The sequence below is a fragment of the Streptomyces palmae genome (assembly GCF_004684805.1).
GTDB lineage: Bacteria > Actinomycetota > Actinomycetes > Streptomycetales > Streptomycetaceae > Streptomyces > Streptomyces palmae.
In genome coordinates this window covers 1-53,383 of record NZ_SRID01000006.1, presented here as the reverse complement: position 1 = coordinate 53,383, position 53,383 = coordinate 1, and the positions used below count along the sequence as shown (strand labels likewise).

The window sequence follows — 53,383 nt, the reverse complement described above, 5'->3', positions numbered from 1 at the left end:
CGCTCCACCCCCGCGGCGCCCGCCACCGAACCCGCCAACTCCTCCTGCCCCCGCACGAACTCCCGGTACTGCACCACCTCGGCATCCAGGGCCGCACCCCGGTAGGCGGCGTCCATGTCCCGCACCAGGGGGGCCAGCGAGGGCCCGTCGCCCACCAGGTGATGGAGGCAGACGACCAGCATTTGCCCCTGGTCGCCCAGGTCCATCAGGCCGGCCCGCAGCAGCCGCCCCGAGGCCAGGTCGAAGGGGGTGGAGGCGATCTCGCGCACCCAGCCCCGCCAGCGGTCCGTCCGCTCCTCGGGGGGCAGTGCCGACAGGTCGACCTGGGTCAACTCCGGTGACCAGGCAGGACCGATGCGCTGCCACAGCCGTCCCTCGCGCTCGGTGAACCCGGTGCGCAGGGCCTCGTGCCGGGCCACCACCGCCGCCAGCGCCCGGCGCAGCCGTGCCGCGTCGAGCCGGCCGCCGCGCACCCGCCAGACCAGGGGCATCGCATAGCGGTCGGTGGCCCCGGAGAGCTGTTCGTCCAGGGCGATGCGGCGCTGGAAGTCGGAGGCGGGCACCAGCGTCCCCGGCAGGTCGTCGTCCCGTCCGGCCAGGGCCGCCGGGGCGGGGCCCGGGCGGGCGGCCGCGGCGTCGATGCGGTCCGCGAGGTCCTGGAGCCGCGGGTTCTCGAACACCGAGCGCACCGGCAGCTCGGCGCCGAAACGCTCGCGGATCCGGGCCAGCAGGGTGGCGGCGAGCAGGGAGTGGCCGCCCGCCTCGAAGAACGAGGTGCCGGCGAAGACCTCGGGCACCGGCAGCAGCTCCCGCCACAGCTCGGCGAGCGCCTCGGCGGTCCCGGTGCGCGGGGCACCGCCCGCCCCGTCGGTGAGCGGGGTGCTCGACGCGGCCAGGGCGGCCCGGTCTATCTTCCCGTTGACCGACAGCGGCACGCGGTCCACGACGCGGAACACGGAGGGGACCATGTACGCGGGCAGCCGCTCGGCCAGGCGGGTCCGCAGCTCGCCCGCGCTCGGCACGCTCCCCGGGCACCACACATGGGCCACCAGCCGGTCGCCGTCCTCGGTGTCGGCGGTGACCTGGGCCTGGGCGACATCGGGGTGCTCCAGCAGGCAGGCCTCGACCTCACCGGGCTCGATGCGGTAGCCCCGCACCTGGAGTTGGTCGTCCAGGCGCCCCAGGTACTCCAGGGTGCCGTCCGGCAGATAGCGGCCGAGGTCGCCGCTGCGGTACAGGCGTCCGGCGCCGGACGGGTCGGGCCGGAAGCGCTCCCGCTCCAGCTCGGGCCGGCCCAGATAGCCGGCGGCCACGCCCGCGCCGCCGACGCAGATCTCCCCCACCGCGCCGATGGGCAGCATCCGGTGCCGGCCCGCGGTGCGCACCGGGTCCAGCAGATGGACGGTGGTGGTGGGGATCGGGGTGCCGATGGGGCTGCGGTCGCCGGCGATGTCCTCGGCGGTGATGGTGCGGGCGGTGACGTGCACCGTGGTCTCGGTGATCCCGTACATGTTGACCACCTGGGCGGCGGGGTGGCCGGCGGGCCAGTCGCCGAGGGTGGCCGGGCGGAAGGCGGCGCCGCCGAGGATGACGTAGCGGAGGGTGTCCATCCGCCGTTCGGGGGTCCGGGTCACCTGGGTGAGCTGGGCGAACGCGCCGGGGGTCTGGTTGAGCACCGTGACGCCCCGGGCGCGTACCAGGGCCGCCAGCCGCTCCGGGTCCTGGAGGTCCTCCGCCTCGGGCAGCACCAGCCGGCCGCCGTGCACCAGGCAGCCGAAGATCTCCCACACCGAGAAGTCGAAGGCGTACGAGTGGGCCTGCAGCCATACGTCCCGGGGGCCGAAGTCGAACGGCGAGCGGTCGTTGAGCACCAGGCGCACCACGTTGCGGTGGGTGACCCGCACTCCCTTGGGCCGACCGGTGGTACCGGAGGTGTAGATGACGTACGCCAGGTCGTCGGGCCCGGCCTCCGGCAGGTCGCCCGTGGCGGGGCCGGGGGCGTCCAGGTCCATCCGGTCGAGCCGGATCGTCCGCCCGGTGAACACGGCCGGGCGGTCGGCGGCGGGCGTGCCGGTGCGGTCGTCGGCGGGCGTGCCGGCGGTGGCATCGGCGTTCTCGGTGCCGTCCGTGTTCTCGGGGCCGTCCGCGGCGGGGGTGCCCTCCGCGGTGTCGGTGCCGTCGGTGACCAGCAGTCGGGCTCCGCTGTCGGCGAGGATGAAGGCGGCCCGCTCCGCCGGTGCGGCCGGGTCGATGGGCACATAGGCCGCCCCGGCCAGGAGGACCGCCATGATCGCCTCGATCTGGGCGGGCCCGCGCCGCAGCCGCAGGGCCACCAGGGTGCCCGGTGCCGCCCCCTGGTCGGCCAGGGTCCGGGCGAGCCGGCCGGCCCGGGTGATCAGCCGCTGGTAGCTGAGCGAGCCGGCCGAGTCGGCGAGGGCGGTGCTGTGCGGCTGCCGCCGGGCGCGCTCCGCCACCAGTCGGGCGAGGGTGGTCTCCGGGTAGTCGGCGGCCGTGTCGTTCCACTCCTCGGTCTGCCGGCGCCGCTCCCGCGGGGTGAGCGGTTCGAAGGCGCCCACCGGGGTGCCGGGGGCGGCGAGTGCCTGGTCCAGCAGGCGCTGCCAGTGCTCGGCCACCGCCGCCGGGCGCTCCGGGTCGTAGTAGAGGCCGTTGGAGAGCAGCCGCCCGGTGATGCCCCGCGCGGTGGACCGCAGCGTCAGATACAGGTCGCACTTGCCCAGGCCCGCCACGGGCGGGTCGATCGGCTCCTCGGCGGCGCCGTGCTCCCAGTCGAAGACCACGTCGTACAGGGCGGTGCGGCTCATGTCCTTGGGTGGGGCGACGCGCCGTACCACCTCGTCGAAGGGGGCGAGCGAGCAGGCGCGTACGGCCGTCAGGCCCGCCTGGCAGGTGTGCGCCCAGGAGGCGAAGGACTGCTCGGGGGTGCCGCGCAGCCGCAGCGGCAGGATGTCGTCCACCGGGCCCACCACACCCGCCGAGTCGGCGTCCCGGCGCGGGTTGGACACGCCGACGGTGAGGTCGTACTGCCCGGAGTACCACTGGAGTACGGCGGTGTACGCGGCCAGCAGCACGGCCTCCGCGCTCACCCCCTCGCGTGCGGCGAAGGCGGCGACCTCGGCCGCCTTCGCCACCTCGATCGGCAGCGACTGCTCCCGGTAGACGTGCACGGCGGCCCGGGTCCGGTCCACCGGCAGCCGCAGGGGCTCGCCGCCACCGTCCAGCAGCTCCGCCAGCCGGGCCGTGTGGCGCTCCTCCTCCTCGGTGTCCCGGGCCTGCCACCACTGGGTGAACGAGGGCGGTGCGGGCGGTAGCTGCCCGCCGCCGAGCAGGGTGGACAGTTCGCCGGCCACGGTCCGCAGCGAGGCGCGGTCGGCGACGGCGAGGTGGGCGACGAGCGCCAGGGTGCAGCCGCCCCCGCCGTCCGGGCGGGCCACCACGCGCAGCAGCGGGCCCTCGGCCAGCCGGAAGGGCCGGGTGAGCAGGTCGGCGAGTCGCTCCGGGGCGTCACCGTCCGCCTCGTCGAGCCAGGTGCAGTGGATCGGCAGGCTGTCGTGGACGCGCTGGACGCAGGACTCGCCGTCCAGGTGCACCGTGGTGCGCAGCGCGGGGTGGCGCCGCACGGTCGCGGCCACCGCCTCGCGCAGGGCGGCCCGTTCGGGCACCCGGTCCACGGTGAGCAGCCGGGTGGCGTTGTGGTAGACGGGGGCGTCCGGGTAGACGGTGCCGCGTTCGAAGTGCTCCACGAAGGCCATCCGCTGCTGGTGCGGGGTGGCCGGCCATTCCCGGTACGCGGCCGGGGCGGCGGGGCCCGCGGCCTCCTGGTAGGCGGCGGCCAGGTCCCGCAGGAAGACCGGTTCGGAGCCGATGTCCCACACCAGGTGGTGCAGGCAGCACAGGAGCAGCTGGTCGTGGTCCGGGGCACCGAGGTCCACCAGCATGGCGCGCAGCAGGCGCCCGGAGTCGGGGTCGAAGGGCAGTCGGGCGAACTCCCGCAGGGCCGCGGTGGCGTGGTCGAGCCGGCTCTCCTCGGTGGCGCCCTCGGCGGTCCGGTGCACGACCTCGGGTGTCCACGCCTCGCCGACCAGCTGGTGCGGCCGGCCGCTCGGGCTCTCCACGAAGCGGGTGCGCAGCACCTCGTGGCGTTCGACGACCCGGCCGAGCGCGGTGCTCAGGGCCCCCGGGTCGATGCCCCCGCCGGGGATCCGCCAGGTGAGCGGGGTGTTGTAGTGGGAGCCGAAGCCGCGCAGCCGCTCGTCCAGCCAGATCCTCTCCTGGAAGCCGGAGACGGGCAGCGTCTCGGACGCGGGCGGCTCCTGCTCCTCCTCGGCGTCGGGCGTGCGGTGCCGGTCCACGGCCCGGGCCAGCGAGCCGAGATCGGGGTGTTCGAACACGGTGCGCAGCGAGATCTCCGCCCCGAGCCGTGACCCGATGCGGGACACCAGCCGGGTGGCGAGCAGTGAGTGCCCGCCCAGGGCGAAGAAGTCGGGGCGCGCGGCGGCGTCCACCGGCACCCGCAGCAGGTCCGACCAGATCGCAGCCAGCTCCCGCTCGGTCGCGGTGGTCGCGGTGTCGGGGGTGGTCTGCGGCTGGTCGGCGGGGGCAATGGACGGCCGGTCCGGGGCGGTGGGGTGTTCCAGGGGCGGGAGTTCGGCGCGGTTCACCTTGCCGTTGACCGACAGCGGCAGCTGGTCCAGTACGGCGTAGGCGGCCGGGAGCATGTAGTCGGGCAGTTGCCGCCGGGCGAACGCCTCGACCGCGGGGACCAGCTCACGTTGGTGCTCCCGGTCCGCGGGGCGGTTGGTGAACGCTTGCGCGGTCGGGTCGGGACCGGTGGCGGGGCGGCGCGGATAGGTGTCGGCGACGAAGCCGGGCGCCTCCTGACCGGTGCCGCCGGGGTGGGCCGCCGGGTCCAGGAAGAGGATGTCGAGGCTGCCGTCCGCGGCCGTGTGCGACCAGGTGAGGATGGTGTGCAGGCCCAGGCCCTGGCCGAGCGCCGCGAAGTCCTCGGGGTCGGGCAGCGGCTCGGTGGCGGCCGGCGCGGCGCCGTCCAGGGCGTCGAGCGCGGTGGCCAGGTCGCCGCCGGCGCACACCTCCCGCTCCGCGCGCAGCAGCGGGCTCACCCGGGCGTTGGGGACGCCGGTCAGGCGCAGCGCGGCGGGCCGCTTCGCCAGCAGGTGGCGGCCCAGGGCGGGCAGGCCGTCGATGTCCGTGCCCCAGCGCACCGAGGTGGCGTCGGCGCTGCTGTCCGGCCGGGTGTCCGGGGCGGTCGAGGGGCTGGTGCCCGGGGAGGTGCGCAGTACGGCCTCGTAGCGGAACTGGGTGAGTTCGTTGTGCCGCCGGCCGCGTTTGACCCGGATGTCGACGCCGGCCACCTCGGGGAGTGAGCCCAGGTGCTCGGTGAAGAACTCGGGTTCCACCAGGAGTTCCTTCTCGTGCAGCAGGAGCTGTTCGACCGCCCGCTTCAGTTCGTCCGGTGTGCGCCCGGGTGCCGAGCGGCGCAGTTCGACACCGGTGCGGAAGGCGCGCAGCAGGCGCTGGGGCCGGATGTCGCCGACGTAGAGGTGCCCGCCGGGTACCAGGGTGCCCAGGGCGCCGCGCAGGGCCGCGGCGAGGTAGTCGGCGCTGGGCAGGTACTGCACCACGGAGTTGACGACCACGCAGTCGAAGTGGTGGAGCGGGATTCCGGACAGGTCGCGTGCCTCGCGGTGCAGCAGGTGCACCCGGTCGGCCAGGTCCGGGGCCTCGCAGACCTTCCGCCGCAGCCGGTCGATGGCGCGTCGGGAGAAGTCGGTGCCCCAGTACTCCGCGCAGTGCGGGGCCAGTCGGGCCAGCAGGAGTCCGCTGCCGACGCCGATCTCCAGCACGCGCCGCGGGCGCAGTTCCAGGACGCGCTCCACGGTGCGGTCGCGCCACTCCCTCATGTGCTCCCGAGGGATGGGGGTGCCCAGGTAGCTGTCGGTCCAGCCGCTGAAGTCCTCCCCCAGCCCGGCCTCGTCGCCTTCCCGGTACATGTCCTCGTAGACGTGCTGCCACTCGTCCACCCGGGTCCGGTCGGCCTGGTCGGGGCCGTGCCCTTCGGCGGGGCGGCCCCCCGGTGCGCCGGCGTCCTCGCGGACCGCCGGGACCAGGTAGGCCACCAGGCGCTTGCCGTGGCCCGGGGTGTCCTGCGGCAGCACCACGGCGCGTGCCACCTCGGGGTGGCGCTCCAGGGTCGTCTCGATGTCGTGCGGCTCGACCCGGAAGCCGCGGATCTTCACCTGGTCGTCGGCCCTGCCGAGGAACCGCAGGGTTCCGTCGGGGGCGTACCGCACCAGGTCGCCGGTGCGGTACATGCGGCCGGGGTGGAAGGGGTTGGGGCGGAAGCGCTCGCGGGTGGCCTCGGGCCGGTTGACGTAGCCGGCCGTAACGCCGGCGCCGCCGACCCAGAGTTCGCCGGGGGCGCCCGAGGGCACCGGGGCGCCCTGGGCGTCCAGGACGTACAGGGTGGTGTTGTCCATGGCGCGGCCGATGGGGACCGGGCCCGCGGGCGGGGCGGTCATCCGGTGCCGGGTGGCGAAGGTGGTGGTCTCGGTCGGCCCGTAGCCGTTGACCACGGTGATGCCGGGGCAGTGCGCGAAGACCCGGGCCACGGCGGCGGGTGGGACGACGTCCCCACCGGTCCACACCTCGTCCAGGCCGCGCAGGCAGTCGGGTTCCTCCTCCGCCAGGGCGGCGAACAGACCGGCGGTCAGCCAGGCCGCGGTCACCCGGTGCCGGGCGATCATCTCGCGCACGGTGGCGGGCTCCAGCGGTCCGGGTGGGGCCACGCACACCTGCCCGCCGGAGAGCAGCGGGACCCACAGCTCGTACAGCACGGCGTCGAAGGCGTGCGGGGAGTGCCACAGCACGCGGTGGTGGGCGCCGCCGCGCCAGCACCGGTCCAGGGCCAGGGCGGTGATGTTGCGGTGGGTGATCTGGACGCCGGAGGGCACGCCGGTGGAGCCGGAGGTGTACATCACGCAGGCCGGTGCCTCGGCCGGGACGGCCCGCGGGGGCGGCGGCGACAGGGGCGGGGCGGCCTGGGCGAGGGTGTCCGCGTCGAGTACCGGCAGCCCCGCCGCGGCCTGTTCGCGCACCAGCGGCAGCTCGCGGGTGGGTCCGGCGACGAGCAGCAGGTCGCCGCCGGCCTGGGCGAGGAGGGCGCGCAGCCGGGAGGCGGGCTGCCGTTCGTCCAGGGGTACGTAGGCCGCCCCGGTCTTGAGCACCGCCAGCAGGACGGTCAGCAGGTCCACCGAGCGTTCCATGAACACCAGTACGGTGGAGCCGGGGCGCACGCCGTGTTCGTCCAGCTGGGCGGCGATCCGCTCCGAGCGGGCCTCCAGCTCCGCGTAGCTGAGCCGGGTGCCGCCGTCGGCGACGGCCACCGCGTCGGGGGTGCGGGCGGCCTGCCGCCGGAACAGTTCGCCCAGCGAGGCGTCCGGCAGCGGCACCGGCTCCGGCTGGCACTCGGTCAGCAGCCGTCGGCGCTCGGCCGGTCCGATGGCGTCGGTGGCGGACACCGGGTGGTGTACGGAGCCGGAGCCCAGGGCGTCCAGGAGGGTGGCCAGGCGTTCGCGGTGCTCGGCGAGTTCGGTGTCCGCGCAGCGGTCCGGATGGACGTCGAGGGTGAGCTGGAGTTCGCCCTTGGGGCGCCGGTAGCAGCAGAGGGTGAAGTCCTCGGTGGGCATGATCGAGAGGTTGTGCAGGGTGCCGGAGGCGGTTCCGAGGTCGACCGGCCGCAGCGGTGGCACCAGGTTCACCAGCGGTCCGGCGAACCGCCGGTGCTCGGGCCAGCCGAGCTCCTGGCGCAGGTCCTCGCTCCGGTAGCCCTGGTGCTCCATGGCCCCGGTGACGGTCGCCTCGGTGTCGGCCAGCAGTTCGCGCCAGGTGGTGTCCGCGCCGACGCGCAGCCGCAGTGGGAGGACGTCGGACATCATGCCGGGGAACCGCTGCGCCGCGGGGGTGCGCCGGCCGTGGGCGGCCAGGCCCACCACGACGTCCTCGCGGCCGGACATCCGGTGCGCGTAGCCGGCCAGCAGGGCGATCAGCGCGCGGGAGGAGGTGGTACCGGCCTCCCGGGCCGCCGCGCGCAGGGCCCGGTGCTGTTCCGCGGTGACGGTCAGGTCGGTGCGGCGGACCTGGTGCGCGATGCCCGTGCCGCCCTCGGCCCAGGTCAGCTCCAGGGGCTCGGGACGGTCGGCGAAGCGCTGGTGCCAGTACGCCCGGTCGGCCGCGTACCGCTCGGAGCCGCGGTAGCCGGCCGCTTCCTGAAGTGCCTCGGCCAGTGGCTGGAAACGCGCGGCGGGCAGCGGCTGTCCGGCGGCACTCGCCCGGTAGATCTCGGCGATGCGGTGGGTGATGAGGTTGTACATCTGGCCGTCGGTGACGATGTGGTGGTAGCGCTGCACCCACAGGGTGCGGTCCGGGGCCAGTTCCAGCACGGCGCAGTCGCCGACCCGGCCCGATTCCAGGTCGAAGGGGTCCAGGAGCCTCCTGCGCATCCATCGCAGGGCGGCGGCGAAGGGGTCCGGCTCGGCCGTCAGGTCGTGGACCGGCACCTCGGGTGCGGTGGTCGGCAGCAGGATCTGGCGCGGCCCGCCGGTGCCCGCCTCGAAGCGCACGTGCAGGCCGTCCGCCTCCGTCGTGGCCTGGCGGACGGCCTCGGTGAACAGGGCGGTGTCGAGGGTGCCCTGGATGTCGAGGTACTGGAGGCAGTGGTAGGCGGGGCTGGCGGGGTCCAGTTGGTGCGCGTACCAGATGCCGGACTGGGCCGGGGACAGCGGGTGGCTCTGCGGGGAGTGCATCGCGGTTCCTCTTCCTGCGCGCCAAGACGGGGTGCTGCCGAGGGTCGGTCAGCGGACGTGGGGAAGTCGGGTGTTCGTGGCATGCCGAAGGGGCATGGGGTGGCCGCCCGGAGGGTCTCCGGGGAAAGAACTGCGCGGGTGGATCGGGGAGCGGGCCCGCGCTCCGCGGGACGCTGGGGGGCGAGGCGCTCCGCGGGCGCTGGGGGGGGCGAGGCGCTCAGTCGCGCCGGCTCTCCTGTCCGGGTCCGGTGGCGATGTCGTCGAGCAGCCCGGTGTGGCCGCTCTCCTCGATCCACCGCTCGGTCACCCGGCGGGTGTCGGGCCGATACTCCTCGCCCGCCTGGCGCGCGTACCCGTCGATCCGCTCCAGCGCCCCGGTGCAGTAGATGTCGGCGAGGTCCTGGGCCTCGGCGTCGTCCTCGGCCGAGCGGCGCGCGGCCCGGGCCAGGACCAGGCTGGCGGTCATGATCTCGGTGGCCCAGCGGGCGACCGCGATCAGCTGGTGCTCCCGCGCGAACAGGTCCTGGTCCTCGGGGTGGCACCGGGCCAGTTCGGCGCACCGGGAGCGGAAACCGCCGAGGAGTTCATGGAGCCGGTCCAGGTGCTCGCGGTTGCGGGGGCTCAGCGCGGTGTGCAGCCGGGTGCGCGCGCCGGCGGCCCGCTCGGCGCCGGTGCCGTCGTCCAGGGCGTCCGCCCGGTGGTAGGAGAAGATCGCGAGCTTGGACAGCCAGTAGTCGAGCTGGAAGTCGACGCCCCCGGAGATGCGCAGGTTGCGCGCGTCCCGGAAGGCGCGCTCCAGCGGCACCGGGGGCGCGCCGCGCCGCTCCTTGCTGGCCGCGGTCTCATAGCCCTCCGCGCCGAACAGGGACATGGTGCGGTCCACCACGCCCCAGCACAGCACCGAGGTGACGTTCTTGGCGACGGCCTGTTCGAAGAGCGGGTTGAGCCCGGCGTCCTCGCACAGCAGGCTCCACTCGGACACGGCCTCGATGGCGAAGGTGTCGGCGAGGGAGGCGGCGACGAGGTGCTGGATCTCCTCGTACTCGGCGAGCGGCACCCCGTCGATCCTGCGCCGCCGTACGAAGCCGCGCGACCAGTCCAGGCACTGCTTGGCGATGGCCAGGGCGGGGGCGGCGATGAGGTACATCCGGCCGAGCACGGCCAGCCCGCCGGCCTGCGCGGTGATCCGCACGTCATGGGCGCTGGGCTGCTCCACGAAGACGTGTTCCCGGGGCACCCGCACCCGGTCCAGGGTGAAGCCGCCGTTCGGGACGCCCTTGATGCCCATGAACTCGTGCACCGCGGTCCGCCGCACCCCGGGCGCCTGCGGATCCACCACCAGCAGCCTGCGGATCTCCCGGTCGTCCTCCCGTACGGTGGCGACCACTCCGAGCAGGTCGGCGACCGGGGCGTTGCCGCTGAACACCTTCTCGCCGCTGACCAGGTAGGCCGTCCCGTCCTCGGTGGGTACGGCGACGGTCTCCCGCCGATGGTTGGCGGCGCCCGCGGGCTCGGTGTCGGCGAAGCCGGAGAGCAGCCCCTCCCTGACCCTTGCGGCCAGCATCTCGCGCAGCGGGCCGTCCGGGAGGATCCGCACCAGCGGGCCGAAGCCGATGGAGTTCTGCACGGCGACGGCCAGGCCCAGCGGCATCGACCAGCTCGATACGGCCTGCACGACGCGGAAGGCGTTGAGGTCGGACAGGCCGAGCCCGCCCAGCTCCGGTGATCCCTGGAGCTTCACGAACCCGCTCTCCCGCAGCCGGTCGACCGCCTCCTGGGGCAGTACTCCGGTCCGCTCCAGCTCGGCGGGGTCCACCAGTTGCCGGGCGAACTCCTTGGCCTCGGCGACCACCGCGTCCCCGATCTTGCGGTCCTCCTCGGGCTGCGCCGGAAAGGGATCGAGGAGATCCAGCCGCAGCGCCCCCCGCAGGAGCTCCTCCAGGAAACTGGTCCTACCGGGAACACTCATCCCATTGAGCGGACGGGTCATGGCGCATCCTCCGTGTCTGTACCCGGGCACGCCCCGCCCCGGGCACACGGGCCCGTGGAGGGACGACCAGGCAGTCGAACTGAAGTCGGCTCACATATGTCTGGAGTTTTCCGGCACCGGTGCGCGCCCGGACGCGCGCGGCGGTACCGCACCCGTCGGCCGCGGAGCGCCATGGCGCTCCGCACCGGCGGATGGGGGAAGGCCCCGCGGTCGCGCCCCGCGGAAGCCGGACCGTGTACCGCGGCACGGCGGGGGACTCAGCTCCCTCGCCGCACCGCACCGGCACCTGGTGGAACACACCGGGCTCGCTCCCTGGGCCATGAGGGAGCGGCCGGCTGGTGGCCGGTTCGCTCAAGGTTGTTGTTGATCAGAGATTCCCTCGCAGACCCGTTCGAACGCCAGCCATTTTCGGCCACAGTTTCGATGCGCCTCCATGAGCAAGGCCATGGCATACACCTCAGGCCCGCCGGGTAATGTGCGGCAAGCGGAGGCGCGTCCCGGCGTGCCCGCGTACCGTCCTCCGCACCGGCAACCCAGGAAGGAATGTGCATGAACTCCACACCGCGCACCGGCGGCGGTCTGCCGCCCGCCTTCATGGCCTCCGAGACCTCGTCCTTCCTGGACTTCCTCTCCGTGCAGGCGCCGGAGCTCCTTCCGGCCAACCGGGACCTCCCCGCGGTGCGTGGCGCGTTCGAGGCCCCGCACGGCACCACCATCGTCGCGGCCGGCTACGCGGACGGGGTGCTGGTGGCCGGCGACCGCCGGGTGACCATGGGCAATGTCATCGCGCACCGCGAGTACGACAAGGTGTTCCCGGGTGACGAGCACTCGGCCATCGCCATCGCGGGCACCGCGGGCCTGGCGGTGGAACTGGTGAAGCTCTTCCAACTGGAGCTGGAGCACTACGAGAAGATCGAGGGCACCCCGCTCTCCCTGGACGGCAAGGCCAACCGCCTGACCACGATGGTGCGCGGAAACCTCGGCATGGCCATGCAGGGCCTGGCCGTGGTGCCCATCTTCGCGGGCTACGACCTGGACCGGGGCGTGGGCCGCATCTTCAGCTACGACGTCACCGGCGGGCGGACCGAGGAGACCGGCTTCACCGCGACCGGCTCCGGTTCGGTGTACGCCCGTGGCTCCATGAAGAAGCTCTACCGGGCGGGCATGTCGGAGAACGAGGTGGTCACCGCCGCCGTGCAGGCTCTCTACGACGCCGCGGACGACGACTCGGCCACCGGTGGACCCGACCTCACCCGCCGCCTGTTCCCGCTGGTCGCCCTGGTCACCGAGGACGGCTACCGCCAGCTTCCGCAGGAGGAGATCGCCGCGATCGCCCAGGCCGTGGTCGACCGCCGCCTGGAGGCCCCCGAGGGCCCGCGCGCGCCGGTGCTCTGACCGGATCCGGCCACCGCCCCGGGCCGCGGCCCGGGGCGGTCCGCCGCACAGGCCGAGAACCCCCTCCCTTCGTCCGGCACACCTGGGCACCGCGAGCCGGTCGACCACCGAGTCGGCCGGCTCCCGTGTGTCCGCACGGGCTCGTTCCGCATCCCCGTCGGCACCCTCGGCCGTCCACCGCCGAAGGCCTCGGCGCGCCGCTCCCCCACCGCGAGGCGCGCCGCCTTCCCGAGCCCCATCGCACACATCGCGCACATCGAGTACTTCCCGGCTCATCCCCACGACGCCACCTCAGGAGATCTCGTCATGCCCGGAGTGAACCGCCGTCACCTCTTCCGCACCGCCACCGCCCTGGCCTCCGGCGCCGCCGCCGGCTCGGTACTGGCGTCACCCGCCCAGGCCGCACCCACCGCCGGCGCCGAGTGCCCCGCCCCCCTGGGTCCGGTGACCGTCGGCCCGGACGACTCCCGCTACCCGTATCTGGTGGACCGCGGCCAGCAGCGCTGGACCGGCACCCCCGACGAGGTCCGGGTGGTCGGCTCCACCGGTCAGGTCGTCCAGGCGGTGCAGGCGGCGGTGGACGCCGGCAAGCGGATAGCGGTGCGCAGCGGCGGGCACTGCGCCGAGGGCTGGGTGGACGACCCGGCGGTCCGGGTGGTCATCGACATGTCCGGGATGACCCAGGTCGGCTATGACGCCACCCGCCGGGCCTTCGTGGTGGAGCCGGGCGCCAGACTGGGCGAGGTGTACCGGCGGCTGGTCCTGGGGTGGGGGGTGACCGTCCCCGGAGGCTGGTGCCCGGGAGTGGGCGCGGGCGGACACATCAGCGGCGGCGGCTACGGGGTGCTGTCCCGGGCGATGGGCCTGGTGGTGGACCACCTGTACGCGGTCGAGGTGGTCGTGGTGGGCGCGGACGGCAGGGCGTCGGCGGTGGTGGCGACGGGCGAGGCGTCCGACCCGAACCGCGAGCTGTGGTGGGGGCACACCGGAGGCGGCGGGGGGAACTTCGGCGTGGTGACCCGGTACTGGCTGCGCTCGGCGGGGGCCGAGGGGGACGACCCGCGGCGGCTGCTGCCCGCGGCGCCGACCGAGACGATCAACTTCTCCGCCCAGTGGCCGTGGCAGGCACTGGAGTTGGACGAGGCGAAGTTCACCCGGCTGATCCGCAACCACACCGACTGGTGCGAGGCGAACAGCGCGCCCGGCGCCGCCGCGACCCGGCTCTACGCCGATCTGACGGTGGGGCGCAAGGCCAATGACCTCAACGTGGCCAGCGGCCAGGTGTACGGCCCCGACGCCGACCGGCTGCTGGACGAGTACCTGGCGGCGCTGGGCGCCGGGGTGGGCACGCCGCGCAATGTGGCGCGAGCGCGCCAGCCATGGCTGGCCGCGGCGCTGGCCGGCCCGGACTCCAGCCAGTACCGACTCAAGATCAAGTCGGGGTATCTGCGCACCGGCTTCTCGGACGCGCAACTGGCCGCCATCTACCGGAACATGACCCGGGAGCAGGATCCCGGCCTGCTGTTCGGGTCGGTGGGCATCGCCAGCTACGGCGGGCAGATCGGCGCGGTGGCCGCCGACGCCACCGCCTTCCCGCACCGCGACGCGGTGATGCGGATCCAGTACACCACCGCCTGGGCGGACCCGGCCCGGGACGCGGACTACGTCGACTGGCTGCGCACGCTGTACCGCGAGGTGTACGCCGACTCGGGTGGCGTACCGGCCCCCGAGGACGGCGCCTACATCAACTACCCGGACGACGACCTGGCCGACCCGAAGGTCAACACCTCCAAAGTGCCCTGGTCCACGCTGTACTACAAGGGCAACTACCAGCGACTGCAGAAGGTCAAGGCCACCTGGGACCCCAAGGGCGTCTTCGGCCACACCCTGGGCATCCGGCCGCCGAACTCCACCCGCTGAGGCACTCCCGCGGGGCGGGGCGGCGCGGATGAGCCCCCGCCCCGCCGACCGGGGTGCCTGCCCCACGGCCCCGGGTGGTGCTGACCGGTGAGGCGGCGCCGGGCACCGCGCCCGGGTGCCCGGCCGGTGAGGCGGGGCACACCCGTTGTGTACGATGTACACATTCGGGGTCGGTGGTACCCCAGGGCAGACTCGGACGATCCGCGCGGTGGACGCGCCCTTGAGGGAGTGGGTGATGGCGGCGGACGCCGGAAAGCCGAAGCGGGGCACCTATCGCCATGGCGACCTCCGCAACGCACTGGTCCGGGCCGGTCTGGAGCTGGCCCGCCAGGGCGGGCCGGAGGCCGTGGTGCTGCGGGCCGCCACCCGTGAGGCCGGGGTGGCGCCCAACGCGGCCTACCGCCACTTCGCCGACCGCGCCGCCCTGCTGCACGCCGTCTCCCAGGAGGCCATGGCCCAGGTCGCCCGCACCATGGAGGCCGAACAGGCTGCCCTGCCGCCGACCGCCGACCCGGCCGCCGCCGCCCGGGCCCGCTTCCGCGCGGTCGGCACCGGCTACCTCCGCTTCGCCCAGGAGGAACCGGGGCTGTTCCGCACCGCGTTCCACGTCCCCGGCGACATGTCCCACGCCGCCGACGACTCCGCCGCGGGAGGCAGCGGCAAGACCCCCTTCGAGCTCCTGGGCGCCGCGCTCGACGGCCTGGTGGAGACCGGCCGGCTGCCCGCGGACCGCCGCCCCGGCGCCGAGTTCCTCGCCTGGTCCGCGGTCCACGGCCTCGCCGCCCTCCTCATCGACGGCCCGCTGCGCGGCCTCCAGCCCGACCAGGTCCACGATGCCGGGCAGCACCTCATCGACATGGTCGAACGCGGACTCTGAGCAGGCCGCGCCCGCGCCCGACCAGGAACTGCGAGCCAGGCGCGGCGCAGGCGGCGGGAATCGTCCCTGCGCCGCCGCCCGCCACGGCACCGTAGGCGGGATGCGCCGTCCGTCGCGGCTGCGGGGAGGTCACATGGCCCTGATCCGGAGGTAGCGCACCACCTCCGGTCCTTCCACCCAGGCGATGGCGCAGGCCGCGGCGGCCATGACACCGACCGCGACTCGCACCACCCCGGCCGGGATGAAGATTCCGCGTCTCATCGGGAACTCACCTCCTCTCCGACGGTGGCGGGCCGCTGCCCCGCGCGGACTCCGCGGTCAGCCATCGGCCCCGCGCCGGCGAGCAGTTCGGCCACGAGTGACTCGACCATCCCCGCGGCCACCTCGACCGCCTCCCGTACCGGGCGGCTGAGCCCGACCCGGACATCCGGCTCCTCCCCGGTCATGCGGATCTCCGGCTCACAGCCGATCACCAGCACCCGGGGGAGCGGCTCCTCGGCCAGATGGGCGGCGAGCGACAGCACCTGGACCGGATCCATGCCATGGGCCTGCGGGGTGGCCCGCGACTCGGCGAGATCGGGGACCTCGGGCTCGATGACGCTGACGGTGCCGGGAGGCTGCCCGTGCGGGGCGGCGTCGACGAACAGGGCGGTGTGCCAGCCCTCCAGCAGACGGTAGGCCAGGTCCATCCCGCGGATGCCGAAGTCGGCGGCGTGCACCTGGGGCGGCAGCGGGCGGGCGCGCAGCGCGGCGATCACCTCGGGGCCGAAACCGTCGTCCGCGCAGAAGACGTTGCCGATACCGGCGACCAGGATCCTCGGCCCGGTGGCCGCTCCCGCGCCGGCCGGCTCCACCACCGGCTCCAGTTCCTGCGGCGAGAAGAAGAAGCGGTGTCCGATCTGCTGCCCGGACCCGAAGTCGCGCCCCGGATCCCCCTCCAGCACCACCGCGACGTGCACGGTGCCCTCGAAGTCCTCCTCCACCCCGTCCACTTCGGCGATCCGCCCGGCCAGGGCCATGTCGAGGATGTCGGCGCGCTGGGTGGGCCGCAGCCGCACCCGGCTGCCGCGGGCCAGTTCGACTCCGTCCACCATGACCGTACGGCGCCCGGGCGGGACGGTGTCCTCGGGCGGGAAGGGGCGGTTCACACGTCCTCCAGGGTCCGGAACTCGCGGATGGTGCCGTGCAGCGCGCCGAGTTCCGCCGGTCCCAGCTCCGCACAGCGGTCCAGCAGCTCCCTGACCCGCGGGTCGCAGGCCCGGGCCTCCCGCCGCTCCTCCTCGGTGAGGCTGAGCACGCCGAGGATGAGCAGCTTGTCGATCTCGGTGCCGTCGAAGAGGTCGCCGGGGCTCTCCGGGGCCACGGCGGGGAAGTCGTAGAGGGTGACGGGCGAGGACAGCACGGTGTGCGCGCCCGCCCGGCTGTCCTGCCGCGGCGGCGCGGCGAGCCCGCCGCCCCCGGCCGCCGGACCGGCTTCCGCCTCGGCGACCAGGACGGGCCAGGTGCCCTGGTTGTCGCAGGCTGCAGCGGCGGCGCGCAGCCGCTCCGGCGGGTCGAGCAGGGAGACGAACCGGGCCGTGTCGCAGTGCAGCACCGTGTGGGTGGAGACGAAGGCGTGGACGGCGGCCCGCTCCCGGGCGTGGCGCTCTCCGGCGGCGGGCCGGGGGCAGGGGGTGGTGTTGGTGAGGTGCACGGCGATCCGGGTGAGCCCCTCCCCCACGGGCAGCGCGTGGATCTCCACCGTCCCGCTGAGCGGCTGCCGGCTGCGGACCACGGTGCCGGCGTGGCGCCCCGCCGGGTCGTACAGCGGCTCGCGGTCGGTGCCGCCGGGCACCTCGATCGGCCGGGTGTACGGGCCTGCTGCCCAGGCGGCCGGCGGGAGGTGGACGTACAGGTCGTGCTCGGTGGCCTCCTGCCAGGTGAGGTGGCGTTCCCCGGCCACGGTCAGTTCGTCCACCGGTTCCGGGCCGCCCTCGCCCTCGCGGACCACCTGGCGGTCCACGACGTGCAGGAAGCTGACCCGCACGGTGACCTCGGCCGGTCGGCCCCCGGTGTCCAGAAGGACCTCGGTGCGCAGGGTGCCGGGTTCGCCCAGCTCCTCGGCGACGGCGGTGGGGAAGACGCCGCCGAAGGTCCAGCGCTTGGCGTTCTTCAGCGCGGATCTGCGGTAGGGCCACAGTACGTACCCCTCGTACAGGCAGGTCCGTGCGATCTTCTCCACGGCGCGCTCCCAGGCGGGGCGGGTCGGGGTGCGGTCGGCGGTCACGGTGTCCTCCCCGGGTCGGCTGCCGCCTGGGCCAGCAGGTGGCGGACGGTCTCGTCCCAGCCGGTGAGCATCCGGCGCGACCGGTAGCCGTCGAGCAGTTCGTAGGTGTCGGGCGAGAGCCGCAGCCAGGGGCTCTCGCCGTAGTAGCGGTCCATCAGCTCGTGCCAGAGCGCGGCCGGCAGCCGGCAGGCGGTCTGGCGCGCCCAGGAGATCCGGGCGGTGGACAGCAGCCCCTGGGGCGTGGTGAAGAAGACGGTGCCGCTGAAGAGGAAGTCCAGCGGCACCTCACCCTCCCGCACCGCCCGGAGGTACTTGGTCACCGCCAGCTCGGTGTCGTAGCCGCAGGGCACGGTGAGTTCGACGGTGGTCGAGTCCTCGAACGGCGGGACGGTGAGCGTGGTCTGGGCCCAGGCCAGCGGACGCAGGGTGGTCCCCCACCGCTCGGGGGTGCCGAACAGCTCGGCCAGCGCCCGCTGCTCGTCCGCGGAGTAGCGGCGTCCGGTCACCGCGATCCGGATGGCGGTGGTGAGGCTGATCGAGCGGACCGGGCCGCCACCGGACCGGGTGATCTCCAGGTGGAAGCTCAGCGTGGGGAGGGAGGCGAAGCGCTGGGGCTCCACTCCGGTCACCGCGAAGCCGAGGTCCACGGCGGCGGGTGCGGGCGCCGCCGGCCGCTGGGTCAGGTTCACGCCGGGGAGAGGTTCGGCATGTCGGACAGGATCGGGTCGCGGTGCGCGGAATTGATCCCGGTGGACCGGCGTGCGGTCGAGCGGTCGTCGGGCAGGTGCCCGGGCTGGCGCTTGCTCAGACCCAGGTGCCCGCCGCGGCGCACCCCCCGGATGTGGGCGGTCGCGTCGGGCCGTACGTCGGGCGGGCCTACGGAGATGCCCATGGTGCCTCCTCGGTGGTGGGGAGAGAGCCAGATGCCATCGATGCCGTCGATGCCGTCGATGCCGTCGATGCGGTCAGTGCGTCGAAGAAGGCGCCGAGCCGCTGCCACACCTCGGGGCCGCCGGCCAGTCCCCTCCAGTGGGCGCGTACGACGGCCACCGCGCGGAAGCAGTCGTCCAGCGGCACCAGCCAGTGCTCGCGGGCCCCTTGGGCCCGGTGCACCAGCAGGGCCTCGACGTCGCCGGCCAGGGTCGGCAGTGCCGGGTGCGCCTGGCTGATCTCCTGCCAGGCGGCCGGGGCCACGGTGGCCCGGGTGACGCCCAGCGGGCTGGGGTAGCGGGCCGTGACCTCGCCGGTCCGCTCGGCGCGGGTGAAGAAGGCAAGGTCGACGGGGATGCCGAGGGCGGCCCACCGCACCTGGTCGAGCGCCGGCCCGTGCAGCGGCACTCGGCGGGTGGGCAGCAGCCGGTAGTGCGCCCCGCCGGCCTCGCCGCGGTCGAAGAGCAGGCCGCAGGCTCCGCAGGCGCAGCTCAGCTCCTCGGTGTTCAGGTCCAGCAGATGGCGGTGCGGGTCGGGGAGCGGCTCGGCGCACAGGTCGCAGCGCTCCGGCGCGCCGGTCTCCCGCGGCCGGGCGTGCCGGGCCTGGCGGGCGAGCCGCCACAGCCGGGGGGCAGGGCCGCCGGGCGCCGGGGGGTTCGAGCGGTCCGAGGGGCCTGCCCCGTTCATCCGCTCTCCCTTGCCGAGAGCACCGGGTCCGGGGCCCGTACCCCCTTCAGGAGCGCGTCGACCGGGATGAGGGGCCGCGCCGGCGCCGCGGGCGCGGTCTCCACGGTGACGCGCTCGAGTTCGGGGGCGCGGTGGGCGATGCCCTCGCGCACCAGCTGCTCCAGCTCCGGGCTGCCGGCGGCGCAGCCGCAGCCGCCGCCGGTGAGGCGGACCCGTACCGCGGTGTCCGTCAGCTCCAGGACCTCCAGGTCGGCGCCGCGGGCCGACAGCTCCTCGGCCAGTTCCCGGACGGCGCGCCGGGCCCGGACCGGTACGGGGTCCGGGTGGAGGTCGTGGACCAGCAGCAGATGGCCGATCAGCTCGTCCTCCGCCAGCCGCCGCAGCAGTCCCGCGCCCTGCTCGCCGCCGGTCGCCCCGGCCAGGTCCACCACCCGGGCCAGGCACTCCCCGTAGAGGGCGACCAGGGCCTCCAGGGCGGCCTGGGCGCGGGCGGCGGCCAGGCCGTCGGGCAGGCTGTCCAGGCCGGTCAGCAGCTCTTCGGTCCGCGCCACCCGGGTGCGGGCCTGCTCGTCGTCCCATGGCATGCGGCGGCTCCTAGGAGACGGCGCCGAAGGTCGGCGAGTGGGTGGTGGTCAGGGTCCGTCCGCCGCCCAGGTACATGTGGACGCCGCAGGGCAGGCAGGGGTCGAAGCTGCGCACGGTGCGCATGATGTCGATGCCCTTGAAGCCGTCCGGGCCGTTCTCCTCGAAGATGGGGCAGCCCTGGACGGCGTCCTCGTAGGGGCCGGGGGTGCCGTAGCTGTCCCGGGGGCTGGCGTTCCACGGTGTCGGCGGGTACGGGTGGTAGTTGGCGATCTTGCCGTCCCGGATGACCAGGTGGTGCGAGAGCACGCCGCGGACGGCCTCGTGGAAGCCCACGCCGATGCCGTCCTTCGGCACGGTGAAGTCCTGGAAGACCTTGGTGCGGCCGGCCCGTACCTCCGCCATGGCCTGTTCGACGAAGTACAGGGCCATGCCGGCGGCGTAGGCGACGAAGTACATCCGGGCCCGGTTGCGCTCGATGGTGTTGGGGAACTCCGGCGGCTTCCACACCAGTCGGGTCTCGGGGGTGGCCGGCGTCTTGGGCAGGTCGATCTCCACGCTGGTGCCGGTGGAGCGCACATAGGGGGTGCGGACCTTGCCGGCGAGCGCGGTGGCCCACAGCCGGGCGATGGGTCCGCCGCCGGTGTCCAGGGCGAGGTGGTCCCCGGTGCGCTTGTCGAACCACCGGGGGCTCATCACCCAGCTGTACTTGCCGCCGTCCAGGTCGCGCTTCTGCGGCGCGGGCAGGGTGGTCTGGTTCCAGGGGTGCCGCTGGTCCACCGGGTTGCCCAGGGGGTCCTTGTCGACGAAGGTCTCCTCGCCGACCCAGTCCTGGTAGTAGGAGCTGCCGAGCAGGATGCGCATGCCCAGGTTGATGTCGACCAGGTCGGTGGTGACCAGCCGGTTGTCGACGACGATGCCGGGGGTGACGAACATGCGGTTGCCCCACTCGTTCATCCGCCGGTAGTCGTAGTCGACGATCTCGGGGTCCTGGAAGGCGCCCCAGCAGCCGAGGAGGGTGCGGCGGCGCCCGACCTCCTCGTAGCCGGGCAGGGCCTCGTAGAAGAAGTCGAAGACGTCGTCGTTCATGGCGACCGCGCGCTTGACGAAGTCCAGGCAGCGGGTGAGCCGCACCAGGTAGTCGGTGAAGACCTGGGGGGTGGCCACCGTGCCGACGCCGCCCGGGTACAGGGTGGAGGGGTGCACGTGCCGCCCCTCCATCAGGCAGATCATCTCCCGGGTGAGGCGGCTCATCACCAGCGCCTGCTTGTAGGTCTCGCCCTCGAAGGGGTTGTAGGAGCGCATGATGTCGGCGATGGTCTTGTGCCCGTGCAGGTCGCCGCGGGGGGCCGGGGTGCGTTCGGCGCGCTCCAGCACCCCGGGGTTGGTCTCCTTGACCATGCGTTCGCAGTAGTCGACGAAGACCATGTTGTCCTGGAAGATCGTGTGGTCGAACATGTACTCGGCCGCTTCGCCGAGGTTGATGATCCAGTCGGCCAGCGGCGGCGGCTTCACCCCGTAGGCCATGTTCTGCGCGTACACCGAGCAGGTGGCGTGGTTGTCACCGCAGATGCCGCAGATCCGGCTGGTGATGAAGTGGGCGTCCCGGGGGTCCTTGCCCTTCATGAAGACGCTGTAGCCCCGGAAGATCGACGAGGTGGAGCGGCACTCGACCACCTCGCGGTTGGCGAAGTCGATCTTGGTGTAGATGCCCAGGTTGCCGACGATCCGGGTGATGGGGTCGAACGCCACCTCCGTGAGGGTGCGGGAGGCGGGTGGTGCGGTCTGGCTGCTCGTCACGGCGGGGTCCTGTCCTGGTCTGGCGGGGGTTTCGTCAGTGGCGGGGCCAGCGCGGCGCGTAGCCGGAGGTCAGCTGGGAGCGGTTGTGGCGCCACTTGGGTTCGTGGTTGACCGTGCGGTTGGTGATGGACCGCAGGGTCCGGATGAGCGGGCCGTAGGAGTGCCCCAGGATGGCCGAGGACAGGGAGCCGCCCGGCGGCTCGTCCATGAAGGGCATGAACTTGTCGGGGAACCCCGGCATGGTGCAGCCGATGCAGATGCCGCCGACGTTCGGGCAGCCGCCGATCCCGTCCATCCAGCCGCGCTTGGTGACGTTGCAGTTGACCACCGGCCCCCAGCAGCCGACCTTCACCTGGCACTTGGGCGAGTTGTAGTCCTTGGCGAAGTCGCCCTGCTCGTAGTAGGCCGCCCGGTCGCAGCCCTCGTGCACCGTCTTGCCGAACAGCCAGGTCGGCCGCAGCTGCTCGTCCAGCGGGATGGGCGGCGCCAGCCCGGCGGCCTGGTACAGCAGCCAGGTGACGGTCTCCATGAAGTTGTCGGGCTGCACCGGGCAGCCGGGCACGTTGACGATCGGCAGCCCGCCGGCCGAGCGGAAGTCCCAGCCGAGGAAGTCGGCCAGTCCCATGCAGCCGGTCGGGTTGCCCGCCATGGCGTGGATGCCGCCGTAGGCGGCGCAGGTGCCCACGGCGATCACCGCGAAGGCCTTCGGCGCCAGTTGCTCGATCCACTGGTTGAAGGTGATGGGCTCCCCGGTGTCCGGGTCGTTGCCCATGGAGGTCCAGTAGCCGTCGCCGTTGATCCGCTCGTTGGGGATCGAGCCCTCCACGACCAGGACGAACGGGCCCAGCTCGTCGCGTGCGGCCTGGCGGAAGGCGCGCAGGAAGTCCTCGCCGGTCTCGTAGGCCAGGACCTTGTTGTGGAGGTGGACCCTGGGCAGCCCGGGGATGGCGCCGAGTACCACGTCCTCCAGGCTCGGGAGCGAGGCGGCCGTGACGGAGACGGTGTCGCCGTCGCAGCTCATGCCCTCCGAGGTCCACAGGATATGGACTTCCTCCACCCCGCCGGGGGCCTGCGTGCCGGTGCTCGCGGAAGCGGTCACGGGAGCCTTCCTTCCGGACGGTCGTACGCGGACGCGGCCGCCGAGGAGCGGCGGGTGCGGCGTCCATCGCTGCCCGGCGGCCCCGGGCTCACCCCACAAACATTTACATAATTCGCGATGTACGACCATTCGGACACATGGGGTCGGTGGGAGTTTCCACCAGATGGTCCGGGGTCCGCTCCGGGCGCCGCTTGGTCACGAAGGCCGACCGGAGCGCGTGATACGGCGCCGTGGGGTCGAAGAAGACCTCCCGCATCCGCTCCAGCTCCGCGGCCCGGTAGGCGCCCAGTGGCCTGGCCGCCTCGTCCCGCTCCCGGGCGGCCTTCTTGGCGCCGATCCGGGAGCGCAGCCCGGCGCCGGCGGCCAGCCGGGCGGCCATCCGGGCGACCTCCCCGGCGAAGTCCCCGACGGCGCATTCCAGGACCCGGTCCACCAGGCCGATCTCCTGGGCGCGCGCCGCGCTCACCGGCAGTGCCCGCTGGGTCAGCCGCTCGGCCATGCGGTCCCCCACCCGGCGCGGCAGGGTGTACGTCCAGAACTCCGCCCCGTACAGCCCCATCAGCCGGTAGTGCGGGTTGAGTACCGCCCCGGCGCGGCACCACACCTCGTCCGCGGCCAGCGCCAGCATCGCCCCGCCCGCCGCGGCGTTGCCGCACAGGGCCGCGACGACCAGCCGGTCGGTGGTCCGCAGCACCGCCTCCACCAGGTCGTCCATGGCCTGGATGTTCGTCCAGGACTCGACGGCCGGGTCGGCGGCCGCCTCGATGACCCCCAGGTGGATCCCGTTGGAGAAGAAGTCCCGCGGGCCGCCGAGCACCAGCACCTCGGTGGGCCGGGAGCAGGCGAAGGCGTAGGCGTGCAGCAGCCGTCTGCACCGCTGGGCGCACATCGCGCCGCCCGGATGGGTGAAGCGCAGGAAGCCGACCGGCCCCTGCTCGGTGTAGGTGATGTCCTGCCAGGTCCGGTGGTCCTCGACCGGCCACAGGCCGCAGGGGGCCTCGGGCACCCCGCGCAGCCGGTCCCCGAGCACCGTGGTGGCCGGCAGCGGGTACGTCCGCGGACCCTGCGGCCGGCGGCGGGGCCGCAGCTGCGGGATCCACACCGCACCGTCGACGGTGGCCCGGCAGATCGCCCCGTGCCGGGTGGCCACCACCTCGCCCGGCCGGCCCGTCAGCCGGTCCTCCGGGTGGCCGCCGTGCAGAAACCACTCACCGCCCAGGAAGGCGTCCAGCACCCCGGGTTGGGAGTCGGCCGCCCGCAGCTCGCGCAGCACCGCCTCGGTGGGGTCGGCGGCCCAGTCGATCCGCCGCTCGGCCTGGCGCAGCAGGGGCCGGGCGGGGAAGGTCCCGTCGGCCTCCGGCGGCTGCCGACGGGGGGTGTACGTACCGGAGTCGAACCGCTCGACGGCGGTCAGCACCGCCTCCAGCGCGGCGTCGGCCAGCTCGCCCCGGTACAGATCGCTCTTGCCGACCGGCGGCACCGGGCAGGAGGCCGAGGCCCACACCGGGCCGGCGTCCATCTCGGCCTCGGCCTGGAGCACCGTCACCCCCCAGCGGGTGGCGCCCTCCCGGACCGCCCGGTCCAGCGAGGACGGCCCGCGGTCCCCCGGCGGCCCGGGGTGCACGATCAGGCAGGGGCGGGCGGACCAGATGTCCTCGGGGATGGCGGTGGTGAGCATCGGCGCCAGGATGAGCCGCGGGTCGTGGCGGCGCACCGCCTGCCGCAGCGCCTCGTCGCCCAGTGCCAGTTCCACGGCCACCCGGTGCCCGCGGTCGGCCAGGGCGCAGAAGACGCGCTGCGTCAGGCTGTTGAAGGCACTGGCGACAAGCAGGATGGTCACGCTCTCTCCCCGGGTGCTCGAGGTCCGCGGCGCTGCCCGGCCGCGCGGATGGCGATGCTCCCCCGGACCGCGCTCGCCGGGCCGCCGACGCGCGCGCCGCCCGGCGCGGTTTTGGGCCACGCGGGGGAAAAACCGGGGAAAACACCGCTGCCCGCGCCCGGCCCGTGCGGAACCGCCCCGCCCGGTGCCTACCGTCGGGAGCCATGCACGAACTGTCGATCGCGCTGGCCGTCGTCGAGACCGTCGAGGAGGTCGCCCGGGAGCACGGCGCCGCGTCGGTCGAGGCGGTGCAGCTGCGGGTCGGTCAGCTGGCGGGCGTGGTCCCCGACGCCCTGCGGTTCTCCCTCGAGGTGGCCGCCCAGGGCACCCCGCTGGCCGCGGCCGAGCTGGTGATCGAGGAGGTGCCTGCTCGCGCGCTGTGCGAGGGCTGCCGCACCGAGTTCGCCGTCGGCACCCCGCCCCGGCTGGGCTGCCCGCGCTGCCCGGACGCCGCCACGACGGTGGTCGCCGGGCGGGAGCTGGAGATCGCCGCGGTCCGACTGCCGCCGGCCGCCGCCTGCCCCGCCCTGGCGGCATCCACCTTGGGATCGGAAGGAGGCCCGTGATGTGCCGGAACGTCGACCTGCGCCAGGCGGTGCTGGCCAAGAACCACGCCCTGGCCGACACCCTGCGCACCGAGCTGGCGGCCCGCGGGGTCCGCGTGGTCAACCTGCTGTCCAGCCCGGGCAGCGGCAAGACCGAGCTGCTGACGCTGGTGCTGCGCCGCGTCCGCGAGCGCGGGGTGCCGGTGGCCGCGATCACCGCCGACCTGGCGACCGAGAACGACGCCCGCCGGCTGGCCGCCTCGGGGGCGCCGGTGAAGCAGGTCCTCACCGGCGGACTGTGCCATCTGGAGGCCGAGCAGGTACGCGGCCACCTCGACGGCTGGCTTCCGGACGGCACCCGGCTGCTGTTCGTGGAGAACGTCGGCAACCTGGTCTGCCCCGCCTCCTACGACCTGGGCGAGACCCTGCGGATCGCCCTGATGTCGGTGACCGAGGGCGAGGACAAGCCGGTCAAGTACCCCACGGCCTTCGGCTCCGCCCATCTGGTGGCGCTGACCAAGACCGACCTGGCCCAGGCCGCCGGCTTCGACGCGGCGGCGTTCACCGCCCACCTGGGGCAGGTCAACCCCGGTGTGGAGGTGGTGCGTACCTCGGCCCGTACCGGCCAGGGCGTCGACACCCTCGTGAAGCGCGTGCTGGCCGTCTGCGAGGGCGCCCCGCCGCACCGTCCGGTGCTCGACGCCCGGCACCACGCCGTCCACCCGGCCGTGCCGTCATGACCAGCACGCTGGACGGGCCGGTGGCCCAGGCCGTCGCCCGCCGGGTGCGGTTGACGGTGCGCGGGGTGGTGCAGGGCGTCGGCTTCCGGCCCTTCGTCCACCGCCTGGCCACCGAGCTGGCGCTGTCCGGCTTCGTCGGCAACGCGGCGGGCGGGGTGTTCATCGAGGCCGAGGGGCCGCCCGGGGCCCTGGCGGAGTTCCGCCGCCGGCTGCGGGCGGAGCGGCCCCCGCTGTCGCAGGTCACCGGCCTCACCGCCGAGGAGGTCCCCGCCCGCGGGACCGGCGGCTTCGCCATCCGCCCCTCCGAACAGGGCGAGGGCCGCACCCAGCTGCCCCCGGACACCGCCACCTGCCAGGAGTGCCTGCGCGAGCTGGCCGACCCGGCCGACCGCCGGTACCGCCACCCCTTCATCACCTGCACCCACTGCGGCCCCCGGCTCACCATCGTCACCCGGCTGCCCTACGACCGGGACGCCACCACCATGGCCGCCTTCCCCCTGTGCCCGGCGTGCGCCGCGGAGTACCGCGACCCGGCCGACCGCCGCTTCCACGCCCAGCCCGTGGCCTGCCCGGACTGCGGCCCCCGGCTCACCCTCGTCCGCGCCGTGGACGGCACAGGCGCCCCGGACCCGGAGCGGGTGACCGGCGGCCGGGCGCTGGAGGCGGCCCGCCGGCTGCTGGCGGGCGGCGCGGTGCTCGCCGTCAAGGGCCTGGGCGGCTACCACCTGGCCTGCGACGCCGCCGATCCGCGGGCGGTCGCCGCCCTGCGCGCCCGCAAGCACCGCGCCGCCCGGCCGTTCGCCGTGATGTGCGCGGACCTGGCCACCGCCGAGGGCCTGGCCGAGGTCGGCCCCGCCGAACGCGCCGCCCTCACCGGCCCGCACCGGCCCATCGTGCTGCTGCGCCGCCGGTCCGGGACCGAGCGGGCACTGGCCCCCGGGGTCTGCCCGGGCAGCCCCGACATCGGCGTGCTGCTGCCCTACACCCCGCTGCACCAGCTGCTGTTCGGCCTGCCGGGCGACCCGCCGGGCCCGCGGACACTCGTCATGACCAGCGGCAACCGCTCCGGCGAGCCGATCGTCACCGATGACGCCGAGGCCCTGGACCGGCTGGCCGGCCTGGCCGACGCCTGGCTCACCCACGACCGTGCCATCGAGGGGCCGTGCGACGACTCCGTGGTGCGGGTGACGGCCGACGGCCACGAGCTGGTGCTGCGCCGATCGCGCGGTTACGCCCCGCGCCCCGTCGCGCTGCCGCTGCCCGTCCGCCCGGCGCTCGCGGTCGGCGGCGACCTCAAGAACACCCTGTGCCTGGGTGAGGAGCACAGCGCCTGGTTCTCCCCGCACATCGGCGACATGGGCGAGCTGGCCGCGGTACGCGCCTTCGAGCACGGCGAGCGGCGGCTGCGCACCCTCACCGGGGTGGCGCCGACGCTGCTGGCCGCCGACCGCCACCCCGGCTACCACACCACGCGCTGGGCCCGCGAGCACACGGCCGGCCGGCCGCTGCGCCTGGTGCAGCACCACCACGCGCACATCGCCTCGGCCATGGCCGAGCACGGGCTCACCGGTACGGCCCCGGTGATCGGGGTCGCCTTCGACGGCACCGGCTACGGCGACGACACCGCCATCTGGGGCGGCGAGGTGCTGCTGGCCGACTACGCGGGCTACCGCCGCCTGGCCCATCTGGCGTACGCCCCGCTGCCCGGCGGTGACGCGGGGGTCGCCAATCCCTGCCGGGTGGCGCTGGCCCGGCTGCACGCGGCCGGCCTGCCGTGGGATGCCGACCTGCCCTGTGTCGCCGCCTGCCAGGACACCGAACGGCAGGTGCTGGGGCGCCAGTTGGAGCGCGGTCTGGGGTGCGTTCCCACCTCCAGCATGGGGCGGCTGTTCGACGCGATCTCCTCGCTGGCGGGGGTCTGCCACCGGGCGGACTACGAGGCGCAGGCCGCGGTGGAGTTGGAGGCGGCCGCCCGCACGGCCTGGTCCGAGCGCACCGGCGCCTACCGCTTCACCCTCCGGACCGCCGGTCGGCCGGGGGCCGCCCGGGCCACCGTGCTGGAGACCGCGCCCGTGCTGCGCGCGGTCATCGCCGACCTGCGCGGCGCCGTGCCGACCGCGGTGATCGCGGCCCGCTTCCACCGCGCGGTGGCCGCCGCCGTCACCGAGGTGTGCGTGCGGGTCCACCGGGAGACCGGGGTGCGCGCGGTGGCGCTCACCGGCGGGGTGTTCGCCAACGCGCTCCTGGACCAGGAGTGCGCCGACCTCCTGGCGGCGGCCGGCCTGGAGGTGCTGCGCCACCGCGAGGTGCCGCCCGGCGACGGGGGCCTGGCGCTGGGCCAGTTGATGGTGGCGGCCCGGGCCGAGACAGCGGGGAGCGGAAGGTGACCGGCGAGGAAGGGAGGACGCCATGTGCCTGGCAGTACCGGGCAAGGTGGTGAGTACCGAGGAACGCGACGGTGCGCGCATGGCCCAGGTGGACTTCGGCGGGGTGCTGAAGACCGTGTGCCTGGACTATGTGCCCGAGGCCCGGGAGGGCGAGTACGTCATCGTGCACGTCGGCTTCGCCCTCCAGCGGCTGGACGAGGAGTCCGCCCGAGCCTCCTTGGACCTCTTCGCACGACTGGGGCTGATGGAGGAGGAGTTCGGCGACGCGTGGGAGCGGGCGGCCGAGGAGGCCGGTATGCCGCACCCCGACGGGGACACCGGGGACGCCACACAGGAGGTCGTGCGATGAAGTACATCCAGGAGTTCAACGACCCGGATCTGGCCCGCCGGCTGCTGGAGGACATCCATGCCACGGCGACCCGGCCCTGGGCGATGATGGAGGTCTGCGGCGGCCAGACCCACTCGATCATCCGCCACGGCATCGACCAGCTCCTGCCGGACACCGTGGAGTTGATCCACGGGCCCGGCTGCCCGGTGTGCGTCACCCCGCTGGAGGTGATCGACAAGGCCCTGGAGATCGCCTCCCGCCCCGGGGTCGTCTTCTGCTCCTTCGGCGACATGCTGCGGGTACCGGGCACCGACCGCGACCTGTTCCGGGTCCGCGGCGAGGGCGGGGACGTACGGGTGGTCTACTCCCCCCTCGACGCCCTGGACATCGCGCGGCGCAACCCCGACCGCCAGGTGGTGTTCTTCGGCATCGGCTTCGAGACCACCGCCCCGGCCAACGCGATGACCGTGCACCAGGCCCGGCGCCAGGGCCTGCGCAACTTCAGCCTGCTGGTGTCCCACGTACGGGTTCCTCCGGCCATCGAGGCCATCATGGACGCGCCCGAATGCCGGGTGCAGGCATTCCTGGCGGCCGGCCACGTGTGCAGCGTGATGGGCACCACCGAGTACCCCTCGCTGGCGGAGCGGTACCGGGTGCCCATCGTGGTGACCGGCTTCGAACCGCTGGACATCCTGGAGGGCGTACGCCGCGTGGTGCGGCAGCTGGAGCGCGGCGAGCACCGGGTGGAGAACGCCTATCCGCGGGCGGTCCGCGCCGAGGGCAACCCCGGGGCGCTGCGCATGATCGAGGAGGTCTTCGAGGTGAGCGACCGCGCCTGGCGCGGCATCGGCACCATCCCGCGCAGCGGCTGGCGACTCGCCGAGGCCTACCGGGACTTCGACGCGGAGTACCGCTTCGACGTGACCGGGGTGCGCACCCGCGAGTCGGCGCTCTGCCGCAGCGGCGAGGTGCTGCAGGGGCTGATCAAGCCGAACGAGTGCGAGGCCTTCGGCACCACCTGCACACCGCGCACACCGCTGGGCGCCACCATGGTCTCCTCCGAGGGTGCCTGCGCCGCCTACTACCTGTACCGCCGGCTGGCCGCGGCCCCCGCGCCCGCCGCACCCGAGGAGGCGAGCATCGTTGGCTGAGGCGACGGCACCGCTGGACCCGGCGGCATGGAGCTGCCCGGCCCCGCTGCGCGACCAGCAGGTGGTGGTGATGGGGCACGGCGGCGGCGGCACGCTCTCCGCCGAGCTGATGCGGGAGGTCTTCGCGCCCGCCTACGGCAACGCGGTACTGGCCGGGCTGGGCGACTCGGCCGCCCTGTCGCTGGGATCGGCGCGCCTGGCCTTCTCCACCGACTCCTATGTGGTGCGGCCGCTCTTCTTCCCTGGTGGCGGCATCGGCGACCTGGCGGTCAACGGCACCGTCAACGACCTGGCGATGAGCGGCGCCCGCCCCGCCCACCTGTCCTGCGCGTTCATCCTGGAGGAGGGCGTCCCGCTGGCCACGGTGCGGCGGGTGGCCCAGTCCATCGGCGCCGCCGCGGCCGCGGCGGGGGTCACCGTCGTCACCGGCGACACCAAGGTGGTGGAGGCCGGGCACGGCGACGGCGTCTACCTGAACACCTCGGGCATCGGGCTGATCCCCGAGGGCGTCGACATCCGCCCGCAGCGCGCCACGCCGGGCGACGTGGTCATCGTCAGCGGTCCGATCGGCATGCACGGCATCGCCATCATGAGCGTCCGCGACGGCCTGGAGTTCGGCTCCGAGGTGGTCAGCGACACCGCGCCGCTGGGCGGACTGGTCGAGGCCATGCTCGCGGTCACCGCGGACCTGCACGTCCTGCGCGATCCGACCCGCGGCGGCCTGGCCGCCTCCCTCAACGAGATCGCCACCGCCTCGGGCACCGGCGTCGCCCTGACGGACAGCGCCGTGCCCGTGCCCGAAGCCGTCGCCGCCGCCTGCGGATTCCTCGGGCTGGACCCGCTGTACGTCGCCAACGAGGGCCGCCTGGTGGCCTTCGTCCCCCGCGAGCACGCCGACGCGGTGCTGGAGGCGATGCGTGCCCACCCGCACGGCGCCCATGCCGCGGTGATCGGCGAATGCGTCGCCGACCACCCCGGGATGGTGGTGGCCCGCACCGGCCTCGGCGGCACCCGGGTGGTGGACCTCCCCCTGGGAGAGCAGCTCCCCCGCATCTGCTGACCGCTTCCCCCTCCGGGGGCGCGCCACACGGCCCCACCGCTCCCCGGGCCGCCGCGGCCCGCGCCTGGTCCGGACGGGGATCGGTGGAGGCGATCGCCGCCGCACCGTCCACCGCGGATCCGCTGAGCGGTTCGAGCCGCGGGGCGCGTCACCGGTCCCGTCCGGGGCCGCCCCCGCCGGGCAGCGGCTCACGTGGGGAGTTGCTGCAGGGTCCAGCCGTTGCCGTCCGGGTCGGTGAACGCCGCGTAGGAGACGGTCGGCTTGCCCGGCGCGCCCATGTCCACCACCTCGGCCACCTCGACTCCGCGCCCCACCAGCTCGGCCCGTGCGGCGTGGATGTCGTCGACGACCAGGTGCAGTCCCTGGACCGAGCCCGGAGGCGTGCCGACGAGGCCCACGCCGATGCTGATCGAACAGGCCGACCCCGGTGGCGTCAACTGGACGACGCGGAACTCCTCGCTCGGGCTGAAGTCGAGGTCGACCGTGAAGCCGAGCCGGTCGGCGTAGAAGGTTTTGGCGCGGTCGACATCGGTGACCGGGAGCGGGATCAGTTCGAGGCGGTAGTCCACAACGGCGCTTCCTTTCATGTGACGTGATGGCCAGTCTTCACCGTGGCGTCGAGTGGCGCAGGCGAAACCGACAGCCGAGAGGCGAACAGCCGCTCGAAGTACCGTGGAGTCGCGGCTCGGTCCCGGGAGGCGGCGGGTGGTCGGCGCGAGGCCGTGACTCACGGCATGCGGTCGACGCGGGGGCACGCCTCGGGGCAAGCGGTCGGCGCGGGGGCACGCCTCAGGGCAAGCGGTCGGCGCGGGGGCACGCCCCACGGCAGGCGGTCGACGCGGGGGCACGCCTCACGGCATGCGGTCCAAGGCGTCCGCCATTCCCCGGAGTTTCTCCGGGTTGCGCACGATGTAGACGCACTGGACCGCCCCGTCCGCGACATCGAGGCCGAAGGCCATCTCCGGCTTCCCGTCGAGCAGGACCAGCCCGCCGGGGCGGCCGTTGAGTTCGACGAGCCGGAGTTCGGCGCCGGGCAGGCGGCCGGCGGCCCCGGCCAGGAAGCGGCCGACGTGGTCGGCGGTCTCCAGGACGCGGACCGGAGCCTGGGCGCTGCCCCCGCCGTCGCCGACGAGCCGGACGTCGGGGGCGAGGAGGGCGAGCAGTCGGGCCAGGTCGCCGCCGGCGGCCGCCGCGATGAACCGGTCGGTGAGTTCCCGCTGCTGCACGGGGTCGACGGCATAGCGGGGCTTGCGTTCGGCGACATGCCGCCGGGCCCGCCCGGCCAGTTGCCGAACGGCGGCCTCGGTGCGGTCCAGGGCCGCGGCGATCTCGCCGTAGGGAAAGCCGAACGCCTCCCGGAGGACGAACACCGCGCGCTCCAGGGGCGACAGGGATTCCAGCACCACCAGGACGGCGAAGGAGACGGTGTCGGCGAGCACGGCGCGCTCGGCGGAGTCCGAGGCGGTGGAGTCGAAGTCGGTGATCAGTGGCTCGGGCAGCCAGGGGCCGACGTAGGACTCACGGTGCGTACGCGCCAGCCGCAGCCGGTCGATGGACAGCCGGGTGGTGATCCGCACCAGGAATCCGCGCGGGTCGCGGACGGTTTGGTGGTCGGCGGTGGACCAGCGCAGCCAGGTCTCCTGCACGATGTCCTCCGCGTCCGCCACGCCGCCCAGCATCCGGTAGGCCACGCCCATCAGGATCGGGCGGTGCTCCTGGAAGACGTCGGTCATGGTGTCGGCGGAGGTCACCGGGCCATCCCAGCGGATACCGCACGGGTTGTCCAGCCACGGCGGGACCCGCGGCCGCGCGGGCGGTACCGGGATCCGTCCGGAGGCATCCCCCTGTCAACGGCCTCGTGCGGCCACCGACCCTCCCGGATCGCGCCATCTCCCGTGAAAGGGTGCGAAGTTCGCCCGTCCGCGCCGCGAAGACCTTGTGCGCATGGCATGTCCCGGTCATGATGACGCCTACGGAGTCCATCTACTCGCATAGATCCCCTGCGAGACCCGGTTCCGGGTTCGTTCCGGCTCCACTCCCGTCCCACCCGGCACCACCCGGCACCACCCGTGCCGGCACGTCACCGACCACCCCCCATCCAGGAGGATCGATCCCCGTGAGACCTCGTCATACCCGGCGACGCGGCACCCTCACCGCCGCCGCGGCCACCCTGGTCGCCCTCTGCGCGGCCCAGACCCTGACCGCCGCCGCCTCGGCCACCGCGGCCCCGGCCTCCGAGCCGGCGGCCGTCCGCGCGGCCCACTCCCCCTCCGCCACCGCGGCCGCCGTCACCACCGCCCAGGACCAGGCGGCGCAGGCCATCGCGCGCTCGCTCGGCGACACGGCGTGGAGCACGCGTCTGCGAACGGCCGCCCTGAACTCCTCCGAGGTGTCCGTCACCGAACAGGCCGGCGGCTCGCTGAAGAGCCAACTCGCCGCTGCCGACCGTCAGATCGCCGAGGCCAAGGGCCTGAGCGAGAAGACCGGCCCGCTGCTGCGGCTGCGCCTCGGGGACCGCTCGATGCGCGCCTCGCTGTCATCCGGCACGGCCCCCTGGGTCGCCGCGGCCGTCTCGGACGACGACGCCACCACCGTCACCGCCTACGACAGCCAGGGCCGCGCCCACAGCCTGGACGCCGGCAAGGCGCCCACCCGGCCGGTGTACGTGGTCGACATCGACAGCTCCGAGGCGCTGGCCGCCGGCATGGACGTGCTGCGTGAGGAGCTGGTGAAGCAGGGCGTGCCGTCCGCGGCGCCCGAGGCGGTGAACACCTCGGCCACGCAGCAGGCGGCCGCCACCGCCGGCTTCTGGACCACGAAGATCACCGCGGTCGAGCTGTCCGACGACGAGGAGCCCTGGATCAAGGGCGACGCCGAGATCTACACCCTGGTCAGCGGCTTCGGCCAGGACGGCAAGGTCCGGGTCGACCCCGTGGACATGCCGTATCTCGACAAGGACGGCACGGTCTACCGGCCCAACCAGATCCTGGTCAACTGGTCGAACTACAAGTACAACCTGGCCGACGCCGTGATGATGGAGGAGGACGGCAGCACCAACTACCGCGACCTCGCCAAGGCGATCGCCGCGGCGCTGCTCACCATCACCGACCAGGGTGCCTACATCCCGCTGGTGAACGCGATCCTGGACGCCATGCCGGACGACTGGTGGACCGACGACCCGGACTACGTGGACTCCTGGTACACCCTGGCCCAGAGCAACAAGGGCACGTACCACGGCGCCCGGGGCAACGGGTGGATGACCGTCGAGCCCTACTTCGTACAGCAGCTCTGACGCACGAGGACTCATCGGGGCCTGCGGGAGGCGCGTTCCCGCCGGCCCTTCGGTAGGTGGAGTCAGCGGCGCCGGAAGCCGGCCGCGTACAAGCCCCCCACCCGTCCCGCCTCGCCTCGCGGATCGGGCAGGCTCGCGCCGCATGCCTCGCCGACGGCCACCCGGGCGACACGTGGCCGAAGCCGCCCGTCCGGCGATATCTCGCTCGCGGTGCCAAAGACCGCCTGGTCCATCCACCACCGCCCGCCTTCGCCGCGGTCCCGCTCCGCTGGTCGCGATGCCCACCCGGCCGTGCCTCAGCACCCGCTCGAAGGCATTCGGGGTGGTCCCTGCGGCGAGGGGTGCTGCTTCCCCGGGCCGTACCGTCCGTTGTTCACTGTCCGTTCGGGTGCGGGGCACCTGGCACCGATAGCAACAGACGGCACACAGGCAGCCGGCGGCAGGGCAGACCGCCGCCGGCCGAGCGAGGAGGTTCCAGATGGCGCGGGGTTTCGGGGACGGGGTCGGGCGGCGCACCGTACTGAGGGGTTCGGCGGTCGCCTCGGCGGCGCTGGCCCTGCCGACTGCGGCCGCCGCCGCGCCCGCGCAGGTGCGCTCCGGTCGGCCGAGCGCGCCCTGGGGCGTCCAGGTGGGTGATGTGACGGCCCACTCCGGCCTGGTGTGGGTACGCTCCGACCGGCCCGCCCTGATGACCGTGGAGACCTCGGCCACCGACGCGTTCCGCCGGGTACGGCGCTGGCGGGGCCCGCTGGTGGGCGCCGGCACCGACTTCACCGGCACCACCGCGCTGCACGGGCTGCCGCCGGGCACCGAGGTGCACTACCGGGTGCTGCTGGCCGACCCCGAGGACCCGCGGCGCGTCGGGGAGCCGGTCCAGGGCACCTTCCGTACCGCCCCGGCGCGCAGGCAGGGCGTACGCTTCCTGTGGTCCGGCGACCTGGCCGGGCAGGGCTGGGGCATCAACCCGGACCGCGGCGGCTACCGCATCTTCGAGGAGATGCGGAGGCTGGACCCCGACTTCTTCCTGTGCAGCGGTGACAACATCTACGCCGACAGCCCGATCGCGCCGACCGTCACCCTTCCGGACGGTTCCACCTGGCGAAACGTGACCACGCCCGAGAAGGCGAAGGTGGCCGAGACGCTGGAGGAGTTCCGGGGCAACTTCCGGTACAACCTGCTGGACCACAATCTGCGGGCCTTCAACGCCCAGCTGCCCACCATCACCCAGTGGGACGACCACGAGGTGCGCAACAACTGGTATCCCGGCCAGATACTGACCGACGCCCGCTACACCGAGAAGCGGGTGGACGTGCTAGCGGCCCGGGCTCAGCGGGCGTTCAGCGAGTACTTCCCGGTCTCCACGCTGCGTCCGGACGGCGACGGCCGGGTCTACCGGGTGGTGCGCTACGGGCCGCTGCTGGACGTGTTCGTCCTGGACATGCGCACCTACCGGAACGCCAACTCGCCCGGTCGGCAGCCCGACGACGCCCAGGGCATCCTGGGCGCCGAGCAACTGTCCTGGCTCAAGCGGGAGCTGTCCCGGTCCCGCGCGGTGTGGAAGGTGATCGCCTCGGACATGCCGCTGGGGCTGGTGGTCGCGGACGGGGCGACGAACTTCGAGGCGGTGGCGCAGGGCGATCCGGGCGCCCCGCTGGGCCGGGAGCTCCAGGTGGCCGAACTGCTGCGGCACATCAAGCACCAGCGGATCACCGGTACGGTCTGGCTGACCGCCGACGTCCACTACACCTCGGCCCAGCACTACGACCCGGCCCGGGCGGCGTTCACCGACTTCGCGCCGTTCTGGGAGTTCGTCTCCGGGCCGCTGAACGCCGGCGGCTACCCGGCGGCGGGACTGGACGGCACCTTCGGCCCCCAGCAGACCTTCGTCAAGGCGCCCACCCGGGCGAACACCCCGCCCACCGAGGGCGGCCAGTTCTACGGCGAAGTCGACATCGACGGCGACAGCGGCGAACTGACCGTCCGGCTGCGCGAGGAGGGCGGGGCGGTGCTCTACACCAAGGTGCTGCAGCCGGGCCTGGTCGGCCAGTAGGCGCCAAGCCGTGCCCGGGCGGTGGCCGGCTGCCGCCCCGCGGCACTACCGCTTGGACACGCTGCTGGGATGGTGGGCTCATGGAAACAGCAGGGACGACACCGGAACCGGACGGCCGCGCCTTTCTGAAAGAGGTGGCCTGCCGCTACCAGGCCGACGAGATCCAGCCGAAGGATCTGCCGATGATCGCCGCCGAGGCGCTCGCGGCCGGGCTGGACACCCCCACGCTGTGTGAACTCGCCGGCCGGCCGCACACCGCGGACACCCGCGAGATCCGCGAGGCGTTCGAGCAAGCACTGTCCGAGGCCGGGATCGAGCTGCCCGATCCGGGCCTTGCGCGGCGGCACGCTCTGCGCCGACTGGCGGAGAGACTCGTCGCGGGGGAAGTCGCTCCCGCGGGCCTGGCGTCGGACGTCTGGTGGGAGACCGAGGTCGAGACCGCGGAGGAGCGATCGTTCGTGTCGCTGATCCCGCAGTGCGTGTGCTGCCTCGAATACACGACGGGGCTTGACCAGCGGACATGGGCGGCCGAACTGCACAGGGCCGCGCTCGCCCTGACGGCGTCCCCACCGATCGGCCCTGGCTGCTGACCGGCAGGCGCGTCCTGGCCGAGGGTGCGGTCCCGGCCGCGGCCCGGCGTACGCGCAGGGTACGGGCCGGCCTGGGTCGCGACCGCGCGGTCGCGCTGGGCCCTGACCGGTTGGGGCGTCGACGCGTGCGCCGGGGAGACCGGACGGCGCCCCTCGGGGGCCGCTGTTACGCACCAGTCACAGAACGTTCGTGATCGCGCAACACCCTTCGGCGAGGGTGGATGCATGACGCACCGGAACCCCGCCGCCGACCCGCACCGCCGCCCCGGGCGGCACCACCTCCTGGAACCCGCCGCCGCCCGGTGCTCCGCGGTGGCGGGCGGCATGGGCACCGTGGGCCTGCCGGGGGGCGGTGGCGACACCGTGGACCTTCCGGGGGGCGGCGTGGTCACCGTGGGCCCGGCCGGTCTCGACGACCTCCCGGCCGCCCGGGCGATGCACGAGCGCTGCTCCACAGGCACTCTGGTCCAGCGCTACCACGGCCCGGTGGCGGACGTGGACCGGTATCTGAACCATCTGCTCAGCCCCCGGTTCGGCCGGACACTGGCCGCCCGCACGCCCTCCGGGCGCCTGGTGGCGCTGGGGCACCTGCTGTGGGACGGGGACGAGAGCGAGATCGCCCTGCTGGTGGAGGATGACTGGCAGCGCCGGGGCATCGGCTCCGAGCTGCTGCGCCGGCTGGTGGCGATGGCCGCCGAGGCGTCCTCCACCGGCGTGTACGTGGTGACCCGGTGGGCCGGCGCCGGGATGGTGGCGGCCATGCGGTCCCTGGAGCTGCCTCTGGACTACCAGATCGAGGAGGGCACGCTGGTGATCAGCGCCCGCCTCGCGCCGCCCCCGGCCCCCGCCACCCGGAATCCGCAGCCGGCCGGGTACCCGGTCACCGCCACCACGCGGCCGCCCCGGCGCGACCGCTGAACCGCGCCCGCGCCGGCCCGGTGGTGACGGGGCGGCACTCCAGGCATCAGGATGGGTCCATGTCCGATGTTCAGAACCCGTTGCCCCGCCAGGTCGCCGACGCCTACGTCGACGCCCTCGTCGCCCTCGACCCGATCACCGGCACCTATCTGGGAGTACCCGAAAGCGCCCGGCGGCTGCCCGACTACTCCCCCGCCGGCCAGGAGGAACGCGCCGAGCTCGCCCGTACCACCCTGGCCCGGCTCACCGAGGCCGAGGCCCGTCCCGGCGCGGACAGCGCGGCCGAGCGCCGCTGCGCGCGGCTGCTGCGGGAGCGGCTGACCGCCGAACTGGCGGTGGACGAGGCGCAGGAGCCGCTGCGCGCCATCGGCAACCTGCACTCGCCGCTGCACTCGGTGCGCGGCGTGTTCACCGTCACCCCGACCGGGACCGAGGAGGACTGGGCGGCCATCGCGGAGCGGCTGCGGGCCGTCCCCGCCTGCCTGGAGGGCTACCGGGCCTCCCTGGCCAAGGGCCTGGAGCTGAACCTGCCGGCCGGCCCGCGGCAGGTGGCCACCGTCGTCGGGCAGTTGGACGAGTGGATCGGCACGGACCGCAGCTGGTTCCAGGAGTTCGCGGCGGCCGGGCCGGTATCGCTGCGGGCCGAGTTGGACGCGGCGGCCCAGACGGCCACCGGGGCGTTCACCGAGCTGCGCGACTGGCTGCGCGAGGTGTACGCCCCCGGTGTCAAGGGCGCTCCCGAGGTGGTGGGCCGCGAGCGCTACGCCCTCTGGTCGCGCTACTGGAACGGCGCCGACCTCGACCTGGACGAGGCGTACGCCTACGGCTGGTCCGAGTACCACCGGCTGCTCGCCGACATGCGCGCCGAGGCGGAGAAGATCCTCCCCGGCGCCACCCCCTGGGAGGCGTTGGCGCACCTGGACACCCATGGCGAGGCGGTCGAGGGGGTGGAGGAGACCCGGCAGTGGCTGCAGCGGCTGATGGACCAGGCGATCGAGCAGTTGGACGGCACCCACTTCGACCTGGCCGAGCGGGTCAAGCGGGTGGAGTCGATGATCGCCCCGGCGGGCAGTGCGGCGGCGCCGTACTACACCCAGCCCTCGGAGGACTTCTCCCGGCCCGGCCGCACCTGGCTGCCCACCATGGGCGAGACCCGGTTCGCGGTCTACGACCTGGTGTCCACCTGGTACCACGAGGGTGTGCCCGGCCACCATCTGCAGCTGGCGCAGTGGACCCATGTCGCCGACCAGCTCTCCCGCTACCAGGCCACCGTCGGCTGCGTCAGCGCCAACGCGGAGGGTTGGGCGCTGTACGCGGAGCGGCTGATGGACGAGCTGGGCTACCTGACCAACGCGGAGCGGCGGCTGGGCTACCTGGACGCGCAGATGATGCGTGCGGTGCGGGTGATCGTGGACATCGGCATGCACCTGGAGCTGGAGATCCCGGCGGACTCCTCCTTCCATCCCGGTGAGCGCTGGACGCCCGAGCTGGCCCAGGAGTTCTTCGGCCGGCACAGCGGGCGGCCGGCGGACTTCGTGGAGAGCGAGCTGGTGCGCTACCTGGGCCTGCCGGGCCAGGCCATCGGCTACAAGCTGGGCGAACGTGCCTGGCTGGCCGGCCGGGAGGCGGCACGCCAGCGGCACGGTGCCGCCTTCGACCTGAAGCAGTGGCACATGGCGGCCCTCTCCCAGGGCTCGTTGGGCCTGGACGACCTGGTCGAGGAGCTGTCGGCACTCTGAGCCGGCCCGGAGTCGGATCCGGACGGCGAACCGGATCCGACTCCCCCGCTACCGTCCCCCCTGTCTCCGCATAGGGCCTCCGGCCTTCGGGCCCGGCATGACTTCCCGGCGGAACAACGCGGTCCACAGGAACGTCACGCCGAACAGGGCTGACTCGGGCGGCTCCTCCCGCATGCGGCGCAGTTCGACCTCTACCAGGTCAGAGAAGATCCAGCGCAGCGATTCGGGTGTGTAGGCGAGGCCACCTTGCATCTCGCGCTCACGGTAGAGGTCAGCGTCCGCGCGCTCCGACCCCATTCCCGCCTCACCGGCGGCGAAGCTGGTCAGTGCGAGGTGGCCGCCAGGTGCGAGAACACGGTCGAGGAGGGCCAGATAGCTGACGCGGCGGTGCGGCGGCAGGTGGTGGAAGCACCCCGAGTCGACGACCAGGTCGTAGGGTCCGCTCAACTCCTCGGCGGGGAGAGCGAAAGCGTCACCGCACAGGAAGCGGACGTCGACGCCGGCCTCGTGAGCCCGGCCCTCGCCCCAGGCGACGGCCACCGGGGAGAGGTCGACGGCGTCCACCTCGAAGCCGCGCGATGCGAGGTACACAGCATTGCGACCCGGCCCGCACCCCAGATCCAGGGCCCGTCCGGGAGCGATCAAGCCCTGGTCGAGGTAGGCGGCCAGGTTCTCGTCCGGCTTCGCCGCGAAGAACGGGACCGGCCTTGACCGGTCGGCATAGAAGCGGTCCCAGAAGCCCTTGCCATCGCCCGTCGCCAGACGGCCGGCCTCGGATTCAGATGCGAAGAGCCCGTCCAAGAGCGCGAAAACGTCCTCGACGGTGCGTACGGTCCGGTCCATCCGGCCCCCCTTTCGACCGACACCGATCATAGGAGCGAGGGCAATGAAAGCCCAGGTCAGACGGCACTTTGCCATAGCCGGAATGGGCTGCTGCCGGCCCCGGAGAAGACCGGTGGGCAAACCCGCTCCGGACCCTGACCCCGCGTCCGCCCAGCCACCCGTCAAGGGCCGGAAGGGGCCGTCCTCGGCCGCGGCGGGGAGACTATTTCGACGAGTTTCCCAGCGGTGCCACAGGGCGACGTTGTCTGATGCGGCACGGGAAGAGGCCGGGCGTACATGTACGGGAACACGGCGCCCGGGGCGAGCCACACCGCCTGCCAGAGCGAGCGGTCGTCGATCCGGCTCGCCACGGGCAGGCCGCACCCCTCGCAGGCCAGGTTGGGGCCGTCTGCCCCGTCGAGGCCGCAACAGGCGCCGCCGCCTTTCTCCGGGAACAGCAGGGTGCCGCGGACGTCACCCGGCGCGGTCACGACCGCGCCGGGCGCGCCGAAGGACAGGGCGTGGACCGGCGCGTAGACACCGCGGGCGGCTGCCTCCTCCGGATGGATCTCCTCCTTTCCGGAATGGCGTGGGGGACCGTTGCCATCACTCAGCGATGACCTCGCGGAGGTACCGCACGGCGAGTTCTTCGGCGCGGTGGTGGCGTCGGAGAGCCACTTCGGACTCGCCGAGCCATCGCCGGTAGAGCTCGACGCCGGCGAGGAGCGCCTGACCGGCCTCGCGCCGGTCGTGACCGCACAGGGTGGCCCGCAGCTCGCGTGCCTCGTCGGGTGCGAGGGACTCGAGGTGGCGTACGCCTCGGGGGGCCGCCCCCACTCGACGTGCGGCCAGCGGGCCCAGTACGACCTCGCGCAGGTAGTTGAGGAAGCCGATGACCTCGAACAGCTCACCGCGGCCGAGTTTGGTCGCCCCGTAGTGCACCCAGATCCAGAACCGGTCCTCGATCCACTGGAGGTCGAGCGGGGAGTTTGCCGGCGGGTGCTCGGTGAGCATGCGGGCCAGCCGGCCGTCCCGGTCCCACAGGACGTGCGGGTCCTCGGCACGCTCGGCGAAGTCGGAGGTTCGCACGAACTTGAAGTCGACGTGCAGGAGTGGCGGCCCGACGAGCGTGATGATCAGGCGTGGCTCGCCGACGTGCTCCCCGGTGAATCCGGCCACCAGCTCGGTCCACGAACCGATCAGACCGAGCCGTTCCCGCATGACCGCGTCGAACGCCTCGTCGTCGACGGCCACGATCAGGTCCACGTCGGAGTAGGCGTCAGGGTGGCCGCCCGCGAGCGAGCCCGCGACGGCCACACCGGTCACCCGTCCGTCCTGCCGGATCCGGGGGAGCACGTCGTCAAGGAATCGGCGGTGCGGAGAGGGGGCGTCCATGGCGTTCCTTTCCGGTGGGAGCAAAGTCGTGCAATCTAACACGCGACCCGCACCGAACCCTCATGGGTTTTCAGGTGTGGTGAGGCGGTGCCACGAGGTGCTGCCGCCGTGGCCGCGCGGCGTCAGCCGGGCCCGGGCCGTACCGCGGTGCCGGGGGTCGAGGACCTTCGGGTCGCAAGGGCGACGGGCCTGTTGTCAGGCGTTCAGGGTCGCTCCAGGGCCCCGGTGGCGCTCGTCCGGTGTCAGCCCGTCCGTCAGATCCGCCAGTCGCGGATCCGGTCGGCGCACTCGTAGACCTCCACCCGGTACTCCTTGATGTCGCGGGCCAGGTCGACGATGGCGCCGTAGGGCGGGTCGATCCCCTCGCCGGCCGCCGCCATGTAGGCGACCACCACCATGCAGGCGTACAGGGTGCTGCGCGCGGGCAGCGGCTGGAGCCGCACCAGGGAGTGCATCAGCGCCGCGGCCCGCCAGGCGGCGTCGGGTCGGTGGTCGAACCTGGCGACCGCGAAGGAGTGCCGGGAGACAGCGGCGGCCAGGGCCGTGTAGTCGTGCACGGCGGGTTCGTCGTAGAGCTTCTGCTCTTGGACCCCCAGCAGCCAGGGCAGGTCGATCCGAAGGTCCATCAGGCCGCCGCGCCCCGGCCGGTGCTCGGGGGCACTTCCTCCGGAAAGGCGGCGTCGAACTCCTCGATGTGCTCGTTCCAGAACTCCGCCGCCCGCTGCACGAAGATCCGGCGCTGCTGCTCGCGGACGGAGAGGTCGTGGACGTACGCCTTGACGCTCTTGCCGTCGGCCGCCGCGGCCTCACGGATCGCCGCGAGCTCCTCTTCGGTGAACTCGATGTTCAGTGCGGGCATATGCGTCACGGTACCGCAGCGGTACCGCGCCGGGAACGCGCGCGGACCCGGCAATCGGTCGCCCGTCGTGCGCCGGGAGCCGCCCCCCGTCCCGCGGGTCAGGCCAGGGCCAGCGAGACGTCGATATTGCCGCGGGTGGCGTTGGAGTACGGGCAGATCCGGTGCGCCCGCTGGACGATCTCGGCGGCCAGTTCCTGGTCCAGCAGCGGGATCGAGATGCTCAGGGCGACGGCCAGACCGTAGCCGTCCGTCTCGTTGGGGCCGATGCCGACTCGGGCGCGGACGGTGGACCCGGTGAGGTCATAGCCCATCCGACGGCCGACGATGATCAGCGCGGTGTGGAAGCAGGCGCTGTAGCCTGCCGCGAAGAGCTGTTCGGGGGTGGTGCCCTCACCACTGCCGCCGAGCGCTCGGGGCGGGGTCAGCATCAGGTCGATGCGATGGTCGTCACTGGTCACCCAGCCGTTGCGGCCACCGTGCGCGGTCGCCTCGGCGGCGTAGGTGATTCTCGTCGGCTTGGTGGATTCCCCGGCCACGTGCGGTGCGCCCTCCTCGAGTGCGGGGCGTCGCGGCGGGCGGGCGCCGGGTTGGGCGGCACGACGCACCGGACGCATCGCTTCCTTTTATATCGCGCACAATGCTTCTCTGTGACGCGGACCTGCCCGACCGTGACCGTGTGCGGCGCGGAAGTCTCAGCGCCGGGAGGCCGCCGCCTCGGTCAACCGGTCGGCCAGCTCCAGCAGTTCACGCCGCAGCCGTTCCGCCGCCTCCCGCGGCATACCGCTCGCCTCCTGCAGCGCGTCCGGCACCCGCCGCGCCCGCTCCCGCAGTTCGCCGCCCCGCCCGGTCAGCGAGACCAGCACCGAGCGCTCGTCCTCCGGGCGCCGCTCACGCCGCAGCAGTCCGAGCCCCTCCAGGCGCTTGAGCAGCGGCGACAGGGTGCCGTAGTCCAGTCGGAGGGCGGCGGCGAGCTCCTTGACCGGTACCGCGCCCCGCTCCCAGAGCACCAGCATCACCAGGTACTGCGGGTAGGTGACGCCCAGTTCGTCAAGGTGCGGGCGGTACGCGGCGGTGGCCGCCCGGGACGCCGCGTACAGGGCGAAGCACACCTGGTCGTCCAGCCGCGGCCCGATGGGTGCCCGCTCGTCGGCCGGCTGCCCGGGCCGGGGCCGCTCACCCGAACCGGTGGGTTTGTCAGTCACCGCCCTATTGTGCCCAACACCTGGCCGGTGCGCCGCCGAACCAGCCGGTCCCCGACCGCCGGCGGCCATCGATCCAGGGCGGGCGGACGCCACGGGGTCACGGCAGGAGCCGCCAGGACCGGCCATGGCAACGGGGCATGCGTCGGCCGGACTTCCGCCCCCGGCGCGTTACGGCTGACGGGCAGTCAACCAGCGGGCTCCCCGGCCGGACGCGGGTGTGCTTGCCGACGGCAGGCGCCGATGCCAGGCAGGGTCGGGCCGCGCGCATCGGCGCCAGACGGGGGCCGGCGCGCGCGGGTGGTGCCTACGAGGTCGGGGTCCGGTGGTGTACCACCGAGCCCTCCCGGCGCTTGACGACCTCCAGCTGGGTCGGGATCCGCTGCCGCAGGTCCGCCACATGGCTGACGATGCCCACCGTACGGTCCCGTTCGCGCAGGGCGTCCAGGACGTCCAGCACCTCGTCCAGGGTCTGCTCGTCCAGGGTGCCGAAGCCCTCGTCGATGAAGAGGGTGTCCAAGCGGGTGCCGCCCGCCTCGTCGGTGACCACATCGGCCAGTCCCAGGGCCAGGGCCAGCGAGGCGAAGAATGTCTCACCGCCGGAGAGGGTGGCGGTGTCCCGGGCACGGCCGGTCCAGGAGTCGACGACATGCAGGCCGAGCCCCGAGCGGCGGCCTCCGGCGCGCTCGTCGGAGTGCACCAGGGTGTAGCGCCCGGCGGACATCCGCTGCAGCCTGGCGCCGGCGGCGGCGGCCACCTGCTCCAGCCGGGCCGCCAGCACATAGGACTCCAGCCGCATCCGGCGTTCGTTGTCCGCCGAGGTGCCGGCGGCGAGCGAGGCCAGCCGGGCCACCCGCTCGTACGCCTCGCGCAGCGGGGCGAGTCGACGGGCGTCGGCCACCGCCTGTGCGGAGAGCCGGTCCAGCGCCGCGCAGCGCTCGACCGCGGCGGCGTCCCGGGCGGAGGCCTCGCGCAGTGCCGCGGTCGCGGCCTCGAAGGCGCGCAGGGCGGCGGCCGGATCGGCGGGCGGCAAAGCGCCCGCGGCCCGCACCGCCGGATCGGCCGACTCGGCGCGTACCGCGGCGGATTCGGTGCGCCACCGGTCCAGGCGACTCTCCAACTCCCGCTGCCGAAACGGCGGAAGCACCGCGTCCGCGGCCTCCCGCGGGGTGGCGAAGCCCGCGCCGAAGGCGGCGTCGGCGAGCCGCGCGTCGGCCTCCTTCAACCGGGCCGCGGTGGTCTGGGCGGTGCCCGCCGCCGCCGCGGCCTCGGCCACCAGGTGGATGCGCCGCTCCAGCAGCGCGGCCCGCTCGGCCACACTGGCGGCGCCCTCCCGGGCCTGATCCAGTTGCCCGGTCAGTCCCTCGCACTCCTTGGCCAGGGCTTCCCGGTGGGAGGTGCGGGCCGCGGCGCGGCGCTCGGCCTCCTGGCGCTGGCGGGTGCGCCGCTGCTGCTCGCTCTCGCCGTGCGCCAGGTCCTCGCGTGCGTAGTGCCCGTCGGCGGCGGACTCCCGGGCGCTCTCGAAGGCCCCCCGCAGCTCGGCCAGTTCGGCGGCGACCGCCTCGGCGGTGGCACCGCCGGCCGCCGCCTCGGCCGCGGCCAGCGCGGTACGCACGGTGTGCAGTTCCTCCTCGGCCGCGGCGCGGGCGGCGTCGGCCCGTTCGCTGCGGGCCCGTGCCGCCTCCTCTGCGGCCCGGTCCACCTGGTCCGCGGCGGCCTCCGCCGGCCGGGGGTGCGCCGTGGAGCCGCACACCGCGCACGCCTGGCCCGGCCGCAGTCCGGCGGCGAGTTCGGCGGCGATGCCGTGCAGCCGGCGCTCCTTGACGTCCAGCCAGGTCTCCCGGGCGGCGGTGGCCTGTTCCCGGGCGGCCAGCGCCCGCTCGCCGGCGGCGCGCTCCTGCTCGGCGAGCGCCTGGTGCTCGCGGGCGGCGGTGAGTCGGGCGGTGAGCGGTTCCAGCCGGGCACCCAGCTGCTCGGCCCGGCGGGCGGCGGTCTCCGCCTCCTCGATCCGCCGCAGATACGACTGCCGGGCGGGTTCCCAGCCGGCGAGCCAGTCGGCGGCCTCCTCCACCGCCTCCTGATCGGCCCTGGCCTCGCGCTCCAGGGCGGCGATCTCGGTGCGGATCTCGGCGGCGCGGGCCTCGGCGTGGCGGGCCGCGGCGAGCCGGCCGAGGTCCTCGCGCAGCTGTCGCTCCTGGGCGGCCAGCAGCTCGCCGGGGGCGTCCGCGAGGCGGGTCGGCAGCTGTGCCCGGGCGCGCCGTTCGGCCTCGGCGGCGTCCTGGTGCTCCCGCTCGGCCGCCTGCCGCATCTCCAGGGCGGGGGCCACCTCCTGGGCGGCCCGGGCCCGCTCCAGGCGCTCCTGGATCTCCTGGTGCTCGGTGTGCTGGGCGTCGAGCTCGGCGGACCTGCGGCGGGCGGCGGCGTGCCGCTGCTGGAGCCGGGCGAGTTCCCGGACCGCCTCCAACTCCTCGCCGGCGGCCCGGTGGGCGGCCTCCGCGGCGCCCACCGCCTGGGCGGCGAGGTCCCGGCGCTCCCGGGCGCAGGTACGGGCCACCGCGGCCCGGGCCAGTACGGCGTCGGCCAGACCGGGGTCGCCCGGGGCCAGCGCGGGCCGGTCGGTGCGGGACGTACGGGCGGCACGGCCCCGGGCGGTGGTGCGCTGCTCCGGGACGGTGGCCGCGGGCGGGTCGAGGGCCGGCAGCTCGGCCAGGTCCGGGATGTCCCCGGCGGCCTGGGTCATCCGGTGGGCGAGCCCGAGCAGCCGTTCGTCGCCGGCGATCACCTGGCGTTCCGCGGCCCGGCGCTGCTCTGCCAGGCGCTCTTCGACGGCGGCGAACCGGCCGGTGTCGAAGAGCCGGCCCAGCAGCTTTCCGCGGGCCTCGGCGTCGGCCCGCAGGAAGCGGGCGAAGTCGCCCTGCGGCAGCAGCACCACCTGGCAGAACTGCTCCCGGTTCATGCCGAGCAGCTGGCCGATCTCCTCGCCGATCTCCTGGTGGGAGCGGCTCAGCCCCTGCCACCGGCCGTCCGGGGACTGCTCGCGCAGCTCGCTGTGGGCCCGCTCGGTGGTGAGCCCCTTGCCGTTCTTCTTGGGGCGCTGCTGCTGGGGGCGGCGGGTGATCTCCAGACGCCGGCCACCGACGGTGAACTCCAGCAGGACCTCGGTGCGGGTACCGGGGTCGGCGTGGTCGCTGCGCACGGTCAGCCCGGTGGCCTGGCGGGCGCCGGGCACCTGCCCGTAGAGCGCGTAGCAGACCGCGTCCAGTACGGAGGTCTTGCCGGCGCCGGTGGCCCCGTGCAGCAGGAAGAGCCCGGCCGCGGCGAGCGCGTCGAAGTCGACCTCCTGGGTGGAGCCGAACGGGCCGAAGGCGGTGAGGGAGAGCCGGTGCAGTCTCATCGGGACACCTCGTCCAGCGCCTCGGCGGTGCGGACCGCGTCCAGTGCCTCGGTCAGCACCCGGCGCTCGGCCTCGTCCGGGCCCTGGCCGCCGCGTACATGGGCGACGAAGTCCATGGCGATCTGCCGGTCGTCGCGGTCGCGCAGCCGCTGGGCGTACGAGCCGCCGGGGTCCTCGGGCGCCCGCTCGGGCGCGAAGGCGATGCTGACCACGTGCGGGAAGCGGGCGGCGAGCCGGGCCATCGGGTCCGCGGGCCGCGCCGGGTCGGTGAGGGTGGCCTCCACCCAGGAGTCGCGGTGGGCCTCGTGCGCGGGGTCGGCGAGCAGGTCCTCCAGTCGGCCGTGCAGCCGGGCCAGCGGCCTGGGCACCGGGCAGTCGATCCGCTCGGCGGCCAGTTCCCCGCCCGGGCCCAGGTCGATCAGCCACATGGACTTGCGGTGCCGGGCCTCGGAGAAGGAGTAGGCGAGCGGCGAGCCCGAGTAGCGCACCCGCTCGGAGAGGGTCTGGCAGCCGTGCAGATGGCCCAGTGCCACGTAGTCCACGCCGGCGAAGACCTCGGCCGGCACCGAGGCGACCCCGCCCACGGTGATGTCCCGCTCGCTGTCGCTGGGCGCGCCCCCGGTGACGAAGGCGTGGGCCAGGACCACCGAGCGGGTGCCGGCGGGGCGCTCGGCCAGGTCGGCGCGCACCCGGTCCATGGCCGCGGTCAGCACCGCCTGGTGGCTGCCGGTGTCGGTCGTGAACTCCCTGCGGACCAGGGCCGGCTCCAGGTAGGGCAGCCCGTAGCAGGCCACCTCGCCGTGTTCGTCGGCGAGGAGTACGGGGGTGCCGCAGCCGGACGGGGCGGTACGCAGGTGGATCCCGGCCCGCTCCATCAGGCCGGAGCCCACTCCCAGCCGGCGGGCCGAGTCGTGGTTGCCGGAGATCAGCACGGTGGGCACGCCGAGGTGGGCGAGCCGGTGCAGGGCGTCGTCGAAGAGTTCCACGGCGGCCAGCGGCGGCACCGCGCGGTCGTAGACGTCGCCGGCGATCAGTACCGCGTCCACCTGCCGCTGCCGGACGGTCCGCACCAGGTGGTCGATGAAGTCCCGCTGGGCCTGGAGCAGGCTGATCCGGTGGAAGGACCGCCCCAGGTGCCAGTCCGAGGTGTGCAGAATCCTCACAGCAGCGCTCCGACCCGCATGTTTACCGCTCCTCCGCCTCCGCGACCGGCGCGGAGCCGGCGTGGGCGCCGCGGTCGGCTCCGACCACGTTAGCGTCGCTGGGCGCGGGGTCCGTCACCGACCTCGGTCGGCCGCCCGCCGCGGGCGTGCCCGGTCACTGCGGAGAGTGGCCGCAGGTCCACGGACCGCAGTTCACCCCGTTCGGCGGTTGCCACACCTTCGCCGGGATGCAGTCGGTCCCCGGCGTGCATGGAATGGATGCTGTGGTACAAGCGGGCCGCGGCCTCGAAGACGCCGAGGGCACGTGGCCGGTTCAGGGCGACGGGGAGACGCTCATCGGGGCGATGACGTGCCGGAACCGAGATGTCCGGCCAGTGGCCTCGTCGCCGAGCCGACCGGGGATCCCGGTCGGGCGGACTCCTCGGCTCTCATGCCGACGAGAACCGACCTGGAACCCGCGCCGAGGGTGACCGGCCCTGGTGATCGGCCCGCGTTGTCGTTCGTCCTGCGGACGGCCGATGGAGTCATGGAGGTGTACGCCGCCGGAGTCGAGGACACGCTCGCGTCCTTGTCGGGCCGCCGCATGCGTTTCCGTGGGAAGACCGTCGATGCGGGACTCCCTGGCAGGGGGCCTGAGCTGTGGGTCGGGTCGGTGTTCGCGATCGACGAGTAGGACGACCCGGGCTCCATCTGCCCGCGCTCCGGCCGGCAGCCGTGCGGATCACCGAACGCCCCGGTCACGGCCGCCGCGCGGACCCGCGCGGGAGGATCTCCAGGACGGCCATCATGCCCCGGTCCTCGTGCTGGAGGATGTGGCAGTGCAGCACGGTCCTGCCGGTGAACTTCCGGAAGTGGACGCGGATGACGACGGAGCCGCGCCGGGGCACGTGCACCGTGTCGTACACGCTGTGGGAGGGGTCCTCGGCCCTGCCGTTGGTGCGCATCAGCTGGAAGTGGTCGGTGTGCAGGTGGAAGCTGTGGTCCTCGTCCGTGTCGTTGCGGATGGTCCACTCCTCGACGGTGCCGAGGGTGGCGGTGAGGTCGGTCCGCCTCGGATCGAAGGTCCGGCCGTTGATGAAGAAGACCGTGCCCGCCGCGTTCTCCGTGTAGACCAGGGTCTTGCGGGCCGCGATCCGCGCGTGGCTCAGGTCCTCGGCCGGGGCGAAGTCGCGCGGGATCGCCTCCCGGGGCACGGGCGTGCCGCCGGTGACCACCGTCGCGAGGTCGGCCCGCGGGAACCGGTCCCCGGCCGGGCCCGTGTCGTACGGCAGCGTCTCCAGCCGGGTGGTGCCGGGCTCCCCCGCCTGGACCAGGACGTCGAAGCGCGCGCCGGCGGGGACGAGCAGCGTGTCCTCGGTGCGGACCCGGCGCACCGGGACGCCGTCCTGGGCGATCACGTGGAAGCGGCTGCCCGGCAGGTGGAGCCGGTAGTAGATGTTCGCGCCGATGTTGGCCAGCCGCCACAGCTGGGTCTCCCCCGGCCGCATGGGGATCACGGGCTGGTGCTGACCGTTGACCGTGCGGTGGGTGGGCGCGCTGATGTTGAGGTCGCGGGTCTTGATCGCGTCGCCCTCCACCTGGAAGTCCTTGAGCGCGATGGTGTGCTCGGTGATGCCGCGCAGGGCGGGCGGCAGGTGGCGCCGCAGGCCCGCGACGACGATGACGCCGGACTCGCCTCCGGCGACCTGGGGTTCGGCGAGCATCTCGGCGTGCGAGTGGTACCAGTAGGTGCCGGCGGGGTGGTCGCGCGGCAGCCGGTACGCGTAGTGGTACGACTGCCCGTACCTGATCGAGACGAAGATGTCGTCGGAGGGGGCGCGCGGCGAGACGAAGAGTCCGTGGGTGTGCAGGTTGGTGTGCGGGTCGGCCTTGTTGGTCAGGGTCAGGTCGATGCGGTCGCCCGGTCGCACCCGCAGGGTGGGCGGCATGTAGGAGCCGTTGTAGGTCGTCGCGTACAGCCGGCGGTCGCCGACCCGGACCTTGCGCCGCTCCACCACGATGGTCGCCCTGAGCACGCCGTGGCGGCTGACCAGCTCCGGCGGGTCCCGGAGCAGCGGGCCGGCGCTCCGCGCCGCAGGGTGCACGTCCGCGGCCGCGGGGCGGTACGCGGTGTGCGTGAGCCGCGGCGGCTCGGGCCGCGCCCCCTCGGCGAGTCCGGCCGCGCCGAGGGCCAGGAGCAGGGCCGCCAGGGCCGGCGCGACGCGTGGTGTGGGCCGGGTCATGTCTCTCCCCAGGAAGCCGGCCGGGGTGGCGCCCGGCCGGGAACGGGTGTCCGAAACAGGGACGGTTCGCGATCCGGATCGTAAGGCCGGGGAAGACGCCGGCGCGCTCGGCCGCGCCCGGGCGGTGCCGCCGTTCACCCTGATGCCGGGCGGCCGGCCTGGTCGGGGGTTTCTCCGGCCGTGTGCCGGGCGTGCGGGGCGAGGACCGGGCGAGTGGCGCTCGCGCCTTGCGCGCGTATCTTCGAAGGAGGTGACAGGACCGGTCGACACGGCGGTGAGACGGGGCGGGGCCGCCAGGAGGTTGCCATGGCCGAGACCCCGCATGCGGTCAGCGATGTGATGACCCGGACCGTGGTCGCGGTGGGGCGGGAGGCGACGTTCAAGGAGATCGTCGAGACCATGGACCGCTGGAAGGTCAGCGCGCTGCCGGTGCTGGAGGGCGAGGGCCGGGTCATCGGGGTCGTCTCGGAGGCGGATCTGCTCCCCAAGGAGGAGTTCCGCGGCCAGGTCCCCCGCCTCGACGAGGCCCGGCGGCTGTCGCAGTGGGCGAAGGCCGGCGCGGTGACCGCCGACCAGCTGATGACCAGTCCCGCGGTGACCGTGCACGAGGACGCGACGCTGCCGCAGGCCGCCAGGGCCATGGCGGTACGGGCCGTCAAGCGCCTTCCGGTCGTCGACGACGAGGCCAAACTGGTGGGCATCGTCAGCCGGGCCGACCTGCTGAAGGTCTTCCTGCGCTCCGACGCGGACATCGAACAGGAGGTGGGCCGCCTCCTCGCCGCCCAGCCCCCGCTGCTGCTCGAGAACGCCGCGGCGAGTGTGGCGGAGGGGGTGGTCACCCTCACCGGGGACGTTCGGGATCCCTCGTTGATCCCGGTCGTCGTGCGTCTGGCGCGTTCGGTCGAGGGGGTCGTGGACGTCGAGTCCCGGCTGGGCAGCCCGCCCCCGGATCCGCCAGGCGAGCGGACCTGACCAGGGAAGGGGACGAAGATGCATCACCGCACCGTCGGCGAGCTCATGACCAGGGCGGTCGTCAGGGCACGGCCCCAGATGTCCTTCAAGGAGGTCGCCACACTGCTCGCCGACAACGACGTCACCGCGGTGCCCGTGGTGGACGAGCTGGACCGCCCGATGGGCGTGGTCTCCGAGGCGGACCTGCTGAAGAAGGCCGCCGACCGCCCCGAACCGGCCGGACGGACGGCCCTGCGCCACCTGGAGGCCTGGGAGCAGGCGCAGGCCGAGGGCGCCCGCGCCGAGGAGATCATGTCCGCCCCGGCCGTGTGCGCCCGCCCCGAGTGGACCGTGGTCGAGGCGGCCCGGCTGATGGCAGTGCACGGCGTCAAACGGCTGCCCGTGGTGGACGAGGCCGACCGGCTGCAGGGCATCGTCAGCCGCGGCGACCTGCTGCGGGTCTTCCTCCGCCCGGATGACGCCATCCGCGAGGAGATCGACGTCGACCTGCTGCAACGCACCCTCGGGCTCGCTCCCTCCGAGGTGATCGCCGACGTCAGGGACGGCCAGGTGGTCCTCACCGGCTCGGTCGAGGCCAGGACCCTGATCCCGGTCATCGTGCAGCTGTGCCGCGGCGTCGACGGCGTGGTCTCGGTCCGCGAGCACCTCACCTTCGCGGCGGACGACGTCTGATGCCACGGCCGCCGCCGGCGGGCGGCGATCCGGGAAGGATGTGATGACGGTGTCCGACGGGACGGAGGAGTCGGCGGCGCACCCGGGCGAGGTCGGCCGGCGGGCGGCGGCCCGTCGCCGGCGGCTCGGGCTCACCCAGGAGGAGACGGCCCGGCGCGCGGGCATGGCCGTGGACTATCTGCGCTACCTGGAGGAGCGGCCGGCCGCCCCCAGCCGCGCCACCCTGGCGCGGCTGGCCGGCGCGCTGGAGACCTCGGCCGCGGCCCTGCTCGGCGCGGAGGCGGACGCGGAGCGCCCGCCCGGCCGGGCCCAGGCACTGCTCCACCCGGCGCTGCGGGAGATGGACCAGGAGGAGTGCCGTGCCCGCCTGTCCTCGCACGGCGTGGGGAGGGTGGCCGTCATGGTCGCCGGACGGCCGGAGATCTTCCCGGTGAACTACGAGGTGGCCTACGACGGGATCTGCTTCCGCACCACGCCCGGGGCGGCGCCCGCGGCGGCGGCCGGAACGGACACCACCTTCGAGGTCGACCAGGTGGACGACGCCCTGAGCACGGGCTGGAGTGTGCTCGTCAGCGGCCCGGCGGAGTGGGTCACCGACCCCGGCATGGCGCGCGACCTGAGCGAACGGGCGCACAGCGGGCCCTGGGCCGGTGGCCGGCGGGAGCAGTGGATCCGGATCGTCCCGGAGCGGGTGACCGGGCGCCGGATCGTCCCCGCCGGCTGATCGCCCGCGGCCCTCCCCCAGCCGCGGCTCACCCCGGCCGGGCCGTTCGTCACGGGCCGCCGAAAGCCGGGGAGCTGCCTCACGGGCGGCCGTGCGGTCGGCGAAGACGGGGGGCTGCCGCGAGGTCGGCGAGGTCGGCCTCGCGGCCGGCGAGGGCGGGGGGCTGCCGCACGACCAGCCGGGCTGCCGCACGGTCGACGAAGGCGGAGGTCTGCCCCACGGGGCTGCCGCACAGCCGCCGAGGGAATGCCGCGCCGTCGGCGAAGGCAGGGGCTGCCGTGCGGTCGGCGGGGTTCCGCGGCACCCACCGGTCGCGGCAGCGGGTCGGCCACCTCGCCCAAACGCCCCGCGTGCCGCACCGGCCCCTTGGCCGGCCCCGCGCGACACGGCTCCGGTCGGGAGGCAGACTGGACCGGGCCGGGGGCTGATCGTAGGGAGACGTTCGCTTGGCGAGGTTCCGGGAGCTTCTGCTGCGGTTCCGCCCGGTGCGACCGCCAGGGCCGGCCGCGCCGGGCGGGGTGCCCGCGGACCGTTCCGCCGAGCTGACGGCCGAGTTGGCGGTACCGCTGTCGCTGCTGGAGCAAGCCGAGACCGAGGCCGCGGAGATCCGCGAGCGAGCGGCCGGGGAGGCGGCACGGCGCAGGACCGCGGCCGAGCACCGGGCGGCCGAGATCCTCGCGTCCGCCGAGGCCGCAGCAGTCGCCGTGCGTGCCGAGAGCGCCGCGCGGGTCCACCGAACGGCCCAGGCCCGGGCCGCGGAGGTGCGCGCGGCCGGCGAGCGGGCGGCCACGGAGGTCCGGCAGCGGGCGCGGGGGCGGATCGCCGCGCTGGCCGATCGCGTCGCGGCCAACGTGGCCCGAGACGCGGGGTGGGGGCCGGTGGGCGCGGAGGACGGG

At 74.2% G+C, this 53,383-nt stretch carries 40 protein-coding genes and 2 pseudogenes; 18 read left to right on the top strand and 24 right to left on the bottom strand.

What is annotated here, in order from left to right; all coding sequences use genetic code 11:
• Both E4099_RS01740 and E4099_RS01735 read right to left on the bottom strand, forming a co-directional pair.
• A partial coding sequence (locus E4099_RS01740; protein ID WP_135337084.1) for a non-ribosomal peptide synthetase occupies nt 1–8,840 on the bottom strand: 8,840 nt, incomplete at its 3' end.
• Between the two features lie 217 nt (nt 8,841–9,057).
• The gene (locus E4099_RS01735) at nt 9,058–10,809 is read right to left on the bottom strand and encodes an acyl-CoA dehydrogenase family protein (RefSeq protein WP_167828260.1); all 1,752 of its coding nucleotides are present in this window, start codon (nt 10,807–10,809) and stop codon (nt 9,058–9,060) included.
• Nucleotides 10,810–11,379: 570 nt separating this feature from the next.
• On the opposite strand from E4099_RS01735, the gene prcB reads away from it, so the two are divergent.
• The 3 genes from prcB to E4099_RS01720 all read left to right on the top strand — a co-directional run bounded on the left by prcB (nt 11,380) and on the right by E4099_RS01720 (nt 15,022).
• Nucleotides 11,380–12,225: a proteasome subunit beta gene (gene prcB / locus E4099_RS01730; RefSeq protein WP_135337082.1), complete on the top strand. Its 846-nt coding sequence runs from the start codon at nt 11,380–11,382 to the stop codon at nt 12,223–12,225.
• 306 nt (nt 12,226–12,531) lie between these two features.
• On the top strand, nt 12,532–14,145 hold the full coding sequence (locus E4099_RS01725; protein WP_135337081.1) for an FAD-binding oxidoreductase: 1,614 nt from the start codon (nt 12,532–12,534) through the stop codon (nt 14,143–14,145).
• 208 nt (nt 14,146–14,353) lie between these two features.
• Complete coding sequence (locus E4099_RS01720; protein WP_245244491.1) at nt 14,354–15,022, top strand: TetR/AcrR family transcriptional regulator; 669 nt, start codon at nt 14,354–14,356, stop codon at nt 15,020–15,022.
• Nucleotides 15,023–15,151: 129 nt separating this feature from the next.
• On the opposite strand, the gene E4099_RS34775 is transcribed toward E4099_RS01720, so the two are convergent.
• The 10 genes from E4099_RS34775 to E4099_RS01675 form a co-directional block, all read right to left on the bottom strand.
• Nucleotides 15,152–15,283 carry a hypothetical protein gene (locus E4099_RS34775; RefSeq protein ID WP_280923469.1) on the bottom strand — a complete coding sequence of 44 codons (132 nt, stop codon included), beginning with the start codon at nt 15,281–15,283 and terminating at the stop codon, nt 15,152–15,154.
• Entirely contained in the window at nt 15,280–16,170 is an 891-nt protein-coding gene (locus E4099_RS01715) for a hydrogenase maturation protease (protein WP_245244490.1), read from the bottom strand. Before E4099_RS01715 ends, E4099_RS34775 begins: the two co-directional genes overlap by 4 nt.
• Nucleotides 16,167–17,288, bottom strand: coding sequence for a hypothetical protein (locus tag E4099_RS01710; RefSeq protein ID WP_135337080.1), 1,122 nt, complete (start codon nt 17,286–17,288; stop codon nt 16,167–16,169). Before E4099_RS01710 ends, E4099_RS01715 begins: the two co-directional genes overlap by 4 nt.
• Nucleotides 17,285–17,977: a DUF6084 family protein gene (locus E4099_RS01705; RefSeq protein ID WP_209446500.1), complete on the bottom strand. Its 693-nt coding sequence runs from the start codon at nt 17,975–17,977 to the stop codon at nt 17,285–17,287. The genes E4099_RS01710 and E4099_RS01705 overlap by 4 nt, the downstream gene beginning before the upstream one ends.
• Nucleotides 17,974–18,180 (bottom strand): hypothetical protein, encoded by a 207-nt coding sequence (locus E4099_RS01700; RefSeq protein WP_135337079.1) that lies wholly within the window; start codon nt 18,178–18,180, stop codon nt 17,974–17,976. The genes E4099_RS01705 and E4099_RS01700 overlap by 4 nt, the downstream gene beginning before the upstream one ends.
• Nucleotides 18,165–18,905, bottom strand: a complete 741-nt coding sequence (locus tag E4099_RS01695; RefSeq protein WP_245244489.1) for a DUF5947 family protein — start codon at nt 18,903–18,905, stop codon at nt 18,165–18,167. The genes E4099_RS01700 and E4099_RS01695 overlap by 16 nt, the downstream gene beginning before the upstream one ends.
• On the bottom strand, nt 18,902–19,489 hold the full coding sequence (locus E4099_RS01690) for a NifU family protein (protein ID WP_135337078.1): 588 nt from the start codon (nt 19,487–19,489) through the stop codon (nt 18,902–18,904). The genes E4099_RS01695 and E4099_RS01690 overlap by 4 nt, the downstream gene beginning before the upstream one ends.
• 10 nt (nt 19,490–19,499) lie before the next feature.
• Nucleotides 19,500–21,287, bottom strand: a complete 1,788-nt coding sequence (locus tag E4099_RS01685; RefSeq protein WP_135337077.1) for a nickel-dependent hydrogenase large subunit — start codon at nt 21,285–21,287, stop codon at nt 19,500–19,502.
• A gap of 34 nt (nt 21,288–21,321) precedes the next feature.
• Nucleotides 21,322–22,386: an NADH-quinone oxidoreductase subunit B family protein gene (locus tag E4099_RS01680; RefSeq protein WP_245244488.1), complete on the bottom strand. Its 1,065-nt coding sequence runs from the start codon at nt 22,384–22,386 to the stop codon at nt 21,322–21,324.
• A gap of 103 nt (nt 22,387–22,489) precedes the next feature.
• Nucleotides 22,490–24,226, bottom strand: a complete 1,737-nt coding sequence (locus E4099_RS01675) for an enoyl-CoA hydratase-related protein (protein ID WP_135337075.1) — start codon at nt 24,224–24,226, stop codon at nt 22,490–22,492.
• A gap of 203 nt (nt 24,227–24,429) precedes the next feature.
• Here E4099_RS01675 and hypA point away from each other — a divergent pair, with 203 nt between their 5' ends.
• The 6 genes from hypA (at nt 24,430) to hypE (ending at nt 30,476) form a co-directional block, all read left to right on the top strand.
• A complete protein-coding gene (gene hypA, locus E4099_RS01670) occupies nt 24,430–24,831 on the top strand; it encodes a hydrogenase maturation nickel metallochaperone HypA (protein ID WP_135337074.1) in 402 nt (133 codons plus the stop codon).
• Nucleotides 24,831–25,550: a hydrogenase nickel incorporation protein HypB gene (gene hypB, locus E4099_RS01665; protein ID WP_135337073.1), complete on the top strand. Its 720-nt coding sequence runs from the start codon at nt 24,831–24,833 to the stop codon at nt 25,548–25,550. The genes hypA and hypB overlap by 1 nt, the downstream gene beginning before the upstream one ends.
• Nucleotides 25,547–27,937, top strand: a complete 2,391-nt coding sequence (hypF, locus tag E4099_RS01660) for a carbamoyltransferase HypF (RefSeq protein ID WP_209446499.1) — start codon at nt 25,547–25,549, stop codon at nt 27,935–27,937. Before hypB ends, hypF begins: the two co-directional genes overlap by 4 nt.
• A gap of 22 nt (nt 27,938–27,959) precedes the next feature.
• Entirely contained in the window at nt 27,960–28,286 is a 327-nt protein-coding gene (locus tag E4099_RS01655) for a HypC/HybG/HupF family hydrogenase formation chaperone (RefSeq protein WP_135337072.1), read from the top strand.
• A complete protein-coding gene (hypD, locus tag E4099_RS01650; RefSeq protein ID WP_135337071.1) occupies nt 28,283–29,416 on the top strand; it encodes a hydrogenase formation protein HypD in 1,134 nt (377 codons plus the stop codon). The genes E4099_RS01655 and hypD overlap by 4 nt, the downstream gene beginning before the upstream one ends.
• 70 nt (nt 29,417–29,486) lie before the next feature.
• Nucleotides 29,487–30,476: a hydrogenase expression/formation protein HypE gene (hypE, locus tag E4099_RS01645; RefSeq protein ID WP_135337086.1), complete on the top strand. Its 990-nt coding sequence runs from the start codon at nt 29,487–29,489 to the stop codon at nt 30,474–30,476.
• Between the two features lie 188 nt (nt 30,477–30,664).
• Here the strand turns inward: hypE and E4099_RS01640 are convergent, their stop codons facing one another.
• Both E4099_RS01640 and E4099_RS01635 read right to left on the bottom strand, forming a co-directional pair.
• Nucleotides 30,665–31,045, bottom strand: coding sequence for a VOC family protein (locus tag E4099_RS01640; protein ID WP_135337070.1), 381 nt, complete (start codon nt 31,043–31,045; stop codon nt 30,665–30,667).
• Between the two features lie 282 nt (nt 31,046–31,327).
• Complete coding sequence (locus E4099_RS01635; RefSeq protein WP_135337085.1) at nt 31,328–32,209, bottom strand: RNA polymerase sigma-70 factor; 882 nt, start codon at nt 32,207–32,209, stop codon at nt 31,328–31,330.
• A 383-nt stretch (nt 32,210–32,592) separates the two neighbouring features.
• Here E4099_RS01635 and E4099_RS01630 point away from each other — a divergent pair, with 383 nt between their 5' ends.
• The 5 genes and pseudogenes from E4099_RS01630 (at nt 32,593) to E4099_RS01610 (ending at nt 39,065) form a co-directional block, all read left to right on the top strand.
• Nucleotides 32,593–33,768, top strand: a complete 1,176-nt coding sequence (locus E4099_RS01630; RefSeq protein WP_135337069.1) for a DUF3103 family protein — start codon at nt 32,593–32,595, stop codon at nt 33,766–33,768.
• A 478-nt stretch (nt 33,769–34,246) separates the two neighbouring features.
• Nucleotides 34,247–35,818 carry an alkaline phosphatase D family protein gene (locus E4099_RS01625; protein ID WP_135337068.1) on the top strand — a complete coding sequence of 524 codons (1,572 nt, stop codon included), beginning with the start codon at nt 34,247–34,249 and terminating at the stop codon, nt 35,816–35,818.
• Between the two features lie 80 nt (nt 35,819–35,898).
• Entirely contained in the window at nt 35,899–36,408 is a 510-nt protein-coding gene (locus tag E4099_RS01620; RefSeq protein WP_135337067.1) for a hypothetical protein, read from the top strand.
• A 351-nt stretch (nt 36,409–36,759) separates the two neighbouring features.
• Nucleotides 36,760–37,326 (top strand): annotated as a pseudogene (locus tag E4099_RS01615) (N-acetyltransferase family protein); the annotation flags it as partial.
• A gap of 59 nt (nt 37,327–37,385) precedes the next feature.
• Nucleotides 37,386–39,065, top strand: a complete 1,680-nt coding sequence (locus tag E4099_RS01610) for a DUF885 domain-containing protein (RefSeq protein WP_135337066.1) — start codon at nt 37,386–37,388, stop codon at nt 39,063–39,065.
• A gap of 48 nt (nt 39,066–39,113) precedes the next feature.
• Here E4099_RS01610 and E4099_RS01605 read toward each other — a convergent pair whose 3' ends face one another.
• The 10 genes and pseudogenes from E4099_RS01605 to E4099_RS01560 form a co-directional block, all read right to left on the bottom strand.
• Nucleotides 39,114–39,908: a class I SAM-dependent methyltransferase gene (locus tag E4099_RS01605; RefSeq protein WP_135337065.1), complete on the bottom strand. Its 795-nt coding sequence runs from the start codon at nt 39,906–39,908 to the stop codon at nt 39,114–39,116.
• A gap of 287 nt (nt 39,909–40,195) precedes the next feature.
• Nucleotides 40,196–40,501 (bottom strand): annotated as a pseudogene (locus E4099_RS33895) (hypothetical protein); the annotation flags it as partial.
• Nucleotides 40,494–41,282 carry a nucleotidyltransferase domain-containing protein gene (locus E4099_RS01595; RefSeq protein WP_135337064.1) on the bottom strand — a complete coding sequence of 263 codons (789 nt, stop codon included), beginning with the start codon at nt 41,280–41,282 and terminating at the stop codon, nt 40,494–40,496. The pseudogene E4099_RS33895 and the gene E4099_RS01595, both read right to left, overlap by 8 nt.
• 254 nt (nt 41,283–41,536) lie before the next feature.
• Complete coding sequence (locus E4099_RS01590; protein WP_135337063.1) at nt 41,537–41,908, bottom strand: toxin Doc; 372 nt, start codon at nt 41,906–41,908, stop codon at nt 41,537–41,539.
• Nucleotides 41,908–42,141 carry a hypothetical protein gene (locus E4099_RS01585; RefSeq protein WP_135337062.1) on the bottom strand — a complete coding sequence of 78 codons (234 nt, stop codon included), beginning with the start codon at nt 42,139–42,141 and terminating at the stop codon, nt 41,908–41,910. The genes E4099_RS01590 and E4099_RS01585 overlap by 1 nt, the downstream gene beginning before the upstream one ends.
• A gap of 98 nt (nt 42,142–42,239) precedes the next feature.
• A complete protein-coding gene (locus E4099_RS01580; RefSeq protein ID WP_135337061.1) occupies nt 42,240–42,755 on the bottom strand; it encodes an organic hydroperoxide resistance protein in 516 nt (171 codons plus the stop codon).
• 78 nt (nt 42,756–42,833) lie between these two features.
• The gene (locus tag E4099_RS01575; protein ID WP_386388963.1) at nt 42,834–43,343 is read right to left on the bottom strand and encodes a MarR family winged helix-turn-helix transcriptional regulator; all 510 of its coding nucleotides are present in this window, start codon (nt 43,341–43,343) and stop codon (nt 42,834–42,836) included.
• Nucleotides 43,344–43,647: 304 nt separating this feature from the next.
• Nucleotides 43,648–46,734 (bottom strand): AAA family ATPase, encoded by a 3,087-nt coding sequence (locus tag E4099_RS01570; RefSeq protein ID WP_135337059.1) that lies wholly within the window; start codon nt 46,732–46,734, stop codon nt 43,648–43,650.
• On the bottom strand, nt 46,731–47,897 hold the full coding sequence (locus E4099_RS01565; RefSeq protein ID WP_135337058.1) for an exonuclease SbcCD subunit D: 1,167 nt from the start codon (nt 47,895–47,897) through the stop codon (nt 46,731–46,733). The genes E4099_RS01570 and E4099_RS01565 overlap by 4 nt, the downstream gene beginning before the upstream one ends.
• Nucleotides 47,898–48,634: 737 nt before the next feature.
• On the bottom strand, nt 48,635–50,119 hold the full coding sequence (locus E4099_RS01560; RefSeq protein ID WP_135337057.1) for a multicopper oxidase family protein: 1,485 nt from the start codon (nt 50,117–50,119) through the stop codon (nt 48,635–48,637).
• A 306-nt stretch (nt 50,120–50,425) separates the two neighbouring features.
• On the opposite strand from E4099_RS01560, the gene E4099_RS01555 reads away from it, so the two are divergent.
• The 4 genes from E4099_RS01555 to E4099_RS01540 all read left to right on the top strand — a co-directional run.
• Nucleotides 50,426–51,091 carry a CBS domain-containing protein gene (locus tag E4099_RS01555; protein WP_135337056.1) on the top strand — a complete coding sequence of 222 codons (666 nt, stop codon included), beginning with the start codon at nt 50,426–50,428 and terminating at the stop codon, nt 51,089–51,091.
• An 18-nt stretch (nt 51,092–51,109) separates the two neighbouring features.
• Nucleotides 51,110–51,763, top strand: coding sequence for a CBS domain-containing protein (locus tag E4099_RS01550; RefSeq protein WP_135337055.1), 654 nt, complete (start codon nt 51,110–51,112; stop codon nt 51,761–51,763).
• A gap of 49 nt (nt 51,764–51,812) precedes the next feature.
• Entirely contained in the window at nt 51,813–52,487 is a 675-nt protein-coding gene (locus E4099_RS01545; protein WP_245244486.1) for a helix-turn-helix domain-containing protein, read from the top strand.
• 446 nt (nt 52,488–52,933) lie between these two features.
• Nucleotides 52,934–53,383, top strand: a 450-nt coding sequence (locus tag E4099_RS01540) for a hypothetical protein (protein WP_135337053.1), incomplete at its 3' end; no start/stop codon positions are given.

What these genes read in the sequence shown, in the direction of transcription:
- E4099_RS01735 (WP_167828260.1), bottom strand. Translation starts at nt 10,809, where the DNA reads ATGAGTGTTCCCGGTAGGACCAGTTTCCTGGAGGAGCTCCTGCGGGGG.
- prcB (WP_135337082.1), top strand. Translation starts at nt 11,380, where the DNA reads ATGAACTCCACACCGCGCACCGGCGGCGGTCTGCCGCCCGCCTTCATG.
- E4099_RS01725 (WP_135337081.1), top strand. Translation starts at nt 12,532, where the DNA reads ATGCCCGGAGTGAACCGCCGTCACCTCTTCCGCACCGCCACCGCCCTG.
- E4099_RS34775 (WP_280923469.1), bottom strand. Translation starts at nt 15,283, where the DNA reads ATGAGACGCGGAATCTTCATCCCGGCCGGGGTGGTGCGAGTCGCGGTC.
- E4099_RS01700 (WP_135337079.1), bottom strand. Translation starts at nt 18,180, where the DNA reads ATGGGCATCTCCGTAGGCCCGCCCGACGTACGGCCCGACGCGACCGCC.
- E4099_RS01695 (WP_245244489.1), bottom strand. Translation starts at nt 18,905, where the DNA reads ATGAACGGGGCAGGCCCCTCGGACCGCTCGAACCCCCCGGCGCCCGGC.
- E4099_RS01690 (WP_135337078.1), bottom strand. Translation starts at nt 19,489, where the DNA reads ATGCCATGGGACGACGAGCAGGCCCGCACCCGGGTGGCGCGGACCGAA.
- hypA (WP_135337074.1), top strand. Translation starts at nt 24,430, where the DNA reads ATGCACGAACTGTCGATCGCGCTGGCCGTCGTCGAGACCGTCGAGGAG.
- hypB (WP_135337073.1), top strand. Translation starts at nt 24,831, where the DNA reads ATGTGCCGGAACGTCGACCTGCGCCAGGCGGTGCTGGCCAAGAACCAC.
- hypF (WP_209446499.1), top strand. Translation starts at nt 25,547, where the DNA reads ATGACCAGCACGCTGGACGGGCCGGTGGCCCAGGCCGTCGCCCGCCGG.
- E4099_RS01655 (WP_135337072.1), top strand. Translation starts at nt 27,960, where the DNA reads ATGTGCCTGGCAGTACCGGGCAAGGTGGTGAGTACCGAGGAACGCGAC.
- hypD (WP_135337071.1), top strand. Translation starts at nt 28,283, where the DNA reads ATGAAGTACATCCAGGAGTTCAACGACCCGGATCTGGCCCGCCGGCTG.
- hypE (WP_135337086.1), top strand. Translation starts at nt 29,487, where the DNA reads ATGGGGCACGGCGGCGGCGGCACGCTCTCCGCCGAGCTGATGCGGGAG.
- E4099_RS01635 (WP_135337085.1), bottom strand. Translation starts at nt 32,209, where the DNA reads ATGACCGACGTCTTCCAGGAGCACCGCCCGATCCTGATGGGCGTGGCC.
- E4099_RS01625 (WP_135337068.1), top strand. Translation starts at nt 34,247, where the DNA reads ATGGCGCGGGGTTTCGGGGACGGGGTCGGGCGGCGCACCGTACTGAGG.
- E4099_RS01620 (WP_135337067.1), top strand. Translation starts at nt 35,899, where the DNA reads ATGGAAACAGCAGGGACGACACCGGAACCGGACGGCCGCGCCTTTCTG.
- E4099_RS01610 (WP_135337066.1), top strand. Translation starts at nt 37,386, where the DNA reads ATGTCCGATGTTCAGAACCCGTTGCCCCGCCAGGTCGCCGACGCCTAC.
- E4099_RS01605 (WP_135337065.1), bottom strand. Translation starts at nt 39,908, where the DNA reads ATGGACCGGACCGTACGCACCGTCGAGGACGTTTTCGCGCTCTTGGAC.
- E4099_RS01595 (WP_135337064.1), bottom strand. Translation starts at nt 41,282, where the DNA reads ATGGACGCCCCCTCTCCGCACCGCCGATTCCTTGACGACGTGCTCCCC.
- E4099_RS01590 (WP_135337063.1), bottom strand. Translation starts at nt 41,908, where the DNA reads ATGGACCTTCGGATCGACCTGCCCTGGCTGCTGGGGGTCCAAGAGCAG.
- E4099_RS01585 (WP_135337062.1), bottom strand. Translation starts at nt 42,141, where the DNA reads ATGCCCGCACTGAACATCGAGTTCACCGAAGAGGAGCTCGCGGCGATC.
- E4099_RS01580 (WP_135337061.1), bottom strand. Translation starts at nt 42,755, where the DNA reads ATGCGTCCGGTGCGTCGTGCCGCCCAACCCGGCGCCCGCCCGCCGCGA.
- E4099_RS01570 (WP_135337059.1), bottom strand. Translation starts at nt 46,734, where the DNA reads ATGAGACTGCACCGGCTCTCCCTCACCGCCTTCGGCCCGTTCGGCTCC.
- E4099_RS01560 (WP_135337057.1), bottom strand. Translation starts at nt 50,119, where the DNA reads ATGACCCGGCCCACACCACGCGTCGCGCCGGCCCTGGCGGCCCTGCTC.
- E4099_RS01555 (WP_135337056.1), top strand. Translation starts at nt 50,426, where the DNA reads ATGGCCGAGACCCCGCATGCGGTCAGCGATGTGATGACCCGGACCGTG.
- E4099_RS01550 (WP_135337055.1), top strand. Translation starts at nt 51,110, where the DNA reads ATGCATCACCGCACCGTCGGCGAGCTCATGACCAGGGCGGTCGTCAGG.